This window comes from Caulobacter sp. FG7 (assembly GCF_057808875.1).
The window spans coordinates 217422-272062 of record NZ_JBMDIW010000002.1 but is presented as its reverse complement, the minus strand read 5'-3'; the positions used below and the strand labels follow the sequence as shown (position 1 = coordinate 272062).

At 68.0% G+C, this 54641-nt stretch carries 57 protein-coding genes and 1 tRNA gene (2 of these 58 cut by a window edge); 18 read left to right on the top strand and 40 right to left on the bottom strand.

The window, feature by feature from the left end; genetic code table 11:
• Nucleotides 1–973 carry the end of a hybrid sensor histidine kinase/response regulator gene (locus tag ACODR1_RS03105; RefSeq protein ID WP_488879149.1) on the top strand. 1610 nt of this gene lie to the left of the window's left edge, so 973 of the gene's 2583 nt are visible here — the last part of the coding sequence; its start codon lies beyond the left edge, outside the window; it ends in the stop codon at nucleotides 971–973.
• A gap of 20 nt (nucleotides 974–993) precedes the next feature.
• Here the strand turns inward: ACODR1_RS03105 and ACODR1_RS03100 are convergent, their stop codons facing one another.
• The 3 genes from ACODR1_RS03100 to ACODR1_RS03090 all read right to left on the bottom strand — a co-directional run bounded on the left by ACODR1_RS03100 (nucleotide 994) and on the right by ACODR1_RS03090 (nucleotide 2645).
• Complete coding sequence (locus ACODR1_RS03100) at nucleotides 994–1314, bottom strand: hypothetical protein (protein WP_488879148.1); 321 nt, start codon at nucleotides 1312–1314, stop codon at nucleotides 994–996.
• A gap of 61 nt (nucleotides 1315–1375) precedes the next feature.
• On the bottom strand, nucleotides 1376–1822 hold the full coding sequence (locus tag ACODR1_RS03095) for a response regulator transcription factor (RefSeq protein WP_488879147.1): 447 nt from the start codon (nucleotides 1820–1822) through the stop codon (nucleotides 1376–1378).
• 109 nt (nucleotides 1823–1931) lie between these two features.
• On the bottom strand, nucleotides 1932–2645 hold the full coding sequence (locus ACODR1_RS03090) for an extensin-like domain-containing protein (protein WP_488879146.1): 714 nt from the start codon (nucleotides 2643–2645) through the stop codon (nucleotides 1932–1934).
• A gap of 145 nt (nucleotides 2646–2790) precedes the next feature.
• Between ACODR1_RS03090 and ACODR1_RS03085 the strand changes: the two genes are divergently transcribed.
• Nucleotides 2791–4161 (top strand): MFS transporter, encoded by a 1371-nt coding sequence (locus ACODR1_RS03085; protein WP_488879145.1) that lies wholly within the window; start codon nucleotides 2791–2793, stop codon nucleotides 4159–4161.
• Between the two features lie 3 nt (nucleotides 4162–4164).
• On the opposite strand, the gene ACODR1_RS03080 is transcribed toward ACODR1_RS03085, so the two are convergent.
• The 6 genes from ACODR1_RS03080 to ACODR1_RS03055 form a co-directional block, all read right to left on the bottom strand.
• Nucleotides 4165–4506, bottom strand: coding sequence for a HepT-like ribonuclease domain-containing protein (locus ACODR1_RS03080; protein WP_488879144.1), 342 nt, complete (start codon nucleotides 4504–4506; stop codon nucleotides 4165–4167).
• Nucleotides 4499–4789, bottom strand: a complete 291-nt coding sequence (locus ACODR1_RS03075; RefSeq protein ID WP_488879143.1) for a nucleotidyltransferase family protein — start codon at nucleotides 4787–4789, stop codon at nucleotides 4499–4501. Before ACODR1_RS03075 ends, ACODR1_RS03080 begins: the two co-directional genes overlap by 8 nt.
• Before the next feature lie 28 nt (nucleotides 4790–4817).
• Nucleotides 4818–6806: a methylmalonyl-CoA mutase family protein gene (locus tag ACODR1_RS03070; protein ID WP_488879142.1), complete on the bottom strand. Its 1989-nt coding sequence runs from the start codon at nucleotides 6804–6806 to the stop codon at nucleotides 4818–4820.
• A 230-nt stretch (nucleotides 6807–7036) separates the two neighbouring features.
• The gene (locus tag ACODR1_RS03065) at nucleotides 7037–7522 is read right to left on the bottom strand and encodes a VOC family protein (protein WP_488879141.1); all 486 of its coding nucleotides are present in this window, start codon (nucleotides 7520–7522) and stop codon (nucleotides 7037–7039) included.
• Nucleotides 7523–7646: 124 nt separating this feature from the next.
• The gene (locus ACODR1_RS03060) at nucleotides 7647–8477 is read right to left on the bottom strand and encodes an oxidoreductase (RefSeq protein ID WP_488879140.1); all 831 of its coding nucleotides are present in this window, start codon (nucleotides 8475–8477) and stop codon (nucleotides 7647–7649) included.
• Nucleotides 8478–8636: 159 nt separating this feature from the next.
• Entirely contained in the window at nucleotides 8637–9497 is an 861-nt protein-coding gene (locus ACODR1_RS03055; RefSeq protein WP_488879139.1) for a TauD/TfdA dioxygenase family protein, read from the bottom strand.
• Between the two features lie 272 nt (nucleotides 9498–9769).
• Between ACODR1_RS03055 and ACODR1_RS03050 the strand changes: the two genes are divergently transcribed.
• From ACODR1_RS03050 to ACODR1_RS03025, 6 genes are read left to right on the top strand one after another with little or no spacing between them, the layout of a single operon-like run.
• Nucleotides 9770–10975, top strand: coding sequence for an aromatic ring-hydroxylating oxygenase subunit alpha (locus ACODR1_RS03050; RefSeq protein ID WP_488879138.1), 1206 nt, complete (start codon nucleotides 9770–9772; stop codon nucleotides 10973–10975).
• A gap of 1 nt (nucleotide 10976) precedes the next feature.
• Nucleotides 10977–11783 (top strand): 4,5-DOPA-extradiol-dioxygenase, encoded by an 807-nt coding sequence (gene ygiD, locus ACODR1_RS03045; protein WP_488879137.1) that lies wholly within the window; start codon nucleotides 10977–10979, stop codon nucleotides 11781–11783.
• Nucleotides 11784–11805: 22 nt separating this feature from the next.
• Nucleotides 11806–12879, top strand: coding sequence for an acetamidase/formamidase family protein (locus tag ACODR1_RS03040; protein ID WP_488879136.1), 1074 nt, complete (start codon nucleotides 11806–11808; stop codon nucleotides 12877–12879).
• Nucleotides 12880–12885: 6 nt separating this feature from the next.
• Complete coding sequence (locus tag ACODR1_RS03035; RefSeq protein ID WP_116567128.1) at nucleotides 12886–13851, top strand: helix-turn-helix domain-containing protein; 966 nt, start codon at nucleotides 12886–12888, stop codon at nucleotides 13849–13851.
• Between the two features lie 59 nt (nucleotides 13852–13910).
• A complete protein-coding gene (locus tag ACODR1_RS03030; protein ID WP_488879135.1) occupies nucleotides 13911–14474 on the top strand; it encodes a hypothetical protein in 564 nt (187 codons plus the stop codon).
• A gap of 32 nt (nucleotides 14475–14506) precedes the next feature.
• A complete protein-coding gene (locus ACODR1_RS03025; protein ID WP_488879134.1) occupies nucleotides 14507–15295 on the top strand; it encodes a polysaccharide deacetylase family protein in 789 nt (262 codons plus the stop codon).
• 182 nt (nucleotides 15296–15477) lie between these two features.
• Here ACODR1_RS03025 and ACODR1_RS03020 read toward each other — a convergent pair whose 3' ends face one another.
• Nucleotides 15478–16632, bottom strand: a complete 1155-nt coding sequence (locus tag ACODR1_RS03020; RefSeq protein WP_488879133.1) for an aminotransferase — start codon at nucleotides 16630–16632, stop codon at nucleotides 15478–15480.
• Between the two features lie 322 nt (nucleotides 16633–16954).
• Between ACODR1_RS03020 and ACODR1_RS03015 the strand changes: the two genes are divergently transcribed.
• The 3 genes from ACODR1_RS03015 (at nucleotide 16955) to ACODR1_RS03005 (ending at nucleotide 21908) form a co-directional block, all read left to right on the top strand.
• Nucleotides 16955–17206: a GlsB/YeaQ/YmgE family stress response membrane protein gene (locus ACODR1_RS03015; protein WP_101717094.1), complete on the top strand. Its 252-nt coding sequence runs from the start codon at nucleotides 16955–16957 to the stop codon at nucleotides 17204–17206.
• Nucleotides 17206–18516, top strand: a complete 1311-nt coding sequence (locus ACODR1_RS03010; RefSeq protein ID WP_488879132.1) for a PQQ-dependent sugar dehydrogenase — start codon at nucleotides 17206–17208, stop codon at nucleotides 18514–18516. The genes ACODR1_RS03015 and ACODR1_RS03010 overlap by 1 nt, the downstream gene beginning before the upstream one ends.
• A gap of 410 nt (nucleotides 18517–18926) precedes the next feature.
• Complete coding sequence (locus tag ACODR1_RS03005) at nucleotides 18927–21908, top strand: TonB-dependent receptor plug domain-containing protein (protein WP_488879131.1); 2982 nt, start codon at nucleotides 18927–18929, stop codon at nucleotides 21906–21908.
• 276 nt (nucleotides 21909–22184) lie between these two features.
• Here the strand turns inward: ACODR1_RS03005 and typA are convergent, their stop codons facing one another.
• Both typA and ACODR1_RS02995 read right to left on the bottom strand, forming a co-directional pair.
• Nucleotides 22185–24020 carry a translational GTPase TypA gene (gene typA / locus ACODR1_RS03000; protein ID WP_488879130.1) on the bottom strand — a complete coding sequence of 612 codons (1836 nt, stop codon included), beginning with the start codon at nucleotides 24018–24020 and terminating at the stop codon, nucleotides 22185–22187.
• Between the two features lie 524 nt (nucleotides 24021–24544).
• Entirely contained in the window at nucleotides 24545–25480 is a 936-nt protein-coding gene (locus ACODR1_RS02995; RefSeq protein ID WP_488879129.1) for an N-formylglutamate amidohydrolase, read from the bottom strand.
• A gap of 152 nt (nucleotides 25481–25632) precedes the next feature.
• Here ACODR1_RS02995 and cpdR point away from each other — a divergent pair, with 152 nt between their 5' ends.
• Complete coding sequence (gene cpdR, locus ACODR1_RS02990) at nucleotides 25633–25989, top strand: cell cycle two-component system response regulator CpdR (RefSeq protein ID WP_058350243.1); 357 nt, start codon at nucleotides 25633–25635, stop codon at nucleotides 25987–25989.
• A gap of 108 nt (nucleotides 25990–26097) precedes the next feature.
• Nucleotides 26098–26172 (top strand) — tRNA-Val (locus ACODR1_RS02985).
• A 122-nt stretch (nucleotides 26173–26294) separates the two neighbouring features.
• Here ACODR1_RS02985 and ACODR1_RS02980 read toward each other — a convergent pair.
• Nucleotides 26295–27140, bottom strand: coding sequence for a DNA adenine methylase (locus tag ACODR1_RS02980; protein ID WP_488879128.1), 846 nt, complete (start codon nucleotides 27138–27140; stop codon nucleotides 26295–26297).
• A 173-nt stretch (nucleotides 27141–27313) separates the two neighbouring features.
• Here ACODR1_RS02980 and ACODR1_RS02975 point away from each other — a divergent pair, with 173 nt between their 5' ends.
• On the top strand, nucleotides 27314–27832 hold the full coding sequence (locus ACODR1_RS02975; protein WP_488879127.1) for a hypothetical protein: 519 nt from the start codon (nucleotides 27314–27316) through the stop codon (nucleotides 27830–27832).
• 552 nt (nucleotides 27833–28384) lie between these two features.
• Here ACODR1_RS02975 and ACODR1_RS02970 read toward each other — a convergent pair.
• Genes ACODR1_RS02970 through ACODR1_RS02950 form a run of 5 tightly spaced genes read right to left on the bottom strand, consistent with a single transcriptional unit; the run spans nucleotide 28385 to nucleotide 30396 of the window.
• Nucleotides 28385–28669 (bottom strand): hypothetical protein, encoded by a 285-nt coding sequence (locus tag ACODR1_RS02970; RefSeq protein ID WP_488879126.1) that lies wholly within the window; start codon nucleotides 28667–28669, stop codon nucleotides 28385–28387.
• Complete coding sequence (locus tag ACODR1_RS02965) at nucleotides 28666–29097, bottom strand: hypothetical protein (protein ID WP_488879125.1); 432 nt, start codon at nucleotides 29095–29097, stop codon at nucleotides 28666–28668. Before ACODR1_RS02965 ends, ACODR1_RS02970 begins: the two co-directional genes overlap by 4 nt.
• Entirely contained in the window at nucleotides 29094–29537 is a 444-nt protein-coding gene (locus tag ACODR1_RS02960; protein ID WP_488879124.1) for a D-Ala-D-Ala carboxypeptidase family metallohydrolase, read from the bottom strand. The genes ACODR1_RS02965 and ACODR1_RS02960 overlap by 4 nt, the downstream gene beginning before the upstream one ends.
• 50 nt (nucleotides 29538–29587) lie before the next feature.
• Nucleotides 29588–29935, bottom strand: a complete 348-nt coding sequence (locus ACODR1_RS02955) for a hypothetical protein (RefSeq protein WP_488879123.1) — start codon at nucleotides 29933–29935, stop codon at nucleotides 29588–29590.
• Entirely contained in the window at nucleotides 29932–30396 is a 465-nt protein-coding gene (locus ACODR1_RS02950; protein ID WP_488879122.1) for a hypothetical protein, read from the bottom strand. The genes ACODR1_RS02955 and ACODR1_RS02950 overlap by 4 nt, the downstream gene beginning before the upstream one ends.
• A 146-nt stretch (nucleotides 30397–30542) precedes the next feature.
• Here ACODR1_RS02950 and ACODR1_RS02945 point away from each other — a divergent pair, with 146 nt between their 5' ends.
• On the top strand, nucleotides 30543–31166 hold the full coding sequence (locus ACODR1_RS02945; protein ID WP_488879121.1) for a hypothetical protein: 624 nt from the start codon (nucleotides 30543–30545) through the stop codon (nucleotides 31164–31166).
• On the opposite strand, the gene ACODR1_RS02940 is transcribed toward ACODR1_RS02945, so the two are convergent.
• From ACODR1_RS02940 to ACODR1_RS02920, 5 genes are read right to left on the bottom strand one after another with little or no spacing between them, the layout of a single operon-like run.
• Complete coding sequence (locus ACODR1_RS02940) at nucleotides 31163–31495, bottom strand: hypothetical protein (RefSeq protein ID WP_488879120.1); 333 nt, start codon at nucleotides 31493–31495, stop codon at nucleotides 31163–31165. The two genes, ACODR1_RS02945 and ACODR1_RS02940, sit on opposite strands and share 4 nt — an antisense overlap.
• A 13-nt stretch (nucleotides 31496–31508) precedes the next feature.
• The gene (locus ACODR1_RS02935) at nucleotides 31509–31637 is read right to left on the bottom strand and encodes a hypothetical protein (RefSeq protein WP_488879119.1); all 129 of its coding nucleotides are present in this window, start codon (nucleotides 31635–31637) and stop codon (nucleotides 31509–31511) included.
• A gap of 10 nt (nucleotides 31638–31647) precedes the next feature.
• A complete protein-coding gene (locus tag ACODR1_RS02930) occupies nucleotides 31648–35880 on the bottom strand; it encodes a phage tail protein (RefSeq protein ID WP_488879118.1) in 4233 nt (1410 codons plus the stop codon).
• Nucleotides 35880–36275 carry a DUF6950 family protein gene (locus ACODR1_RS02925; RefSeq protein ID WP_488879117.1) on the bottom strand — a complete coding sequence of 132 codons (396 nt, stop codon included), beginning with the start codon at nucleotides 36273–36275 and terminating at the stop codon, nucleotides 35880–35882. Before ACODR1_RS02925 ends, ACODR1_RS02930 begins: the two co-directional genes overlap by 1 nt.
• Nucleotides 36272–36907: a hypothetical protein gene (locus tag ACODR1_RS02920; RefSeq protein WP_488879116.1), complete on the bottom strand. Its 636-nt coding sequence runs from the start codon at nucleotides 36905–36907 to the stop codon at nucleotides 36272–36274. Before ACODR1_RS02920 ends, ACODR1_RS02925 begins: the two co-directional genes overlap by 4 nt.
• A 110-nt stretch (nucleotides 36908–37017) precedes the next feature.
• On the opposite strand from ACODR1_RS02920, the gene ACODR1_RS02915 reads away from it, so the two are divergent.
• Nucleotides 37018–38025 (top strand): hypothetical protein, encoded by a 1008-nt coding sequence (locus tag ACODR1_RS02915; RefSeq protein ID WP_488879115.1) that lies wholly within the window; start codon nucleotides 37018–37020, stop codon nucleotides 38023–38025.
• A gap of 5 nt (nucleotides 38026–38030) precedes the next feature.
• Here ACODR1_RS02915 and ACODR1_RS02910 read toward each other — a convergent pair whose 3' ends face one another.
• The 11 genes from ACODR1_RS02910 to ACODR1_RS02860 form a co-directional block, all read right to left on the bottom strand.
• A complete protein-coding gene (locus ACODR1_RS02910) occupies nucleotides 38031–38705 on the bottom strand; it encodes a hypothetical protein (protein WP_488879114.1) in 675 nt (224 codons plus the stop codon).
• Between the two features lie 2 nt (nucleotides 38706–38707).
• On the bottom strand, nucleotides 38708–41242 hold the full coding sequence (locus tag ACODR1_RS02905; RefSeq protein WP_488879113.1) for a phage tail length tape measure family protein: 2535 nt from the start codon (nucleotides 41240–41242) through the stop codon (nucleotides 38708–38710).
• Nucleotides 41239–41418: a DUF7697 family protein gene (locus ACODR1_RS02900; RefSeq protein WP_488879112.1), complete on the bottom strand. Its 180-nt coding sequence runs from the start codon at nucleotides 41416–41418 to the stop codon at nucleotides 41239–41241. Before ACODR1_RS02900 ends, ACODR1_RS02905 begins: the two co-directional genes overlap by 4 nt.
• An 11-nt stretch (nucleotides 41419–41429) precedes the next feature.
• Nucleotides 41430–41957 carry a hypothetical protein gene (locus ACODR1_RS02895; protein WP_488879111.1) on the bottom strand — a complete coding sequence of 176 codons (528 nt, stop codon included), beginning with the start codon at nucleotides 41955–41957 and terminating at the stop codon, nucleotides 41430–41432.
• 53 nt (nucleotides 41958–42010) lie between these two features.
• Nucleotides 42011–43285 carry a phage tail tube protein gene (locus ACODR1_RS02890; RefSeq protein ID WP_488879110.1) on the bottom strand — a complete coding sequence of 425 codons (1275 nt, stop codon included), beginning with the start codon at nucleotides 43283–43285 and terminating at the stop codon, nucleotides 42011–42013.
• A gap of 9 nt (nucleotides 43286–43294) precedes the next feature.
• A complete protein-coding gene (locus ACODR1_RS02885; RefSeq protein WP_488879109.1) occupies nucleotides 43295–43708 on the bottom strand; it encodes a hypothetical protein in 414 nt (137 codons plus the stop codon).
• Nucleotides 43708–44385 (bottom strand): DUF6441 family protein, encoded by a 678-nt coding sequence (locus ACODR1_RS02880; RefSeq protein WP_488879108.1) that lies wholly within the window; start codon nucleotides 44383–44385, stop codon nucleotides 43708–43710. Before ACODR1_RS02880 ends, ACODR1_RS02885 begins: the two co-directional genes overlap by 1 nt.
• Entirely contained in the window at nucleotides 44382–44726 is a 345-nt protein-coding gene (locus ACODR1_RS02875; RefSeq protein WP_488879107.1) for a head-tail joining protein, read from the bottom strand. Before ACODR1_RS02875 ends, ACODR1_RS02880 begins: the two co-directional genes overlap by 4 nt.
• A gap of 3 nt (nucleotides 44727–44729) precedes the next feature.
• Entirely contained in the window at nucleotides 44730–45137 is a 408-nt protein-coding gene (locus ACODR1_RS02870) for a hypothetical protein (protein WP_488879106.1), read from the bottom strand.
• A gap of 42 nt (nucleotides 45138–45179) precedes the next feature.
• Nucleotides 45180–45512 (bottom strand): DUF2190 family protein, encoded by a 333-nt coding sequence (locus tag ACODR1_RS02865; RefSeq protein WP_488879105.1) that lies wholly within the window; start codon nucleotides 45510–45512, stop codon nucleotides 45180–45182.
• A 144-nt stretch (nucleotides 45513–45656) separates the two neighbouring features.
• Complete coding sequence (locus tag ACODR1_RS02860; protein ID WP_488879104.1) at nucleotides 45657–46178, bottom strand: hypothetical protein; 522 nt, start codon at nucleotides 46176–46178, stop codon at nucleotides 45657–45659.
• Nucleotides 46179–46387: 209 nt separating this feature from the next.
• Here ACODR1_RS02860 and ACODR1_RS02855 point away from each other — a divergent pair, with 209 nt between their 5' ends.
• Complete coding sequence (locus ACODR1_RS02855) at nucleotides 46388–46549, top strand: hypothetical protein (protein ID WP_488879103.1); 162 nt, start codon at nucleotides 46388–46390, stop codon at nucleotides 46547–46549.
• Nucleotides 46550–46566: 17 nt separating this feature from the next.
• Here the strand turns inward: ACODR1_RS02855 and ACODR1_RS02850 are convergent, their stop codons facing one another.
• From ACODR1_RS02850 to ACODR1_RS02835, 4 genes are read right to left on the bottom strand one after another with little or no spacing between them, the layout of a single operon-like run.
• Nucleotides 46567–48612, bottom strand: coding sequence for a prohead protease/major capsid protein fusion protein (locus ACODR1_RS02850; RefSeq protein ID WP_488879102.1), 2046 nt, complete (start codon nucleotides 48610–48612; stop codon nucleotides 46567–46569).
• A gap of 31 nt (nucleotides 48613–48643) precedes the next feature.
• Complete coding sequence (locus ACODR1_RS02845; RefSeq protein WP_488879101.1) at nucleotides 48644–50164, bottom strand: phage portal protein; 1521 nt, start codon at nucleotides 50162–50164, stop codon at nucleotides 48644–48646.
• Nucleotides 50165–50167: 3 nt separating this feature from the next.
• Nucleotides 50168–50389: a phage head-tail joining protein gene (locus ACODR1_RS02840; protein WP_488879100.1), complete on the bottom strand. Its 222-nt coding sequence runs from the start codon at nucleotides 50387–50389 to the stop codon at nucleotides 50168–50170.
• Nucleotides 50389–52572, bottom strand: coding sequence for a phage terminase large subunit family protein (locus ACODR1_RS02835; RefSeq protein ID WP_488879099.1), 2184 nt, complete (start codon nucleotides 52570–52572; stop codon nucleotides 50389–50391). Before ACODR1_RS02835 ends, ACODR1_RS02840 begins: the two co-directional genes overlap by 1 nt.
• Nucleotides 52573–52615: 43 nt before the next feature.
• On the opposite strand from ACODR1_RS02835, the gene ACODR1_RS02830 reads away from it, so the two are divergent.
• Nucleotides 52616–53431, top strand: coding sequence for a hypothetical protein (locus ACODR1_RS02830; RefSeq protein WP_488879098.1), 816 nt, complete (start codon nucleotides 52616–52618; stop codon nucleotides 53429–53431).
• Here the strand turns inward: ACODR1_RS02830 and ACODR1_RS02825 are convergent.
• Both ACODR1_RS02825 and ACODR1_RS02820 read right to left on the bottom strand, forming a co-directional pair.
• Nucleotides 53428–54051, bottom strand: coding sequence for a hypothetical protein (locus ACODR1_RS02825; RefSeq protein ID WP_488879097.1), 624 nt, complete (start codon nucleotides 54049–54051; stop codon nucleotides 53428–53430). The two genes, ACODR1_RS02830 and ACODR1_RS02825, sit on opposite strands and share 4 nt — an antisense overlap.
• Nucleotides 54052–54280: 229 nt before the next feature.
• Nucleotides 54281–54641: the final stretch of a hypothetical protein gene (locus ACODR1_RS02820; protein ID WP_488879096.1), read on the bottom strand. 467 nt of this gene lie beyond the right edge of the window; only the last 361 of its 828 coding nucleotides appear in the window; the start codon falls outside the window, past its right edge; its stop codon occupies nucleotides 54281–54283.

The following is a 54641-nucleotide window of genomic DNA, read 5'->3' as shown; positions in this document are numbered from 1 at the left end:
GCCTACCGCCGGCGACCTGGTCCAGACGGTGAGCCGCCTGGTCAACGGCTTCCAGCCGACGGCGCGCGAGAAGGGCATCGTCCTGTCGTTCAACATCGACGGCGATGCGCCGCCGTGCCTGATGTTCGATGTGGTGCGCGTGCGTCAGTGCGTGGCCAACCTGGTGTCCAACGCCCTGAAGTTCACCAGCGAGGGTCGCGTCGAGGTGACCCTGGCCTGCGCCGTGGAGCCCAACAGCGGCCGCCAGGCCGTGCGCCTGACCGTCAGCGACACCGGCATCGGCATGAACTCGGCCACGCTGGACAAGCTGTTCGGGGCCTTCACCCAGGCCGACGCCTCGACCACCCGCAACTATGGCGGCTCGGGCCTGGGGCTGAACATCACCCGGCGGCTGGCCGAACTGATGGGCGGCTCGGTCAATGTGCGCAGCCGCGAGGGCGAGGGCTCGCTCTTCACCCTGAAGTTCATGGCCGACCTGGCCGAGGCCTCGGCCCCGGCGGCGCTGGCCGAAGCGCCGGCCGCGGTGTTCGAGCTGGACGCCCTGACTTCGCTGGGCGGGCGGCGGGTGCTGGTGGTCGACGACCACCCGGTCAATCGCCGTGTCATCCGCCTGTTCCTCGAGCCGTTCGGCTGCGAGCTGGTCGAGGTCGAGAACGGCCAGGAGGCGCTGGCGGCCGTCGAGGCCGAGCCCTTCGACATCGTGCTGATGGACGTCAACATGCCGGTGATGGACGGGCTGGAGGCCACCCGCCGCCTGCGCGCCGACCCGCGCTGGCGCAACCTGCCGATCGTCGCCCTGACCGCCGACGTGATGAGCACCCAGATCCGCACCTGCCTGGAGGCGGGCATGGACGCCCATGTCGCCAAGCCGATCGACATGCGCAACCTGCTGACCATCCTGGCCCAGGTGGTGGTCGCCGCCCAGGCGCGGACGGCGACGCGGGCGCGGAAGATGCAGGCGGTCGGGGGCTGAGCCCCGCGCCGCCAGCGACCTCAGGGAATCCAGATGCCCGTCAGGTCGTGATGGGTGGCCGTGCAGTCGGCGTTGTCCTTGGCCAGGCGGAAGACCACCGGCTTATCCTGCGACCGGGCGGTCAGCAGGATCGAAAGATAGGCCTCGCGGTTCGGATCGGTCTTGTCGACCACGATCGCACCGATCGTGTTGTTCACGTGGATATTGATCCAGACGTAGCCCTCCTGGGAATAGAAGGCGCTCTGGATCTTGGCGCTGCATTCCGAGTAGGCGGCGGCGGGCGTCGCGGCGGCGATCGAAAGCCCGGCGGCGATCAGCAAGGTCTTGTAGCGTGCAAACATGGGGACCCCCTTGATGGAGAGGCCGGCCTAGCACGAACTCGTCCTATGGGTGAATGGCGCGCTAGTCGATCTCGAAGGTGTCCGGTTGGCGCGGGGCGGCGGGCGTCGGGACCGGCGCGGGCGGAGGCGGCGCAGCCTTGGGCTCGTGGCTCAGCAGGGCGTTGACCCGCTTGGACAGGTCGGCGGCGGTGAACGGCTTGACGATATAGCCGTTGGCGCCCTCGTTCAGGGCCAGCTTGACGGTGTCGATATCGCCCCGGGCGGTGATCATCATCACCGGCGTGCGCAGCTTGCGATGCTTGCGCATCAGCCGCAGCATCTCCAGCCCGCTCATGCCGGGCATCTGGATATCGAGCAGCACCAGGTCGGCGCGGACGTGGCTGAGAGCCTCCAGGCCGATCGTGCCGTTGGGCGCGGCCGAGACGCGATGTCCCGACTGGCTCAGCACCAGGTCGACGAAGTCGCGGATCAGGGGATCGTCGTCGATCACCAGGACGGCGTGCGGCATCGGCGGGATTTCCAGAATCTACGCGTCGGGTACTCGACCAACTATAGCGCGCGTTGCGAGCCTGTCGCACCCCCGCGTGCGCGCCAGGGCCGCGCTTATTGTCGCGGTGTCAGCGGCACAGGCGGTAGGGGCTGAGGTCCAGGTGCAGGTGGTCGGCGTGGGCTGTGTTGTAGTCGGGACCCAGCACCGCGCCGAACAGTTCGCAGCCTCCAGCCCGGGCGACCCGCAGGAAGCGGCCCTCGGGGTTGTCCTTGCGGAAATCGGCCGCGATGGTCAGCCGGCGTCCGTCGGCCAGGCGCACGCCGGAAATATCGAGGGCCGAGGCGCTGGCGTGCTGGCTGGGTCGCTCGCCCTCGCGGCCGTAGATGGTGCGGCAGGCATAGGTTCCCAGGTGCTCGACGCGGGCCAGCTTGGCGTCCAGCAGCCGCTCGGCGGCCGGCTCCAGCACCTGCCGCTCCCACGTCGCGTAGCGCAGGGCCAGGGGGCAGGTCATGACCGGGGCGGCCGGCGACAGGCGGCTCTCCACCCGCACTGTGTCGCGGGTGGAGCAGAAGCCGTCTTTCCGGACGGGTTGGTCGATGGGGGCGAGGCCGCCTGAGCGCAAGGCCGCGCGGCAGGCGGCCGGGTCGGCGCCGATCCGCGCCAGCTTGGCCTGCGTAGCCAGCCCCAGCGGCTGGTCGATGGAGAATGGCTTCCAGGCCAGGTCCTGCGGCGGCGCGATGCGGTCGACCAGCGCGAAGACGAGCAGGCCGACGAGGACCGCGTCGAGCAGCAGGCCGCCGATTTCGGCCAGCGCGAGGGCCTGGGGCGAAGCGGGTTTCACCCGGGCTGCAACGGCCGGCCGGAGCGGAGGTTTCGCCACGCGATGCTCGCCGAAGGGCGAGGATGGCGCGCACGGCCTTGGCGGCCGGCGCTGAACAGGGCATGACCGCCTGCCCGATCCGGAAGGATCGCACCAGAGACCTTGGATGTCCGCCGACCGCGCCGCCCTGCTCGACCGCGCCCTGCTGCCGCGCTTTGGCCTGCTGTGCCTGGGCATCTGGCTGAACGCCGCCGACACCCTGGTCACCGCCACCATCATGCCCAGCGTCGCCCGGGAGATCGGCGGCCACCAGTATTTCGGCTGGTCGGTGGCGGCCTATCTGATCGGCTCGATCGTCGCCGGCGCGTGCAGCGGCAAGTTCTCGCAAGGCCTCGGCCTTCGGCGCGCCACGGCCTTCGCAGGGGTGGTCTATGCGATCGGCTGCGCCATGAGCGCGCTGGCCCCCGACTTCGTCACCTTCGTCGCCGGCCGCCTGGTGCAGGGCCTGGGCGCGGGGGCGGTGGTGGCGCTGTGCTACGTGGCGATCACCGCCCTGTTTCCCGAAAGCCTGTGGCCGCGCGTCTATGGCGCGGTGGCCGGGGTGTGGGGCGGGGCGACCCTGCTGGGGCCGATGCTGGGCGGGCTGTTCGCCGCCGCCGGCTTCTGGCGGGGGGCGTTCTGGGCCTTCGTCATCCAGGGCGTGGTCTTCGTCGTCGCCGTGCTGGCCATGCTGCCGGGCGAGAAGCGCGAGGCCGGCCGCACCCGCATTCCCAGCCGCCAGCTGCTGCTGCTGGTCGTCGGCGTCGGCCTGATCGGCGCGGCCGGGGTCGTGGCCTCGCCGGCCGTGGCGGGCGCCTGCGCGGTGCTCGGCGTCGTGGCCATGGCCGCGATGCTGGCCGTCAACCGCGCCTCGCCCGATCGCCTCTTGCCACGCTCGGCCGCCGACCTGTCGACCGCCACCGGCCTTGGCCTTCTGACCATGTTCGCCTGCGAGGCCGCCGCCATCGGCTTCACTGTCTATGGCCCCGCCTTCATCCAGGCCCGCCACGGCGCCTCGCCCCTGGTCGCGGGCTATGTCACCGGCGGCATCGCCGCCGGCTGGACGGTCTGCGCCATGCTGGTGGCCCGGCTGAAGGCTGAGCAAGAGCCCCTGGCCATCCGCGCCGGCGCCCTGGTGATCCTGCTTGGGGTGGCGCTGGCCGCTCTGGCGGTGACGCGCGGCGGCCTGTGGAGTACGGGCCTGTCGCTGCTGGCGGTCGGCTGCGGCTTTGGCCTCTGCTGGGCGTTCCTGGCCCGCCGCACCATCGCCGGCGCGCCGGTCGAGGAGCAGGCCCTGGCCTCATCGGCGGTGCCCACGGTGCAATTGATCGGCGGCGCGGCCGGCTCGGCCGCCGCCGGGGCCATGGCCAACCTGCTGGGCTTCGGCCACGGCATCGGCCCGGCCGCGGCCTTCATCCATGGGCCGTGGCTGTTCGCGGCGTTCATCCCGCTGGCTCTGGTGGGGTTTGCGGCGGCGTGGCGGCTGGCGAGGGACTAGCCTCTAGAGCCGAGTGATGATCCGCTCGATAGCGGTGCGCAAACCCGGCAACTCCACGACGACGATGGACCAGACGATCGTGAAGCTGATGCTGGAATAGCCGTGGGCGATACGGTGGCGTAGGCCGATGGAGGCGTTCCAGTCGATCTCGGGTTCAAGGTCGCGCACTTCGGCGGGCAGTCGGGCCGCGCTTTCACCGATCACCAGCAAATTCATGGCGACGGCGTCGCGACGCATCACATCCGACAAAAACGCGGCCTGATCGACGTCGGCGACAAAGCGCTCGATCTTTGCGATGGCCTCCAGAAGCTCGATCGCGTGGGTTCGAGCAGAAGCCTCAGGCAAAGACGACCTCTCGCAACACCGGCTCCTTCACGAGACGGTGCAGCCCATCCTCCGTGACCAGATCGACGGGCCGTCCCAGCAGTTCCATCAGATCACGCTCCAGGCGGAAGAATCCGAAGCCCGGCAACACCGAAGGCTCGTATTCCACCAGCACGTCCACGTCGCTGTCCGGGCCCGCCTCGCCGCGCGCGGTCGAGCCGAAGACGCCGACCCGCGCGACGCCGTAGCGGTCGAGCAGCGGCTTGGCCGCGCGTAGTCGGGTGAGGGCCTCGTCGAGGGTCATGTGATCATCATAGCACGAAACATGTCGCTCAAGCCTGCTCCAGCGCCGTCGCCTCAACCAGCCGCACCACGTCGCCCATGATCTGCGTGATCCTGAAATCCTTGGGGGTGTAGATCCGCGCCACGCCCATCTGTTTCAGGATCAGGGCGTCGGCCTCGGGGATGATGCCGCCGGCCACAACGGGCACGTGCTCCAGCCCTTCGGCGCGCATCAGCCGCACGACCTCCTGCACGAGATCCAGGTGCGAGCCCGACAGGATCGACAGCCCCACCACGTGGGCGCGGCTCTCCTTGGCGCGGCGGACGATCTCTTCCGGCGTCGAGCGGATGCCGTCGTAGACGACCTCCATGCCGCAGGCCCGCGCGCGGGTGGCGATCTGCTCGGCGCCGTTCGAATGGCCGTCCAGACCCGGCTTGCCGACGAGATAGGTCAGGGTGCGGCCCAGCACCTGCGAGACCCGTTCCACCTCGGCCTTCACCGCCTCGACGTCCTCGGCCTCGCCGGTCGAGACCACGATCGCCACGCCCGTCGGGCCGCGATACTCGCCGAACACCGAGCGCAAAGCCCCGGCCCATTCGCCGGTGGTGACCCCGGCCCGGGCGGCGGTGATCGAGGGCTCCATGACGTTTCGACCATCGCTGGCGGCGGCCTTCAGGTCGGCCAGCGCGGCCTCGACGGCGGCGGCGTCGCGATCGGCGCGCCAGGCCTGGATGCGGGCGACGACCTCGGCCTCCAGCTTCGGATCGACCGTCTCGATCGCCCCCTCGCCGGCCGACAGGGGCGAGGGCTCGCTGTCGGTCCAGCGGTTGACGCCGACCACGGTGAGGTCGCCGGTCTCGACGGCCCGCACCCGCCTGGCGTTCGACCCGACCAACTCGGCTTTCATGTAGTCGATGGCGCTGGCCGCGCCGCCCATCTCGTCGATCAGGGCCAGCTGCTCCAGCGCGCCCTTCGACAGCTCGGCGACCTTGGCCTCGACCACGTGGGAGCCGGCGAACAGGTCCTCGTATTCCAGGAGGTCGGTCTCGTAGGCCAGGACCTGCTGCAGCCGCAGCGACCACTGCTGGTCCCAGGGGCGCGGCAGGCCCAGAGCCTCGTTCCAGGCCGGCAGCTGCAGGGCCCGGCAGCGGGCGTCCTTGCTCAGCGTGACGGCCAGGGCCTCTATGAGAATGCGGTAGACGTTGTTCTCGGGCTGCGGCTCGGTCAGGCCCAGGGAGTTGACCTGCACCCCGTAGCGGAAGCGGCGGGCCTTCTTGTCCTGCACGCCGTAGCGCTCGAGCAGGATCTGGTCCCACAGCTGGGTGAAGGCCCTCATCTTGCACAGCTCGGTGACGAACCGCACCCCGGCGTTGACGAAGAAGCTGATCCGCGAGGCGACGATCTCGAAGTCTTCTTCCGGAACCTGGCCGCCGGCCCGCACGGTGTCGAGCACCGAGATGGCGGTGGCCAGGGCGAAGGCCAGCTCCTGCTCGGGCGTCGCCCCGGCCTCCTGCAGGTGGTAGCTGCAGACGTTCATCGGGTTCCATTTGGGAACCTCGCGATAGCACCAGGCGATCATGTCGCCGATCAGCCGCAAGGACGGCCCCGGCGGGAAGATGTAGGTGCCGCGGGAGAGGTATTCCTTGATCAGGTCGTTCTGGGTGGTGCCCTGAAGCAGGCGCCGGTCGGCTCCCTGCTCGTCGGCCAGCGCGACGTACATCGCCAGCAGCCAGGCGGCCGGGGCGTTGATGGTCATGGAGGTGTTCATCTTCTCCAGCGGGATCTGGCTGAAGAGGGCGCGCATGTCGCCCAGATGGCTGATCGGCACGCCCACCTTGCCGACCTCGCCGCGCGACAGCACGTGGTCGGGGTCGTAGCCGGTCTGGGTCGGCAGATCGAAGGCCACCGACAGGCCCGTCTGGCCGCGCGCCAGATTCGAGCGATAGAGCGCGTTGGATTTCTCGGCCGTCGAGTGGCCGGCATAGGTGCGGAAGATCCACGGCGGATCGGGCGCGTGCTGAAAGGCCTTGTCCGACATCCTCGCGCTCCCGGCGGTCTTTTCTGGTTATCGCCGGATGATGCGCTCGTGTTGGGTGCGGTGCAATATGAGGCCTCGCAGGTGCGAGTTCAGATCCTCCCCCTGAAGGGGGAGGTGGCCCGAAGGGCCGGAGGGGGAAGAGGCCGCAGCCTCCCATCCCGCTCAGAACTCAGCAGACACATCCCCCTCCGTCGGCTTCGCCGACACCTCCCCCTTCAGGGGGAGGATCTTCATTCCCGGCTGAAGCTCTCCGGCACTTCCGGGTTCTGCCCCGCCTTGCCCCACAGCACGATCTCATTGCCCCACGGGTCGCGGAAGGCGTGGTTGTAGCCGTTGAACTCGGCCCAGTAGTGGTCGCGCCAGAGCAGGGTCGCCCCCAGGCTTTGCGCGGTTCCCAGAATGCGGTCGGCGCTGTCGTCGTCGCCGATCAGGATCCAGATGCGGGGCTTGCGGCCGTCGGTCGACAGGGTGCGGGGCTCGACGCCAGCCGGCTCCGGGTGCGGGCGGGCGTTGGCGGCGTCGAAGATGCCGAGATGCAGGTTGCCGATCTGGCTGTCGCCGCCGTCGGGGTTCTTGAACTGACCGCCCGGGACCATGCGGTGATAGATCCCCTGCGGCCGGGCGTCGTTCTGCCAGCCGAACACCTGCGCGTAGAACTCGCCGGCCTTGGCGGGGTCGTCGCTGGCCAGGTCGACGAAGATCAGGGTGTTGGTCACGGGCGGGTCCTTTGGTTGCGGTGGTGGGGCGTCCTCGTGCTTCGACAGGCTCGGCATGGGGACGACTGTTGAAGTCGCATTCCGGACCTCACCCTGGGCGCGTCGAAGGGCGAGGGCCGGTTGCTCAGTCGAAGGCGATGGAAAGGGAGAGGTCGCGCCAGGCCTCGATGTCGGCCTTCAGGCCGTCGGCGGCGTAGCCGGCGTATTTCAGGGCGTCTTCGCCGAGCAGCAGGTGCAGGGGCGGTTCGGGGGCGTCGACGATCGCCAGCACGGCCAGGGCGGCCTTCTTGGGATCGCCGGGCTCGGACCCGGCATGGTCGGCCATGATCCGTTCGGCGTCGCGGGCCAGGCCGTCGTAGTCGGCGAGCTTCTCGGCGACGATGGTCTTGGAGCCCTTGGCGAAGGCCGTGCGCAGGCCGCCGGGGGCGACGTTGATCACCTTGATGCCCAGCTCGGCGACCTCGGCGGCGAGGGACTGGGTCAGCCCCTCCAGCGCCCACTTGCTGGCGCAGTAGACGCCGGTGCCGGCCCAGACCGCCAGGCCCGAGACAGAGGTGATGTTGACGATCCGCCCGGCGCGGCGCGCCCGCATGGCCGGCAGCACGGCCTTGAGCACGGCCAGCGGCCCGAAGACGTTGGTCTCGAACTGGGCGCGAACCTCGTCGAGCGAGGCCTCCTCCACCGCGCCGACCAGGCCGTAGCCGGCGTTGTTGACCAGCACGTCGATCTGGCCGGTCAGCGCTTGGGCGGTCTTCACGGCGTTCTCGACCGCGACCGGGTCGGTGACGTCCATCACCAGGCCGTGGGCGCGGCCGGGCGCCAGGGCCTCGAAGGCCGCGACGTCGGCCAGTCTGCGCACCGTGCCGGCCACGACATCGCCTCGCGCCAGCGCCGCCGCGGCGATCTCGCGTCCGAGCCCGCCGGACACGCCGGTGATCAGCCAGGTCTGGGTCATGGTGGAAGGTCCTGTTGAACTAGATCCTCCCCCTCTGGGGGAGGTGGCCCGAAGGGCCGGAGGGGGGACGTTATCAGCTGACTAGGCGTCGGCCGTCTCAGCAACAACTTCCCCCTCAGTCGCTCCGCGACAGCTCCCCCTTCAGGGGGGAGCATCTCGTCAAAACGGCTTGTCGCCCTTCACCCACAGGCGGTGCATCGTCCGGAAATACTTCTGATCGTCGTACAGGGTGCCGGTGTGCAGGGTGCAGCGGTTGTCCCACATCAGGAGGTCGCCGGGCCGCCACTTGTGGGCGTGGACGAAGCGCTCCTGCGTCATGAAATCCACCAGCTCGTCCAGCAAGGCCAGGCCCTCGGGGCCCGGCTTGCCGATCACTTCGGTCACCGTGCCGGTCGAGGGCCACAGCGCCTTGCGGCCGTCGGCCGGGTGGGTGCGGATCAGCGGGTGTTCGACGTCGGGATTGGCCGCCTCCATCTCGGGCGACAGGATCTGGGCCCCGAACTCGCGGGTGGCCATGAAGTGCTTGTAGCTATGGTGCAGGCGCAGCGGCAGCAGCTGCGCCTGTTTCTCGGCGCCCAGCGCTTCCCAGGCCGCGCAGCCGTCGGCCAGCAGGGTGTCGGAGCCTTCCTCCGGGGCCTCCACGCAGTAGAGCATGGTCAGCATCACCGGCTCTGGCTTGTAGCTGTAGTCGGTGTGCCAGCCGACGCCGTCGTTGTGGGCCCCGATCGGCTTTCCGTCGACCACGCGGTTGGAGAGGATGAAGATCTTTGGATAGCCGGGCAGGGTGAAGCGGGTCTGGGTGTGGTCTTCCGGGTCGCCGAACCGGCCGATGAAGGCCATCAGGTCGTCGGGGGTCATTTTCTGATCGCGCACCAGCACCGCGCCGTGGGCGTGGAAGGCGGCCACCACCCCGTCGAGTTCGGCGTCGGTCGCCGTCGGCAGGTCGATGTCGAGGATCTCGGCGCCAAAGTCGTCTTTCAGCGGCTTCTTGGCCAGGGCGGGCAGGGCTTGCGCGAGCATGTCGGCGACCTTCGGTGACTGTCTGGCCTTGAGCCTAGGCGGCTGAAAAATCACGGTCTTGCCTCAGCGCGTACTGTCTCTTGCCTGCCTCTCGTGCGCGTACGGTCAAAAGCGAGGTCCTTGCGCAGCGCTGCGACAGCAGCGCTCGTTCCGCGAGCGACCGTGCGGCTCGCGCCTGCCGCTGACCAAGTTTTCGTGCGCGCTGGAGCAAGACCGGGGCGGGGCGCGGCGCCAGCCTTGAGGGGTCTTCTCCCAAAAGCGAGCGCCCGGCCGTGACCCTGTTCAGCGACGCCTTCTTCGACGGGCTGTCCAGCTCCACCCACGAGGTGGGCGCAGCCGAGACCCTGCCGCCGGCCTGCTACACCGACGCCGAATTCTACGCGTTCGAGAAGGCCGCCCTGTTCGACCGCGAATGGCTGTGCGTGGGCCGGGTGGACCAGGTGCAGGAGCCCGGCGACTTCTTCACCACCGAGATCGTCGGCGAGCCGATCCTGGTCACCCGCAATCGGGCCGGCGAGATCAAGGCGATGTCGTCGGTGTGCCAGCACCGCGCCATGCTGGTGGCCGAGGGCAAGGGCAACGCCCGCGGCTTCGTCTGCCCCTATCACCACTGGGTCTATTCGCTGAACGGCGACCTGGTGAACGCCCCGGCCATGGACCGCACCTGCGGCTTCGACAAGAAGCAGGTCCGCCTGCCGGCCTTCAAGGTCGAGATCTGGCTGGGCTTCATCTTCGTCAATTTCGACGCCGACGCAGAGCCGCTGGCCCCGCGTCTGGCCGCCGTCGAGGCCGCCATCGCCAATTTCGACCTCGACGCCGCCGAGGCGCTCGAACCCATGACCGGCCAGTTCGCCTGGAACTGGAAGGTGATGTTCGAGAACAACAACGACGGCTACCACGCCAGCAAGCTGCATCGCGGCGTGCTGCACGACTTCATCCCCAGCGAGCTGGCCAGCTTCCCCGAGGCCGCGCCCGGCGACGCGGGCTTCCTGCGCTACAACGGCACGCTCCATCCCGACGCCAGCTTCAATCCGACCCAGAAGGCGGTGCTGCCGATCTTCCCCAAGCTGTCGGACGAGGACCGCGGCCGGGCGACCTTCGCCAACATCCCGCCGACCCTGTCGCTCGTCATGACCAGCGACATGGTCATCTACCTGATCCTGCGGCCGACAGGCCCCGAGACCATGGCCCAGGACACCGGCATCCTGGTCGCTCCCGGCGCGCGTGAAAGCTACGGCTTCAAGGAGCGGCTGGAGATGATCATGACCTCGGCCGGCCAGATCATCGCCCAGGACATGCATGTGGACGAGCTGGTCCAGAAGGGCCTGCGCTCGCGCTTCGCCATCCGTGGCCGCTACTCCTGGCAGGAGGGCGCGCAGGTGCAGTTCAACCGCTGGCTGGCCCCGCGCTACCAGGCCCAGTGGGAGCGGATGAAGGGCGTGCCCGCCGCGCCCTCCACCCCGGTGGAGGCCGCCTGAGATGACCGCGCGCCTCCCCGTCGTCTTCTTTGGTCACGGCAGTCCGATGATCGCGCTCGAGACCAACGACACCACCAAGACCTGGCGCGCCATGGCCGCGCAGATCGAGGCCAAGCACGGCAAGCCCAAGGCCATCCTCTGCGTCTCGGCCCACTGGATCACCAAGGGCGTCGGGGTGACGGCCATGACCAGCCCGCGCACCATCCACGACTTCGGCGCCTCGTTCCCGCGCGCCCTGTTCGAGGTGCAGTACCCCGCGCCGGGCTCGCCGCAGCTGGCCGCTCGGGTGCGCGACCTGCTGTCGCCCGAGATCCCGGTGGTGCTGGACGAGCGCCAGTGGGGGCTGGACCACGGAACCTGGTCGGTGCTGTGCAAGGCCTATCCCGACGCCGACGTGCCGGTGATCCAGCTGTCGATGGACGGGACCAAGTCGCCTGACTGGCACTACGAGATGGGCAAGCGCCTGGCCCCGCTGCGCGACGAGGGGGTGCTGATCGTCGGCACCGGCAACATCGTCCACAACCTTCCGGCCATGGACTGGGGCGACCGGCACTGCCCGCCCTACGACTGGTCGCAGCGCTTCAACGAGGCGATCAAGGCGGCGATCGCCGACGACCAGCCGCTGGCCGCCGTCGAGTTCGAGAAACTCGGTGACGACGCCCGCCGGTCCGTGCCGACACCCGACCACTACTGGCCGCTGCTCTACGTGCTGGGCGCGCGCCTGCCCGGCGACGTCGCCCGCTTTTCCCCCGACCACATCGAGCACGGCTCGCTGAGCATGACCAGCGTCACGCTGGCGGCAGCCTGACCCTCATTTTCCGGAGATTCCGATGCCCTTCATCTGCGAACCCGGCCAGGTCCGCCCCGACGTCGCGCCCGGCGCCCTGCATCACCTGAAGGCCACGCCCGAGACTATCCACTGGGGCTACTTCGATCCGTCGATCAAGCCGGCCCTGCGCATCAAGAGCGGCGACCTGATCCAGGCCGAGGCCATCACCCACCATGCCGGCGACGCCCCCGAACTGATGATGGACGAGGCGGTCATGCGGATCTTCACGCAGGTGCCTGAGGACGACCGCAACCCCGGCGTCCACATCATGACCGGCCCGATCTACGTGGAAGACGCCAAGCCCGGCGACGTGCTGGAGGTGCGCTATCTGCGCATGGTTCCGCGCAACCGCTACGGCTCCAACCTCGCGGCCAACTGGGGTTATCTCTACAAGGAGTTCGGCGAGAAGGAGCGGGTGACGATCTACGAGCTGGACGCCGACTTCAACACCGCCAGCGCCCTCTACGCCTACGACTTTCCGGGCAAGTACCTGACGCCCGGCACGATCACCAACTGCCCCGAATGCGACCGCCAGAGCGCGCTGCCCGGCGTGCGCATCCCGGCCCGGCCGCACCTGGGCACCGCCGGCGTCGCGCCGGCCGTCGACGGCCGCGTCAGCACCATCCCGCCAGGCCTGCACGGCGGCAATATCGACAACTGGCGGATCGGCGCGGGGGCGACGATGTATTATCCCGTGCAGGTGGAGGGCGGCCTCTTCTCCATCGGAGATCCCCACGTCAGCCAGGGCGATGGCGAACTTTCAGGCACCGCGATCGAAAGTTCGCTCAACGTCCTGATGCAGATCGTCCTTCGCAAGGATTTCGAGACCCCCGGGCCTTTGCTGGAGACCCCCAAGTGGTGGATCGTCCACGGGTTCGACGAGGACCTGAACGTGGCCATGAAGCAAGCCTCCCTCAACATGCTGAGCCTGCTGTCCGATCACGTGGGGCTGAGCAAGAACGACGCCTATTCGCTGATGAGCGTGGCCTCCGACTTCGGCGTCACCCAAGTGGTCGACGGCAAGCAGGGCTGTCACGTGCGCATTCCGCGCGACATCTTCCCGACCAAGGCCTGATCCGCCTTGCGGGCCTGGTCGTTCAGCACCGACAGCTATCCCCGCGCCGAGCGATCGGACGCCTGGCGCGAGGCCATGTCGCGCCTGGGCCTGCCCGTCGAGGGGCTGTCGGAGCTGGAGCCGGCCTCGACCTCGGTGGTCTGCCTGACCAGCCCGCTGGGCATCGAGTTTGCTTTGGTCAACGCCGGGGCCCAGACCATCTCTGGCCGCCTGACCAACCAGCCGGCGGCGGTATGGATGGCGGTGCTGCTCGACGGCCAGGCGGCGGTGGTCAGCGACGACCTGGCCGAAGACCTGACGGTGGGCGACATCGCCTTTGGCCCTACCGGCCAGGCGGCGGCCCTGCGCCTTTCCACCCGCTGCCGGCTGATGTTCGTCCGCGCCCCGCGCGTTGCCCTGAACCATCGCCTGGTCGCGCCGCGCGCCCTGCGAGTGGGACGGCTGCGCGGCGAGGGCGGGGTCAAGCACATCCTGTCGGGCCTGCTGCGCTCGACCGCCGACTCGCTGGAGGACCTGACGGTCGACCAGCTGCGTCCCGTCGAGCTGGCCCTGGCCGAGTTCCTGGGCCTGTGCCTGCTGGAGGCCGGCGAGGAGCGCGGCGCGGCCTGGCCGACCGACGCCCGCAGCGCCCACCTGCAGCGCCTGCGCCAGACCATCGAGACCCTGCTGCCCGACCCCAACCTCACCATCCGCCGGGTGGCCGACGAGGAGGGGGTCTCGCCGCGCTATGTGCAGAAGCTGTTCGAGGGTGTGGAGGAGACCTTCAGCCACTATCTGCGCACCCGCCGGCTGGAGCGCTGCCGCAACGACCTGGCCAGCCCGCAGTTCGCCCGGCTGTCGATCTCGGAGATCTGCTTCCGCTGGGGCTTCAACGGCAGCGCCCATTTCAGCCGCGCCTTCCGCGACCAATACGGCTGCTCGCCGCGCGACTTCCGGCGAAGCGTCCGCGACGAGGAGCGGGTGGCGGCTTAGGCGACTTGCTCGCATCGGTTGTCCGTGGGAGACCGGACGGGGGCAAGGGGGAGCGTCGTATGCGGGCCTGGATCGTTCTCATCGCGTCGGCGACGCTGGCGGCGTGCGCGCCCAGCGACCGTGCCCCCAAGGACAAGCACTTCTCGCTGGACGGCGTCCCTTATCACTGGACCGTCGCCCATGGCGTGACCGGCGGGCTGCTGCTGATCGGGCCGGCGAGGGCGGACGGCGGCAACGTTACGCTGGTGCTGGGCTGCAAGAACCTGAAATCAGGGATGGTCGGCGCGCGCCTGGAGACGGCCAGGTCGCAGATGGAGAGCAACGAGACGATGGCTCCGGGAGACCTGATCATGCGGGCCGGCGAGCTGGTGCTGCGCACGCCGGGCAAGCCGGAAACGCCCGGAACCCTGTCGGTCGCCGGCGACATCGCCCTGCCGGCGGACTACTTCGCCACCCTGGCCAAGGCGGCCATAGTGAGCGTCGGATACGAGAACCGCGACTACGTTTTCATGGGGCCAGGCAAGGACCTGACCCGCCATTTCGAGCGCTACTGCGCCAAGCTGGACGCTCGGCAGGCGCACGAGGCGAAGGCCGGCGTTGCGCCGGCCGCCGACCCCTCCTAGCGTCGCGCCCTCGAACCGGGAGGGAGCCATCGATGAAGACGCTGCTGGCGATCGTCATGAGCCTGGGTCTGAGCGCACTGGGCGGCATATCCATCGCCAACGCCACGCCATGGCCGAACGGGGCCAAGGCGGCCGTGGCCCTGACCTATGACGACGCCCTGGCCTCGCAGCTCGACAACGCGATCCCGGCGCTCGACGCGGCGGGCCTCAAGGGCAGCTTCTTCCTGTCGGGAGTGAAGGCGGCCGACATTCCGCGTTGGCGGGCCGCCGCTGTGCAGGGCCATGAACTGGCCAACCACACGATCTTCCATGCCTGCCCGGCGGCCAACTTCCCGGCCGATCCGCGCTACGTGGCCGAGGCCTATACGCCCGCCAGCCTGCTCAAGGAGATCGAGCAGCAGAACGTCCTGCTGACCGCCATCGACGGCAAGACCCGCCACGGCTTCGCCACCCCGTGCGGGGCCAGCAAGGCCGGCGGCGTCGACTATCTCGAAGCGCTGCGGGCCTCGAACCTGGTCACCTATGCGCGCGGGGTGGTGACGACGCCGGAGGATCTGGCGGGCCGCCGGATCGATCCGATGCACGTGCCCTCGCGCGGCTTTCCCGAAGGCGTCACCGGCGCCCAGCTCATCGACTTCGCCAAGAGCGCTGCGGCCGGCGGGGGCGTGGCGGTGTTCCTGTTCCACGGCGTGGGCGGCGACTACCTGCAGGTTTCCAACCCGGCGCACCAGGAGCTGCTGGACTGGCTGAAGGCCAATCCCAAAGAGGTCTGGGTCGCGCCATTGCAGGAGGTGATGGACTGGGCGGCGGCGCATCCGTGATGGGGCGCTGACGGCTTTCAAACCTCAAGCGTGCCTTCTTTAATTTGCCTCCCTGGGCCTTGTGCCCAGGGCCCATCGCGCCGCCGCTCAAACCTTGCCAAGGCGGGCGCCGTCTGAGCGGTTGAACCATGGGTCCTGGGCACAAGGCCCAGGAAGGCGGGTTTGGTGTTGAAGCGGCAGCTCTATCCGCCCTTCGCCCGCGCCAGCCGCTCCACCGCCGCGTCCAGCACGTCATCTCCCTTGGCGAAGCACAGCCGCAGCACGCTGGTCACCGGGTCTTCGGCATAGAAGGCCGAGACCGGGATCGCCGCCACGCCGTGCTCACGCACCGCCCGCAGGGCGAAGGCGCGGTCGGGCTCGTTGATCCCCGAGGCGGTCAGGTCGATGTTGAGGAAGTAGGTGCCGCCGCTGTCCAGCACCGAGAAGCCGACGTCCCGCAGGCCCGCCGCCAGCCGATCGCGCGAGCGTTGAAGGCCGGCGGGCATGGCGTCGAACCAGTCGCCGGGCTCGTCCAGGCCGAAGGCGACGGCGGCCTGCAGGTTGGGCGGGGTGGTGAAGGTCAGGAACTGGTGAGCGCCGGCCAGCGGGCGGGCCAAGGCCGGGGCGGCGCACAGGAAGCCGACTTTCCACCCCGTCATGCCGAACATCTTGCCGGCCGAGCCGATCTTCACCGTCCGTTCGCGCATGCCGGGGAAGGTCATCAAAGACTTGTGGGCGCGACCGTCGAAGACCACGGCCTCCCAGACTTCGTCGCAGACGGCCACCACGTCGTGGCGCACGCAAAACTCGGCCAGCAGGGCCAGGTCCTCGTCGGCCATGACCACCCCGGCCGGATTGAGCGGGCTGTTGAGTACGACCAGCTTCGTCCGTTCGCTGAATATCGCCTCCAGCATCGCCCGGTCGAACCGCCAGTGCGGCGGCGCCAGGCGGACGAGGCGTGGGATCCCACCGGCCCGCCGCACCATCGGCAGGTAGGCGTCGTAGAGCGGCTGGAACAGCACCACCTCGTCGCCGGGCGAGATCAGAGAGAGAAAGGCCGCCGCCAGGGCCTCGGTCGCGCCTGAGGTGACGATGATCTCGCGGTCGGGATCCAGGTCCAGCCCCTGGGTTCGGCCGTAGTGGGCGGCCACGGCGCGGCGCAGCTCCGGCAAGCCGCGCATCGGCGGGTACTGGTTGGAGCCCTCGATCAGCACCTCTCCCGCTTTCCGCCGCAGGGCCAGCGGCCCCTGGTCGTCGGGAAAGCCCTGACCCAGGTTGATCGCCCCCAGTTCCCGGGCGAGACCGCTCATCTCCTCGAAGACGGTGACGGGCAGGTCGGCGAAGACGGGGTGGACCATGGGGGACTCGTGATGTGGCCGGCGACCTTGGCGCGGCTCTGGCGAACCGCCAAGACTTTCCGCCGCGCCGGCCCCCTCAGTCGGCTTCGCCGACAGCTCCCCCAGAGGGGGAGCATCTTGCCGGCCTAGATCCTCCCCCTCTGGGGGAGGTGGCCCGGAGGGCCGGAGGGGGGACGTTTTCAGCTTCCGAGCGGCTGGCCGATTTCCCCCACCGATCGCTGCGCGATCGCCTCCCCCACAGGGGGAGGTTCCTTCCCCCACGCAACCTGAGCCGCACCCGCGCATTTCCCTGACGCCAAGGGGTTAACAGGAGGAAGACGGCATGAACGGCGTGGGTTTCATTGGCGCGATCATCATCGGTATCTTCGCCGGATGGCTGGCCGAGAAGATCATGAAGCGCGACCACGGGCTGCTGACCAATCTGGTCGTCGGTCTTGTCGGTTCGCTGATCGGCGCCTTCCTGGCCAGCATGCTGGGCCTGGGTGCGACCGGTTGGATCGGCAGCCTGGTGGTCTCGACCGTGGGTGCGGTGGTGCTGCTGGCCCTGCTGGGCCTGTTCCGCCGACGCGCCTGATGCGGCGTCTTCTGCTGGTCGCCGCGGGCGCGGCGGCGCTGAGCCTGGCGGCCTGCGGCGAGCGGGCCAAGCTCGACGTGGCCGCAGGCACGGGCGCCAACCCGCAGCTGCCGGCGCCGAAGAAGACTCTGCTGCCGACGGTCAACATCGCGCCGGCCAAGGGCTGGCCGGCCGGCGGAGCGCCCCGTCCGGCCGAGGGCCTGGCGGTGCAGGCCTTCGCCGACAAGCTGGATCATCCGCGCTGGATCCACGTGCTGCCCAATGGCGACGTGCTGGTCGCCGAGACCAACGCCCCGCCCAAGCCCGAGGACGGCAAGGGGCTGAAGGCCAAGATCCAGGGCCTGGTGATGAAGCGGGCCGGCGCGGTGACCAAGAGCGCCAACCGCATCACCCTGCTGCGCGACGTCAACGGCGACGGCGTCGCCGACCTGCGCTCGACCTTCCTGTCGGGCCTGAACTCGCCGTTTGGCATGGCCCTGGTCGGCGAAACCTTCTACGTGGCCGACACCGACGCGGTGCTGGCCTTCCCGTACAAGGAAGGCGAGACCGCCATCACCGCGCCGCGCCGGCGGGTGACCGACCTGCCGGCCGGGCCGCGCAACCACCACTGGACCAAGAGTCTGATCGCCAGCCCCGACGGGACGCGGCTCTACGCGACCGTCGGCTCCAACAGCAATGTCGCCGAGAACGGCCTGGCCGAAGAAGAGGGCAGGGCCGCCATCTGGGAAATCGATGTGGCCACCGGCGCCAAGCGGCTGTTCGCCACCGGCCTGCGCAATCCCAACGGCATGGGCTGGGAGCCGACCTCCGGCGCGCTGTGGACCGTGGTCAACGAGCGCGACGAGATCGGCAGCGACCTGGTGCCCGACTACATGACCTCGGTGCAGGACGGCGGGTTCTACGGCTGGCCTTACAGCTACTACGGCCAGCACGTGGACGCGCGGGTGAAGCCCCAGCGGCCGGACCTGGTCGCCCGGGCGATCAAGCCGGACTACGCGCTGGGGCCGCACACCGCTTCGCTGGGCTTTACCTTCGACGCCGCGTCGGCGTTCCCCGCGCCGCTGAAGGGCGGGGCGTTCATCGGCCAGCACGGGTCGTGGAACCGCAAGCCCCACAGCGGCTACAAGGTGGTCTTCGTGCCCTTCGCGGGCGGCAAGCCGTCGGGCCCGCCCCGCGACGTGCTGACGGGCTTCCTCAACGCCGACGGCGAGGCCCTGGGGCGGCCGGTGGGCGTGGTGTTCGACAAGCGCGGCGCGCTGCTGGTGGCCGACGACGTCGGCGACGTCATCTGGCGGGTCTCGCGGCGCTGATCCGATTCACCCGGAAAATGCCTTCGGCGCCCAAAAGCCGGGCGTTCGCGCGCGCCTCCGATCCGGCTCCAGTGGCGAGGCGTTGTCATTCACAACTTCAGTGATGGAAATCATAACCATCGATATCAGTGTATTTCTAAAGTGAATCCATAAAACTATTAAATAGAATACATGTCTTTCGGTCAGGATATAACGACCGAACTGTGACGAACTAATGTTCGGCCCATGATCTTCGGCGGCTAACTATTGCTGTCGAAGGCGGCTTTGCCGGGAAAATTGGGTGGAAAGTCGATCGGCGAGGCGCATTCGCGCTTCTTCGGCGCCTTCCGCGTCTTAAAGACCCCGTCAGGGCGGGAGCTTCGCGAGGGGCGAAGTTTCCACGCAAACCTATCCATGGGGGCATATTCTAGATGCTTGATCGCAAGTTGCTGCTGGCGTCGTCGGTGATCGCCGGCCTGGGGCTGGCGCCCGTCGGCGCGTGGGCCCAGGCCCAAGTTCCGGCCAAATCCGACAAGGCCGCGGCCTCGAACGCCGACGACGCCGTCGATGTGGAGGCCATCGTCGTCACCGGCTCGCGCATCAAGCGCAACGCCTACAACAGCGCCTCGCCGATCCAGGTGATCACCTCGGAACAGAGCGAACTCGAGGGCCTGGTCAACACCACCGAGATCATCCAGAGCTCGTCGCTGGCCAGCGGCTCGTTCCAGGTGGCCGACGAACTGACGGGCTACAACGTCACCGGCGGTCCGGGCGTGAACACCATCTCGCTGCGCGGCCTGGGGGCCAACCGCACCCTGGTGCTGCTGAACGGCCGTCGCCTGACGCCGTCGGGCGTGCGCGGCACGGTCGGCCCGGTCGACCTCAACACCATTCCCAACGCCATGATCGACCGCGTCGAGATCCTCAAGGACGGCGCCTCGTCGATCTACGGCTCGGACGCGGTGGCCGGCGTCGTCAACTACATCACCAAGACCGACTATGACGGCGGCCGCGTGCGGGTCTACGGCAACGCGCCCTTCGCCAAGGGCGGCGGCGGCCAGGAGTATTCGGCCGAAGCTTCGTGGGGCAAGACCTTCGAGCGCGGCTATCTCAGCGCCTCGGCCAGCTATTACAAGCAGAACGCCCAGCGTCGCGGCGACCGCGACTATACCAGCTGCTCGGCCGACAACTACTACAGCACCACCACCGGCGCCCGCGTCGACCTGACCGACCCGGCCACCGGCGACTACAAGTGCTTCAACCAGATCAACAACGTCGCCTACACCAGCGGCTACGGCGGCTACTTCCAATACATGCAGCCGGGCACGAGCTATTCGTACACCGGCAACACCGCGCCGGGCTTCGTGGCCAGCAACGCCGCCTTCGCCAACCTGGCCCGCGTGGCGCGCGCCAACTACCCGGAGACCTACCGCGTCGCCAACTACGACTCGTCGGTCTGGCAGCGAGCCACGGTCATCAGCCCGGTCGAGCGCGCCAGCTTCTACGTGACCGGCGGCTATGACCTGGGCGCCGGCGTCGAGGCCTATGGCGAGTTCCTTTACAACCGCCGCAACTCCGAACAGAACGGCGCCCGCCAGCTGTTCCCGACCGTCAGCACCACCAACCCGAACAACATCTTCGGCGCGGCCGGCGGCACGGCCTATCCGGTCATCGCGGTGGCCTACGACTCGATCCAGAAGGTCGACTACTACCGCGGCCTGGGCGGCCTGCGCGGCGACTTCAAGTTCCTGGAAGGCTCCAAGCTGGGCTTCCTGAGCGGCTGGGACTGGGACGTCTACGGCCAGTACGGCAAGTCGGACGGGACCTATTCGGTCAGCTCGATCAACAGCGACGCCATCGCCGCCACCACCGCGGCGGGCTCGTACTGCAACCAGTCGCTGGTGACGATCTCGGGCGGCGACTGTTCGACCCTGCCCACGGGCATCCCGTGGTTCAGCTCGCGCGTCATGGCCGGCCAGTTCACCGACGCCGAGAGGGCCTTCCTGTTCGGGGTCGACGTCGGCCACACGACCTACGAGCAGTCGCTGGTCGAGGCCAGCTTCTCGGGCGAACTGTTCAGCCTGCCGGCCGGCAAGGTCGGGGCCGCCTTCGGCTTCACCTGGCGTCACGACGACTTCGACGACAGCCCGGGCACGGCGTCGCTGAACAACAACAACTGGAACCTGACCCGCGCCGGCCACACCTTCGGCACGGACACGACGACGGAAGCCTTCGCCGAAATCGACGTGCCGGTGCTCAAGGACCTGTTCCTGGTCAAGAGCCTGGACCTGCAGGTCTCGGGCCGTCACACCGAGGTCGACAGCTACGGCGACAGCGACACCTACAAGATCGGCGTGAACTGGCAGATCACCCCGACCTGGCGCCTGCGCATGAGCGACGGCACCTCGTTCCGCGCCCCGTCGCTGTATGAACTCTATCTCGCCGACCAGACCGGCTACAGCGTCGCCGACCCCTGCATCCTCTACGGCAGCAGCGGCGCCAGCCAGACCATCGTCACCAACTGCGCCGCCCAGGGCGTGTCGGCCACCCAGGCCAGCTACTCCACCCTGGTCACGGCCGGCGGCGGCAAGGGCATCCTGAAGGCCGAGACCTCGGAATCGAAGACCATCGGCGTGGTGTTCACCCCGAGCTTCATCAACCTGAAGGTCGCGGTCGACTATGCCGACATCGACATCAGCAACGAGATCACCCAGTTCGGCGCGGCCAAGATCGCCTCGCGCTGCTACGAGTCGGTGGGCCTCTCCAGCCCGTTCTGCCAGCTGGTGACGCGCGACCCGACCACGCACCTGCTGACCCTGGTCAAGAACGACTACGTCAACGTCGCCTCGCAGAAGAGCCGCGCGATCGACCTGACCACCGACTACCGCCACGACTTCGACAACGGCGGGCAGCTCTATTTCAACAGCCAGTTCAGCTGGCAGCTGCAGGACACCTCGAACCTGTTCGGCGAGACCGAGGAGGACGACTACAACGGCACGACCTACATCTACGACGGTCCGGACTTCTCGGGTAAGGCCAGCCTGTCGTACCGCAAGGGGCCGTGGACCTACACCTGGTCGTCGACCATCACCGGCAAGGCCTCGGACGCCGAGATCCTCGGCGACACCGTCGGCAGCGCCAAGTACGCCACCTCCACGAGCTACGACTACGTGGTCGGCTCGACGTACTACAAGTACGTCCACGTGAAGTACCACACCGAGTTCATGGCCTATCACAACGTCTCGGCCCGCAAGGTGATCGACGACAAGACGACCATGACCTTCGGCGTGCAGAACCTGTTCGACGAGGCCCCGCCCTCGATCTCGAGCAGCTATCGCGTCGGCAATTCGGAGATCTGGGGCTACGAACTGCGGGGCCGCCGCGGCTTCCTCAGCATCGAGCGCAGCTGGTAAGCGCACCCCGGTCTGAAAGCCGGAAAGGCCGTCGCCCTCGCGGGCGGCGGCCTTTTCTTTTCAAGTTCCTCCCTCGCTTTAGCGGGGGAGGTGGCGCGCTGCGGATACGCAGCGTGACGGAGGGGGCGACCGCCGCCGCAGCGCCCAGTCTTGCCCCCTCCACCGCTTCGCGGTCCCCCTCCCCCGCAGGCGGGGGAGGAGCAGGTCAACCACGAAAAAGGCCGCCGACCCGAAGGTCGGCGGCCCGTTTCAGATCCCGAAGGAGCTTGGGAAGAACTAGTCTTCCTTCACGCGCTTCTTGCGGAACGACGGGTTCAGGGTCTGCTTGCGCAGGCGGATGTTCTTCGGGGTCACTTCCACCAGTTCGTCTTCCTCGATGTAGGCGATGGCCTGCTCGAGGGTCATCTTCCGCGGCGGGGTCAGGCGGATCGACTCGTCCTTGCCCGAGGCGCGGACGTTGGTCAGCTGCTTGGCCTTCATCGGGTTGACGTCCATGTCATCCGAGCGGGCGTTTTCGCCGATGATCATGCCCTGGTACGTCTTCTCGCCGGCGCCGACGAACATGGTGCCGCGCTCTTCCAGGTTCCACAGCGCGTAGGCCGCGGTTTCACCGTCCGAGTTGCTGATCAGCACGCCCTTGCGCTGCTGGTCGATGGCGCCCTTGTAGGCTTCGTAGTGGCTGAACACGCGGTTCAGCACGCCCGAGCCGCGCGTGTCGGTCAGGAACTCGCCCTGGTAGCCGATCAGCGAGCGCGACGGAGCGGTCAGCTGGATGCGGGTCTTGCCCGCGCCCGACGGACCCATGTCCTTCAGCTCGGCCTTACGCAGCGACAGCTTCTCGATGACGATGCCCGAGAATTCGTCGTCGACGTCGATCATGACGTCTTCCATCGGCTCGAGGCGCTTGCCGGTTTCCGGATCGGCCTGGAACACGACGCGCGGACGCGAGATCGAGACCTCGAAGCCTTCGCGGCGCATGTTCTCGATCAGGACGCCCAGCTGCAGTTCGCCGCGGCCCGACACTTCATAGGCGTCGCCTTCGGTGCTCTCGGTCACGCGGATGGCGACGTTGGACTCGGCTTCCTTCAGCAGGCGGTCGCGGATGACGCGCGACTGGACCTTGTCGCCTTCGCGGCCGGCCAGCGGGCTGTCGTTGACCGAGACGGTCATCGAGATGGTCGGCGGGTCGATCGGCTGGGCCGGCAGGGCCTCGGTGACTTCCATGGCGCACAGGGTGTCGGCCACGGTCGCCTTGGACATGCCCGCGATGGCGACGATGTCGCCGGCTTCGGCGCCCTCGTCGATCGGCTGGCGCTTCAGGCCGCGGAAGGCCAGCACCTTGGTGATGCGGCCGCGCTCGATTTCCTTGCCGTTGCGGTCCAGGGCGTGGATGGCCATGCCCGGGACGGCCTTGCCGCTCTCGATACGGCCGGTCAGCAGGCGGCCCAGGAACGGGTCGCTTTCGATCAGCACGTTCAGGATCTGGAACGGCTCGTCCTTCTTGGCGATCTGCTTGGGTTCCGGCACGTGGCGGACGATCAGGTCGAACAGCGGGGCGAGGTTGTCACTGGGCACGTTCATGTCCAGCGTGGCCCAGCCCGAACGGCCCGAGGCGTAGATGTGCGGGAAGTCCAGCTGCTCGTCCGTGGCGCCGATGGCGGCGAACAGGTCGAAGGCGGCGTTGTGCACGCGGTCCGGGTCGGCGTGGGCGCGGTCGACCTTGTTGATGCAGAGGATCGGGCGCAGGCCCATCTTCAGCGCCTTGGTCAGCACGAACTTGGTCTGCGGCATGACGCCTTCTTCGGCGTCGATCAGCAGGACGCAGCCGTCCACCATGCCGAGGATCCGCTCGACTTCGCCGCCGAAGTCGGCGTGGCCGGGGGTGTCGATGATGTTGATGCGGGTTTCGCCCGCTTCACCGTTCCAGAGCACGCTGGTGCACTTGGCCAGGATGGTGATGCCGCGCTCGCGCTCCTGGTCATTGGAGTCCATGGCGCGTTCGGTCGTCGCCTCATTGGCGCGGAACACGCCCGACTGGGCCAGCAGCTGGTCGACGAGGGTGGTCTTGCCATGATCGACGTGCGCGATGATGGCGATATTTCGCATGGACATGGGAGGACGGCGGGCTTTCGGAGAAAATCGGATGAGACGCTGCGCGCGTCAGGCGCGCGGCTTTTACGCGACTGCGCTGCGTTTATCCACCCCGTGCGTAAGGCGCCTTATGTCGCGGTTACCGGTGTCATCTCTCAAACCCTTATTCCTACCGGGTTTGAGGTGGTTTCGGGCGGGTGTCGTTTCTTTGGCAACTAATGCTGCAGCGCAACAATGCCTATTTTATGGTCAAGCTTGAAGATCGGCGTTCTCCGATCCTTGCTGTGCATAGGGTTGCTTCATGTTGACGCGGAAAATTCGACAACGTTGTCCAACTTTCCGCTTGCTCGATTTCGCAGCGCACCCTATAAGCAAGGTGTGAGGCGGCGCTGCCGCCTCTGCCCTTCCTGGGCGTTTCCTCCCTAATGAACTAGCCCGGCCTTACCGCCGGGCTTTTTTTTTGGCCTGAGCCCGACGGGGCGCGAGTTTGCAGCCCTTTGCGGCGGTTTGCGGGCGGCGAGGCCGCCGCGCCGGCCCCATTTCCCCTACTTCAGCGCCGTCCAGTCCATTCGCGTCAGCTGTGTCGTCAGCTGCTCGACGTGCGCGGCCAGCACGGCCAGGCCCTCGGTCGGTTCGCGGGTCGTCTCGTTCATGTAGAGCGCGCGGTTGATCTCGATCTGCAGCGCGTGGGTGCGGCGGGCGGGGCGGCCGTAGTGCTCGGTGGTGTAGCCGCCGGCATAGGGGCTGTTGCGGGCCACGCGATAGCCCAGGGCCTCCAGCGCCTCCTCGACCAGCTTGGTCAGGTCCGGCGCGCAGGCCGCGCCGAAGCGGTCGCCCAGTACGATGTCGCACGGGCCGCCCGCCCGCGCCCGCGTGCCGCGCGTGGCCGCCGCCGGCATCGAGTGCCAGTCGATCAGCACGGCCAGGCCATGGGCGGAACGGGCCTGGGCCAGCAGGCGGTCGAGCATGTCGTGATAGGGGCGGTGGCCGTACTCGACCCGGGCCTTGGCCTCCTCGAAGGTCAGCTTGCGCACATAGATCGGCCGGCCGTCGGCGACGCGGGCGATCGCCCCCAGGCCGGCGGCGACGCGCGCGGTGCGCCCCCGGGCGAACTCCGGCAGGGCGTCGTCCTCGAACATCGCCGGATCCAGTTCCCACGGGTCGCGGTTGAGGTCGATATAGGCGCGGGCCAGGCGCGAGCGGATCGTCGCCACGCCCCGCATCGGCGCGCCGGCGATCAGCCGGTCGACGAAGGCGTCCTCCGAGCCTTTCAGCACTGCTTCGGGCAGGCGGGCGGCGGCCATCATCTCCGATGGATAGAGAGCGCCCGAATGGGGGGAGGCGAACACCACGGGCGTGGGCGGCGGCGAGCCGTCCGGCGCGGCCCGCACGGCCTCGAACGCCGGCTCGCGCCCGGGCGCGCCGCCGGCGCTGCTCGAGGCGGAGGCCGTCGCCGGCGTGATCGGGTCCCATGCGTTCATGCGTCACATAGTCGAGGGCGCCGGGCTTGCGGTCAAATGCCCTCGCGCCCTGTCGTATCTGTGGACGGTCTGCGTCGGTTCACCGGCGATTTACCGTCCCGGACATAAGATTCGGCTTTCCAGAGACGAGCTCCAACGGACACGTAAGCGACATGGCCCGCATCCTCCTCGCCGAAGACGACGACTCGCTGCGGGGCTTTCTTGCCCGGGCGCTGGAACGGGCCGGCTTCGAAGTCACCGCCTGCGCCGATGGCGAAGAGGCTGTCAGCCATCTCGAGCATCCGTGGGACCTGCTGCTGACCGACATCGTCATGCCCGGCATGGACGGCATCGAAGTGGCGCGCCAGGCCGCCGCCCGCGACCCGGCCCTGCGCATCATGTTCATCACCGGCTTCGCCGCCGTGGCCCTCTCGGCCCAGGACCGCGCGCCGGCCGGCGCCAAGGTGCTGTCCAAGCCCGTCCACCTGCGCGACCTCGTTTCCGAGGTCGAAAAGATGATGGCGGCGTAGGGCGCGAAAAAGTTTTCAAGGCGGCTTGCGCGACGCGAAAGCCGCCGCTATACCCCCACACCTTCCCGGCCGGGACGCCTTCACGAAGGCGCTTCGGATCGCTTCGGCGGACGCGTAGCTCAGCGGGAGAGCACTACGTTGACATCGTAGGGGTCACAGGTTCAATCCCTGTCGCGTCCACCATCCCCCTTTCTTCAATGAAATCAAGCGCTTAGCGCTATTTGGGCTAATCGGGCCACACGGCCTTTCGGCCGTTGCTTCCCTAAATGCTTCCCAGAATGGCGCTGGCTAAACACCTGCAAATCCTAGAACAGCGTCGCCTGCGCTGCTGCCGGGGATAGCTCGAGGCCGTTGCTGATCAGCAGCTCAGGGGCGTCGCCGGCGGCATTGCCGATCGAGTAGGTGGTGGTCACCGGCAGGACCTCGGCCCATGCGAACGCCGCTCGCACGTCCGGCACGTCGTTGAGTGACAGCAGGAAGCGGCCGCGGATTCCGCGCAGTAGTTCGGCCAGGCGCTCGAAGTCGGCCCGGGCGAAGAGCCCGGAGCCATAGTCATCTTCCGAGCCCCAGTACGGCGGATCCAGATAGAAGATCGTGCCGGCGCGGTCATAGCGCGGGATGAACTCCGACCAGTCCATGTGCTCGATGACGACGCCGGCGAGGCGGTCGTGGATCCTCATCAGGCGCTGCTCCAGCCGGCCGAGGTCGAAGTTGTGCGCCCTGACCGGATCGACCCCGAAGGTGCGGCCCTTGACCTTGCCGCCATAGCCCAGACGCTGCAGGTAGAGCGTCCTGGCCGCCCGCTCGATATCGGTCAGGTCCTGGGCCCGCGTGCCCTGCAGGCGGTCGAACTCTGGCCTCATGGCCGGCCGCCAGCGCAGTTCGCGCAGCAGCGCCTCGGGATGGCCGCGCAGCACCCGGAAGAGGTTCACGACGTCGCCGGCGGCGTCGTTGATCACCTCGAGCTCAGGCCGGAGCGTTCGGCGCAGGAACACCCCGCCCATGCCAACGAACGGCTCGCAGTACGCGGCGTGGGGCGTCGTTGCGAGGATGGCGCAGATCCGCTTAGCCAGGTGGCGCTTGCCGCCGATCCAGGGGGCGGCCGGCTCCGCGGGTGGAACCGAGGTGAGAACATTGTGAGAACAAACCAATTGCGGGAGCTCCTGTGGACGCGTAGGAGTCCGCGCCCCGGGCTGGGGGCGGACGGGCCGTCGGCGATCGACGGCGGTGCGTGACGAGGGAGCGACTCGTCGGTGGGGCGCGTTGGCGCGCGCCTTGCCCCGTCCCTGACCGGGTGGGGAATTCGGATCGGAGGAGACCGCCGATGGCGATCACGGGACCTCGGCCGGGCGATAGGGACGACCTCGGCTGGAACGATGGCGTGAAGATCAAGCACCGGCCGCCGACCTGGCTGGGCGAGCTCTTGGTCGAGGCGGTCTACAAGGAATGGTCCTACGGCGTGCGCTGCGAAGCCTGCGGCTGGCGCGACCGGATCTACACCGATCGGATCCTGCAGATGTTCGGCCGTTGGCCGTTCGCCTCGATGTCGGACTTATGGGCCCGCGCCAAGTGCCCGGCCTGCGCGGTAGTCGGCATTCACGGGTGCACCCTGGGCGGATACAGCACGACGCCGACGCCCGATGAGCAGACGCTGTCGACCTGGGCGGTCAGCGCCCAGCGCCTGCGGATCCGCGCCGCAATCTATGGCTGGGCGCCCGAGATCGCCGAGGCGTGGATCGACGACATCGAGCGCTGGAAGACCGAGATGGGGATCGATCTGATCCGCCGGCAGCGCCAGGAGTGGTGGGCGGCGCGGCAGCAGGCGGTCGATCGGCGCGGGTGACGCATGGCCGACATGGATCCGCGTACCGGCAAGCTCGCCTGGCTGCGGATCCAGTGCGCCTGCGGCTACCAGGTCACCTGGCCCAAGGCGACGATCCGCCGGCGATGCGGCGACTGGATGCGGCCCTACGAGGTGCGCAGCAAGCTGCGCTGCACGTGCTGCGGGAAGAAGGGTGGGCCCCACGTGTCAGTCGCTGGCGATCGACGTTAGGCGAGGGCGGTGGATAACCGTCCTCCGTTCACAGGAACGTTTCAGGAACGATCCTTGCTAGTCCCGGAAATGCGGGTGAGCATTAGGGCGGGCGCAAAAAGCCCGCTGAAAACCGAGGACTGAGATGATGGACATCACCATCACAATCCCCGGCCTTCTGGTGCTCGCGGCGATCGCTCTGCTGATCGGCGCCGCGGCACTCAAGCGCTGAGGTAAACCTCGACGGTGGCTGGCACCACCGTCGAGGTGACCCGCACCACATAGAAATGCGGATCCGCCCGGAGATCAAGACGCGGGCATGCGCCCGCGTCTTTCGGCATGGCCTTCATCCCCAGAAATCGGTCACCTTCGACAACCCTTCAGCACCGGTCGCACCAACTTGAGCCAAGCCTCCCGCTGCACCCGGCCGGCCGCCAGCAGCTGGAACCGGTCTTCGGCTCCCGCGGCCGCTTTCAGCTTGGCGTCGGTGTCGACGTACTCCGGCTCGTCTCCGAGCCCGGCCGGCACGCAGGAGACCGCCACAGGCACCTTGACCTCCACGGTGCGGACGATCGGCTCCGGAGCCGCGGCATGGGTGCAGGCGGCGAGGCTCAGGCCAGCGACGACGATCAGGATGGCTCGTTTCATTTCAGGCTCTCCAGCAGGCGACGATCGGCCTCGATCACCCGGGCGCAGGTGTCGAAGCCGTCCAGGGGCTTCATCAAAGCGGCGACCTTGGCCTCAGCCTGCGCCGCGTCGCGCTGGGCGGCGGTCAGGGCCTTGGAGGCCGCCGCCAGCCGCTCGGCGCTAGCCTTGCCGGCGGCGTCGACCTGGGCGTTCTGGTCCCGCAGGCTGGTCTCCAGCGTCGCCTGATTGGCTTTGCACGCGCCGAGGCGGGCGGCCCAGCCGGTGACCGGCGTCTCGATCGACGCCCTGGCTTGGTCGCGATCGGCCCGCGCGGCCTTCAGCTGCGCCTGGCCGAAGACAACCGCGCCGGCCAGGCCAAGAGCCGCGACGCCGCCGGCGATGGCTGCGATCTGCCAGCCGGCGGTCCGGATCTTGTCGAACAGGCTCACGACCGCGCCTCCAGCAAGCCGCTTCGCGTGCCCCGGCTGTCGATCGTCAGGAACTGGCCGCGGCGCTTGGGATCGAACGACAGATGCACCCACACGCCGTGCTCGTGGATCAGCTGGTCGAAAGTGATGCTTGAGCGCGCGATCTTCTCGGCGACCTGCAGCGGCGAGCCGAATGCGGGGCACTGGAAATCGACGGCCCATCCCTCGAGATGGGCGCTCGTCTTGGCGCCGCCGGCGGCGCGGTTCACCGCTGGCGACCGATAGGCGCTGGTGACCCTGATCGGCTTCTCGCCGAGGGCGAGGCGCACGCGCTCCATCTGATAGGCGACGGTGCGCAGTCGGGCCAGGATGTCGGGCGGCGGTTCGTTCGACAGGCCCAGGCGACGCGCGTTCTCGGACACGGTCAGTTCGGCCAGCGAGAAGTGCTCGCTCAGCTGCATGGCAGGCTCCTTTTGGATGAAAGACATGCGAGCGGCGCTCGCATGGGGGATCAGTCGCCCCGTGAGATCCCGAACTTGGCCGGCCCGGCCTCGGCCGAGACCTTGCCCACCCACGGGCTCGCCAGGGCGAAGATCAGCACGCCGATGCAGGCCATGCCGCCCAGGGCGATCCAGCCCAGGAACTTGACGCGCAGCAGCGCCGTCGCTTCAGGCCACACGCCCCACCAGGTGAGGATCCCGATGACCAGGAAGACGACGGCCATCAGGCCGCCGCCGGCGGCGAACAGCGCCCAGATCGCCCCGGTCGTCGGACGACTGACCTTGACGCTGTCAGGCGTGCCTTCTCCAGTCACGGCGCCGGCGACCGCCTGGGCGGCCTTCTCGAGGTCGGCGCTCATTGCTCGCCGCCCATCGTCACCAGTCGGTCGCCAGGCCCGACCTCGAGGGCTTCGAAGGTGAGGGGTTCTGGAATGCCGTGCCTGGCCAGGACGCGACGATAGATGTCGAGCCGCTGCTCCAGCTGGCGCACGCGGCCGCGCTCGACGGCGAGCTCGGCGTCCTTGCCGGCGATCATGCGCGTGTGTTCCTGCTGCATCTCACGCATCTCCTGACGAACCTCGTCGACCTCGGCGGCCAGGCGAGCGATCTCCTCGCGCAGCGTCCGGATCACCTCGGCGGCGGCCTCCTGGGCGTAGCGGGCGAGATCCAGCTTGCTCGCCGCCTCGGCGGCCGCCGCGGCGGTCTGGTCGTTACGGCGCTTGTCGCGCGCCTCGATGAGCACGCGGAGCGCGGCCCAAGCGCCGCCCACCGCCAGGGTGAAGTGCGCCCAATACTTCTCGATCGCGGTCGGTAGATCCACGGCGGGCCCCCGCCGCGGTCAGCGCGGCACAGTGTTGGTGTTGGGTCAGCGCTGATCGCGCACGGTGCGGGCTACGGCTGCAGCAGTTTTTGTGCTCAGGTGGCGGCCGAAGAGGCCTGGGCAAAATCACTCGAAAGGGGCGCTGCGTGACGATCCAGCTTGGCACGGTCTATGACCATGACGCCCCCTTCTACCTTGAGACGCGCGAGGCTCTGCTCGAGGTCGTCGGAGCCGTGGAAGAGGCCGAGCTTATGGCGCTGGCAGGGCCCAACGAGGCCCTGCAGATCATCGCCGATACGCCCGGGTGGCTCCAGTTGCTCGGCGCGTTCATCGCCGGCAACTACCTCGCTGGCGGGCTTAAGAAGGCTGGCGAGCGACACGTCGAGGCCCTTGAAAAGGCCGCCATCGCCGGCGTCAAACGCCTGGTCGCCGCGATCAACGAGGCGCGGGCGAACGCTCGCACGGTGTCGTTTGGTTGGAAGAGCGTCGGCGTCATCAACATGCTCAGCCGGCCGGTGGCTTTGGATCTGCCGAGCGCCGATGACCCCTCCTCCGAACTCAACGCTCCGCTGACGCCGCAGCAGGTCGCGGAGTATCTCTGGGTGGCGGCTCAGGTCTCGCCCCACGTCGAGGCCCTGGTGGAGCGGGAGGTTCCGCCAGACTTTATCGAGGTCACCTTGGCGAGCGACCGCTCCTACGTTGTAGTCACCACGATCGAGCATGGCGTTGTAACGGAGACCCGCATCCCGCTTCCAAGGGCGCAGGACTAGCCGCTCGGCGGAACCTGAGCGCCGGTCAGGGCGAAAGACGGTGCGGCCGCCGTCTGCCATTCGGTGGTCAGCTGTTTCAGGTTGCGAACCAGCAGCGACAACAGCACGCCAAGGCTATTGAGCCCCTGGCCCGAAACGGCCGGCTGCGCCTCCAAGACCGCCAGCAGCTCGGGCAGGGTCTTGCTGGCCCCGTCGCGCATCACCGCCACCAGGGCGGGCGTGAACTGGGCGGTGACGGTGAGGGCGTTCGCCAGGGCCAGGGCCTGGGCGCGATTGGCCATCTCGGCGGCCAACTCCTCGTCGGTGACGGTGGAAAAGTCGAGCGGCATGGTCACCCCTTCCTCAGAACTGGTTGCGGTCCGCGCCGCCGCCACCGCCGGCGCGCGGGCTGCGTTTCCGCGACCTGTGCAGCAGCAACAGCACGGCGATCAGCACCGCGATCGCGACGCCGATGATGGCGATTGTGGCCATGGAATTTCTCCTATCCGAGGTGAATGGCGGTGAACTTGAGGTTCGAAAGCGTGATCGGGCCGGCCACATAGTGCAGGCGCAGGAAGAGCTTTCGCGGGCCGTTGCGGGTGTTTGGCTTGAACACCTGGTCGACGATCTTTCCGGTCGCGCCGCCCAATGTCGGCCCAAAGCCATCAAGCAGGATGAGCGGATCCGAACCGTTCGGCGCGGCGCTGATGATCTGGATCGAGCTGTTGTACGAGCCCGATCCGCTGTGGAGGTAATCGAGCGACAACACCCAGGAGCCGCCGTCGACGACATAGGGAAATTCGACGACGGCAATGTCGTAATCCCCTGCCGCCGAGAAGGTCTGGCTGGAGATCGAGGCCTGACGCGCCGCCGAGGTACGCAAGACTGCTCCGCTCATGAACGGAGCGTCGGTCGAGCGGTAATACCAGGCGTTGGCCTTGGTCATTGCCGACAAGGCAGTACCGGCCGCCCCGATCCATTCGAGCAGGTTGGCCGACGGCGCGCCGAATGCCGCCCCTTTGGCAACGACATGCAGCTGGGGTCCGGTGGTCGTCTGCTCCGTATCGGTCACGTCGTCGAAGACGGTGTTGTCGCCGGTAAGGATCTGCTTTGCACTGATCATCACCTGGCTGGAGCCATGGCTGTCCGAAACGAGCTCGAGCCGGGCGATGCCACCAGCATCGGACACCAATGCCAGGCGACCAACAGCAAGTTTCGCCGTCGCGTCGGCTAGCGCATCACCCTGGATGCCGACCATCACGTCCAGGTCGTCGATCGATGCCTGAGCGCTCGACCGGAAACCGGCGAACTCGGAGCTCAGGGTCGCATTGGCCAGGAGCGCGGCTTCGGCCTTGGCGTCTCCAGCCTTTACGGCCGCGTCGACCGGGTAGATGTCGGCCACCATGAAGTCGATCGTCTTGGCCGTCACCGCGCCGAAGACGGAAAAGCCTCCCATGGCCCAGAAGTTGACACCGACGGTCTCGCTGATCTCGATGACCTTGGTGAAGCGCCGAACACCGGCGAGTGACGCGGAGACTGCGCCGCCGTTGTCGGGGTCGGTGTCAAAATCGATGAAGCCGACTGGTGCGCCGGTGCTGACGAGAGAGACGTAGATGCCGGCGCCGGTCCATGCGCTGGCGCTAGCCTGCCCCTCAATGACCCATCGGCCACGGGTCAGCGTAATCTGCTGCACAAAGCCCGCCTCGACCCCGGCCGCGATCGTCAGTCGAGCAGCGAAGTTCGCCCCTTGCCCGGGCTGGCGCGTCGCAGTTGAGCCAGCACCATAACTGCTCCAGCCATCAGGAAGACCGGCGGCCGCCGAGTAGGCTCCGAACCGGCCATTGGCGACCACTGACCCACCTTGCTGCATAGACACGCCTACGCGCGTCGTCAGGGCGGCAAGCGCGCTTTCGGTGTTGAACTGAGCAAGCTCAGCGCTGGTCAGGCGGGCCATCGCGCTTCGCTGGGTGGCTCTGTCGTTGAAGGGCAGCGGCGTGCCATAGTTGGCCATGATCGAGGTCACTGCGCCGCCCGGAAAGCCGGCCGGAACGCCGATGACGACGCGAAACTGGTTCACGCCGGAGGCTGGCGTGGTCGCGGTGAACGAGGGGCGAAGATCAAAGAAGTCGGTGTTGGAACGGTTCAACGTCGTGGGATAACCGCCGCCAATTCCAACCCGGGCGCCGGAAAGATACCAGTCGACATAGAATGACAGCCGGGCCGTGAGGCTATCGCCAGGATCTCCATTCAGTCCGAAGCCCAGCATCACGCTCGGATAGACCGAGTAGAGGTCACTGCTCATGAAGATGGCGGCGCCCGTGGTGTTGGCCGGGATGACCCAGTAGCTGAGGATTGAAGCGCTGGATCCAGGCACGATCGCCGGGTTCGAGGCCGACCAGCCCTTGCGCGGATCCGATGCGGTGCTGGCCGAAGCATCACCGTTTACAAGCAGGTTCGGCAGGCTTCGGTTCTTGGCCTCCAATGACTGGATCCGGCCAACCGCAGAGCTGCTCTGACCATCCAAGATCGCGATCTGGTCGCTGAACGAGGCGCTCTGCCCCTCTAGCGCACCGATCCGGCTGATGGCGCCACCGGATGCGAAGAGGCTCGCCAAGGCAGCGTCCGCATCGCCTGCCGCTGCCGTTGCTTTGCCGTCGATGGCCGCGATGCTCGCCAGGAAGCTCGGCGTCGCCTGACCACCTACATGCGCAGTGTCATTTGCTGTGTGGCTTCCGGTGACATCAGCGCCGTCCTCGGGCCGCTTGCCGTCGTCGTCGGTGACGCCCGACCACGGGGTGGATGTCGCCTCGCTGGCGGTCGAGCCCGTAGTGGTCAGCGCGATCCAGCCAGAAGGCTGCACCTCGCGCGACGGGTCGGCCTGCGGGATCAGGCGACCTTCCATCGCTAGGGCCGAACCGACGCCGTTCGTGGCGATCATCTTGCCTTCGGCGATCGCCTCGGCCGTGCTGGCCGTGGTCGCCGCCACCTCCGCCTCCCCCGCGCGGCGCAGCTCGAGCCTGATGCCCGTGACCGCAAGATCGACCGGCGTCGCCCATGTGGCCGTCACGATCGGTGTTTCCGATCCGTCGTTGCCGATCGCCTTGCCCGAAAGGATAGAGACGTCGGCCAAGCTCAGAGCGGCTGGAGGAGCCGCTTCCGGCGGCAAGGTCGCCCCCGGCGTGATCTCGTCGGCGATCGACCAGGTATAAGCGGATGACGAGATCTCGCGCAGGGCCAGCGTCTTGCGCCAGGTCGGCGCGCGCGACCAGGCCTCGACGCGGTATACGACCCGGCCGCCGCCATGGCGTCGGTCGGACGTCCAGCCGACCCAGTCGCCCTCTTCTAGGCCCGCAAAGCGCGGCGGTAGCACGATGGTGGCTCGGCGCTCCATCCGGTGCAGCCGGCGGGTGATCTCGGTGCATCGCTGGACCTGTGTGCCGCTGGTCACCAGGCTGAAAGTCGGCGTGTCCAGGTTCTGACCGCCGTCTGTCGTCACATCGGCGAGTACGCGGCGGATCGGGGCGGCATGGTCGCCCCATTTCTGACCGGGCTCGACATAGCGACCGACCACGGCGTTATAGCGCTCGGTGGACGCCAGGAAGCGCTCGAACTGCACCTCTTCGCCGACGACCAGGTCGGCGTCGGTGATCTCGACGACCGTGGCCTTGGCTTGGCCGGGCTCAATCTCGACCCCACCTTCGCGCTGGACGATCACGCCGCCCATGGCCGCGGCGAAATAGTTCTCCACGGTGTCGAAGGTCTCGTCGGCCCGGATCACCCCGCCGACCCGATAGCGCGGTTCCGTTCCGCCGGCCTTCAGCGCCACGGCCTCATCACAGACGTTTGCGGCGGCGAAGACCCGCTCGGGAGGGGCCTCGATCGCCGTCAGGCCGCGCCCCAACAGCAGTTGCTCGGGCTTGTCGACCTGGTCGCCAGCATAGACCCCGCGCACGAAGTTGTAGCGGCAGACGGCGGCGTTCTCACTCCACTCCCAGGTCGCAGGATTACTCCAGCGATGCGCCCCCGAACCTCCCGGCACGGTGCTGTCCTTGCGGGGATCGTACATGCGCTTGCCGCGCAGCACGAAGCGAAACGCTGGGCGGCCGGCGGTCCAGATTTTCTCGTTGACCTTGTAGGCGGCCCAAACGTGGGTCACCCCCACCAACTTGTCCGCGTTGGACCAGTCGGTTTGGCCGGCGAACCGGATAGGCGGGTCGCCCGGTGTCAGCGACCCGTTCACGTACTGGATGTCCAGGCACCCGTCGAACTGCGCCTGAAGGCCGCTCGCGGTGAACGGATAGTAGGTATCGCCGATGTAGTAGCCTTCCAGCGCGTCGCACGCATGGTCCGCCAGATCGAAGACCATGCATTCCCAGTCAGTGCCGTTGGCGCCGCCGTAGTTGAAGGCGTGCAGCAGGCTGCCGGCGGTGCAGGCCCGCCCCACAATCAGCTCGCGTGGCGTTTCGCCGACATTGACGCTCAGGACGCTGGCCTGACGATCCTGGGCCGACGCCGTCGGTTTGCCGGTAATCTTCGAGACCAGATAAGCCGCGCCCAGGCGCACGGTTGTCGAGATCACGAAGCTGGCGATAGACGCGGCGGTGCCGGTCGCGCCGATGCTGCCCACGATCGCGGTCGTGATGGCGGTTGTGATCGGATCAGCCCGCGCCGGCGTTGAGGCGCAGAGCAAGGCGGCGGCGCATGCGCACCCGAGCAGCCAATTGCGGCGACGCATCAGAAGGCGCTCCAGGCTTTGATCAGGTCCGCGCGAGGGCGGCGGATCAGGCCCGCCTCACCAGGGCCCGCTAGGGTGTCGCCCTCGATGACCATCAGCGCTGGCCCAGTCGTCTCGACGACCAAGCCAATATCGCCGCGTAGCGCTAGAGCCGGGGCGACGATCGTTCGCCGAGCGTCGAAGAAGCCTTCCACCCCGCCGAAGCGACGCAACACGCGCTGCGCCCCTGCCGCCGTGGTCCAGTTCACGCCGGCGGGCAGCGGATCGGCGCCGCCTTGGGCAAGGATCGCACCGCGGGTAAAGCTGGCGCAGTCATTGGCGTCGCGCCCCCATGCGAACGGCGTTCGCATGCGGCTCTCCAGGAAGGCCACCAGACCGTCGAGATCGCGGATCACAGCGACGCCCGCACGTCTGCGTAGCGGTTGTAGGCGCCGTTGCCGCCGATCGCCGCCGACGCAGTCGCCGGACGCTTTCCGCCCCAATAGAGAGTGATCTCGCCGGCATAGGCCACGTGCCGCATGCCGCCGTCCGAACCGGAGATCAGCCGCTGATCGCTGTCGGTGCGCATGCGCCCTGTACGGCGACCAAGACCCCGAACGGCGCCCTCGATCGTCGCGCCGATCGTCGAGGGGCCGCCCACGGTGTCCCTGCGCGGCAGGCGGTCGACGCGCCCGCGCAGCACCACGCGCGACGACAGCAGGTTGGCCCCCGTGGCGTCGAAGATCAGCTCCCACAACACCGCCGGCGCACCGCGCGCGATGGCGCCGTCAACCAGGGCCATGACGTCGGGGTCCACGCCCGACAGCGTCAATTCCGCGCCCTGCTCGGACCCGCCGAGTTGGCCGGCGGCGACAGACACCAGGCCCCGGTCACCGATGCCCGTATAGACCTCGCCGCCGAGCGTCAGGGGGCCGAAGCCGCCCCAGACCAGCCACGGGCCAGTAGAAAGCTGAAGACGCACCGCGCCATGGACGCGCGCGGTCCCATCCTCAAGGGCGGCTTGAGCCGCCGAGGGGTAAACGAACATGATTGCTCCGAAAATTGTCGTTACGTCCGGTTGGACGCTGCGCCTGAGGTTGAGCTATGGCTTAGCTTTGCAAACTGCGGGCGAACCGCCCCCACTTCACCGGCGCGGCTATGAGCGAAGAAAAGACCTACTCAATAGCGCGGGCCGCCCGCGCGCTCTGGGCTCGTAGGCCTGACAGCATCGTGATGATCGGCTTTGTTGGGTTGGGCTTTGCTGTCCCCGCATTCTTTGAATTGATCGGAACAGGAGAGCTGCAACAGGCGGTTGGCAGTCTTTCCCAAGTAAAACTGGTAGGCATTTCGGCCGCTACAGGCCTGCTTATCGCATTGATCGCTGGCCTGCTGACCTATCTGAACGGTGGGAAAGCCGCGCAGATGGAGTTGGATCTGTTACGGCAGGCGCACCGTGCGTCTGAAGCTGCCGCGCATCGCGTCAGAATGGCGCTCTCGGAATTGACCGAAGCGCACGGTGGCGAGGCCCCAACAGAGCGCCATGTCGCCAACGCTGCATTGCTGCGTGAAGAGATAAAATTACTTGAGAAAGAGGTTGCGCAATACGAGCGGCAAAACGCCGAGCTCGAACCGCAGCGCATGATGGTGGCGCGCATTGCGCGTGAAATCGCCGATCAAGCGAGGCGGGGGAACATCAATCTCGTGATGGGTGTTGTCGCTGCCCTGATCGCGATCGGCTTTCTGGCGCTCCTCGCATTTGATGCAGGCGTCCAGAATGATCGGTCACCGATGGTCTATTGGGGCGCGTTCTTCGCCAAATTTGGTCTGTCGACCGTGACCAGCTTTTTCGCTTACTTCTTTCTCTCCACTTATCGTCGAAATCTCAGCGAGATCCGCTATTTTCACAATGAACTGACGAACGTTCAGTCCAAGCTGCTAGCCGCCCAACTGTCGGAAGGCGATAAGTCCCAAGCGACCCGTCAAGCGATATTGAAGATGCTGGCGTCAACCGAGCGGAACTTCCTGCTGAAGAAGGGCGAGACGACCACGGACCTTGCTCAGAAGGCCATGGACCGTGAAGAGGCAGCGCTGGTGGTTGAGGCCAACAAGGCGATCCTGCAAATAGCCAAGGATCTCGCCGCCACTACCAAGAAGGGCCAGGCCTAGCGCGATCACGGCAGCAGCTGCTGCAGGGCCGAGATCTGGCCCTGCAGGGCCACCGAGCGGGTCTTGTTGCCGAGCTTGGTTTGGCTCGGGATCAGCTTCATCAGGCAGTCGGGTTGATTGAGATAGGCCACGGCGCCCGCCGGCACGTTTGCCCAGACGGCCTTTTCCACCGAGACGATCGCCACGCCGCCGGCGCTGGCGACTATCGCCTCGACGCAACGCACCAGGTCGCGTCGCGCCTGGCCGCTGGTGGTCCAGCGAAACCCGATGTAGTCGCCGTGCGACAGCACGAAGCCGGGCGGCAGGCCGTTCAGCGTCAGGACCGACCGCGTGCCGTCCACCGACCAACTGGTCGCCGATCCGTCGAAGGCGCCGCCGCCCGCGCGGGTCAGGCCGGCCATGGCCGTGCCCTGATAGGCCAGTGGGTAGGGTCGGTGCAGTTCGCGGCCGTAAAACAGGCGCTGGGCGCCGCGCTGAGCCGTCACCCACGCACGCCATTCATCGGCCCGGGCCTGGCCAGTGCGGGGCAGTACCCAGCTTGCCGCCCAAAGGTCCTCGCCGGCCGTCACGCCGCCCAGACGGCCGCCCGCTTCCGGCGACTGATAATCGACACGCTGCACCTCGAAGGTCTCGTCGACGACGCCGGCCGCCGGCAGGGCGCGGGGAAAGGTCAGCGCCATGGTCAAGCCGCCCGGATCGTGCGGCGCGCGATCCCGTCATTGACGGCCGCCGTCACCCGCCCTTCAAACTCGGCCTCCATCCGGGCCAGGTCGGCACGCAGGGCGGCCACCTGCTGCGCATCGGCGCCGGCCTCGACCGTCAGGGTCGGCGCGAAGGTCGCAGTCACGCTCATTCCGGCTCCAGCCGACGCCGCCTGCAGGCTCCTGGCGTTGGCCTGCTGCACCATCGCCAGGGAGGCTTGGTGCGATCGGATCTGGTCGCCGGCGCGCAGCTTGCGCAGTTCAGGCCCATCCTCGCCCACCCACGCCCAACCCTCCGGTGCACTGTCAGTGCCCTTGGTGAAGCCGACCAGGGAAGCTAGCCACTTCAGGACCGACGGCTTCCCTACGGCGCCCGCGGTGGCAGCGCTGTTGCTACCGCTCGCAACTGAAGACTTGCCACCAAACAAAGCCGAGAGGATGCCAGACTTCGACCCGTCGGCGGATCCAAAGATACTGTTCGTCAGGCCGTCGGCGAGGCCCGCGGCGGCGGCATACTGCAGGCGCTGCTTGAAGGTGTCCCAGAAGCTCCCGCCGGTCATGCCGGCCATCAGGCCGTCGTGGAACGCCTCCCCGGTGTCGACACGCATCTGCTCGATAAACGCGGTCTTGGCGTTGTACGGAATGAGGTCCTTGGGCTCGACCCGCTTCAGGCGGTCAGCGCTCGAGGTGAAGCCCGGCTCCGTCGATGCAGACTTCTTCAGAAGCTCGAACTCGGCTTCCATCTCCTCGCGGATCTGCTTGCGGGCCCAATACTCGGCCTGAACGGTGTCGAGGCCCTCACGCTTGAAGCGATTGATCTCTTGGAGGAGGCGGTTCTCGCGCTCCATAGCATCGAGCACGCTCTTTTCGCCGCGCAGATCGGCCAGCCGGCGGGTGTTGTCGTTGAGATGATCCAGCAGGGAGATCCGGCGACGTTCGGCTTCTTCAGCCTCGCGCGCATCCTTTCGCCCTTCGGCTGCGGCCTCCCGGGCGGCCTTCTTCCCTGAAGCGACGGCCTTGTTGTGGGCCTGTTCCAGCGCGCGGGCCTGCTCGGCCGCGGATGAGTAACCGGCCTTGAGAGCGGCGATCTCCCTATCCATCCACTTGACCGCCTCGTCGGTCTCCTTGCCGCCCAGGCCCAGGAACTTTTCTCGGTCCTGCTGGATCGCTCGGAGCTTCTTGACGTCGGGGTCCTCGTACGTGGACGCAATCGCGGCGCGGTCGGTCGAAGCTTGATTGACAGGAGCGCCGGCGATGCGCTTGGCCTCGGCCGCGATCTGGGCCTGGATTTCCCGCACTCGCGCCGCCCGCTCGACGATCAGCTTGTCATCCTTGAACAAGGCCGTCTGAGCGAAGATCAGCTGCTTCTGCGCCTCGACCAGCCGGTCCTGCAGAACGCCGCCGCCCGCCGAAATCGCCAGCCAACGACCCAGTTCGCTGGTGGCGTTGGAGATCGAGTTCTTGAGGCCATCGAAGATGTACGCCCAGCCTGCGGTCGCTTCGGCGGCAGGCGCGATCGCCTTTTTCAGGCCATCGATGATCGCCACCTGCGCCTCGGCCGTTCGGCCAGCTTTAGCCATGCTGACGATCTGTTCCTCTTGGGCCGAGGTCAGGAAGTCGAATTTGTCGTTCAGCTCGACAACGCCCTTCGCAGGATCGGCCAGGTACTTGGTCAGATCCTTGGTGGCGCCCTGCAGGTCCTGGTGAGTGGCCACGGCGTAGCTCTTGGTCAGGCCGACCAGTCCGCCGAGGACGGTCTCGCCGATCCGGCCAGATTCCGCATAGGCGGTCACCATCTGTCGAGCCGCAGAGGTGCTGACTTCACCGGCGTCGGCGTGGCTACGGGCGAGCGCGTCCAGTGCACTGCTGCTGACGCCCGCCGCCGCCGCCATACCTCGCACTGAGCCCTCGACGACGTTCACCGCCTTCTCGTAGCTGGCGGCCGAAATGGCGGCGATGCCGACGCCGGCGGCGACCGCGGCGATGCCGGCCGTCAGCCCGACCGTGCTTGCGGAGAACTTGAAGCCGCTCGTCGCCGCCGCATCGAGGATCTGCGGCAACTGCTGGATGGCGATGATATGCGCTGGCATGCCGGAAAAGCCGGTCGTGAAGACGTCGGAGCCTTGCCGAAACAGGTTCGTCACCCCCGCTCGCTGCTGGCGGGTCATAGCGCCCCTTCCGGCGTTGACTTCATCATCAGTCATGAAGTCGCCTTTACGAAATCCCGTGCTTGAGCCGACACCAAGTTGGCGATTGAAGGCGTTCTGTGCCGATTGGGCACGAGCTTGGGCTTGCTCTTCGGCACGCGCCGCCTCGGCCAATTTCTTGAACTGGGCGATCTGGCGCTCGGTATAGGCCGTCGTCTGCTCAACCGCCTCGCCGGCCTTCTTCCAGCCGTCGGCGACGGCCTTGCCCGACGCCTGGCCGGCCTCGCCCACCTCGGCCAGGTCGCGCTTCACTTCGGCCTTGCCGTCGCTCTTCAGGCGATAGCTGACCTGGCGGCTGAGGGTGCTCATGGTTCTTCAGGCCTCCAGGCGAAGATCACGAAGGGTTCGATCTGCGGCAGCAGCTCGGCGACCAGGGCGACATCGGCCCCGCGTGCGCCGGCGGTCAGCAGGATTGCGGTGAAGTCCAGGCCGACGACGCCGCCCATCGGCCCGACGCGCACCTGGTGAAAGCAGCCCTGCAGCACGTCCCAGGCGGTCAGTCCGTCGTCTGACTGGCAGGCGTGGAGCTGCTCGGGGCATGCGTCGCATCGGCCGGGGCAGGCGGCGCAGTAGTCGCGTCCGCCCCAGGGCTCGCCGAGCTCTCCGTCGTCGCCCCCGCCAGCGAGCCGCCAGCGAGCGAGGGCGCGGATCCGTTTTTTTCCAGTTCTCGCAGCAGGGCCGGGATCACGTACTGGCGATCGACGGCCAGATAGGCGGCCGGGTCGTAGGTCAGCGTATCGCGCAGCAGACCCTTGTCGAACGACACGGCCTCGAGCACTTCGGGATCCGTGCCCGAAGGAGCGCCGACGCCCTCCCATCCAAGCGCCGCCGCCACGACCGCCGAGATCGTGAAGGCTACGTCGGCGGCGTCAGGCTCGCCGCTGTCGCCCAGCACGCGGTGATAGCCTTTCTGGCCGGCGATGCTGGTCACGGTGGCCCAGGGTTTCAGGAACAGTCGGGCGCCGCCGGGCAGGTCGACGACTTCCCGTTCTTCGGCGGTGGGCGGGGTAGGCAGTCGGTACATGCGGGCTCTCACGGCAAAGCCCCCGTGCGAGCGGCGCTCGCACGGGGCGGGGTTCAGTAGGATGGGACGTCGTTGATCAGGGTGACGATGAGGCTCTTGCCGGTCACCGCGTCCTTCTGGCCCTGGCCGTTGTAGGTGCGCTGGATTCCGGTCGGGCCGCTGATGCCGGGCTTGGCCTTGGGCAGGCGCACGGCGAGGTGCCGGAAGGTCAGCCGCTGGTTGACGCCGCGCTTCCAGCCGTAGGACAGCTCGATCGGCTGCTTGCCGGCGACGACGGTGTCGAGCAGCTGGTCGATCAGGCGCACGGTCAGAACGGGGGTCAGGGTCAGCTGGCCGGGATCCACGCCGTCGATGCGCCCGTCCGAGCGGATGTTCTCCGCCTTCTCCATGTTGTTGGAGTAGTTGACCTGGCCCGAGACCACCTCGGCCAGCGGCACGCCGGCATAGCCGATCTCGCCGGCGAACTGGCTGAAGCGATCGACGGCGAGCTCTTCCACCGAACCGGCGACGCTGGCCGCGACCGGGTCGCGCTCGCCCTGGGCGATCAGGCCGAAGGTGGCCGCCAGGTTGCCCGAGCGCTGCAGCGGCAGGGCTAGGGTGTTGTAGGTCACACCGTAGTTCATCCGGTAGGACGGCACTTCGGGGTGGCCGATCTCGATCGCCGCGTCGGGCAGGCCCAGCGCGCCCGAGGTGAACACGTGATTGTAGGGGCCGGCGGTCGAACCGCCGGCCAGGGTCGCGCCCGAAACCGCGGCGGCCGAGGCGGCCAGGGCGAAGGTGTTGCCCGCCGTCCCGATCGTGTCGTGGGTGATGGCGATCACCGCCGCGTCGCGGTCGGTCGAATAGCTGGCGGCCATGACGGCGGCCACGGCGCTGGCGTTCAGGGCCCAGACGGCGTTGCGCACGGTCTCGGCGCGGGTCGCGCCGATCTTGATGTCGGTCGGCAGGGTGGCGCTGGCCTTGAAGGTGAAGGCTTGGCCGGCGATCGTGATCGTGTCGTTGGCGGCCGGATTGGCGGCGAAGGTGATCGTGCCCAGGGCCGCGACGCCCTGGGTCGTGACGGGCTGGCCCAGCAGGCCCTTCAGGTGGATGCCGAACAGGCGCACGTCGACGGGCGCATTGAGGTTGCCCTCGTTGTTGATCACGTCGTCCGACGGCGCCAGAGGCTCGCGGCCATAGCCCAGCAGTTCGCTGGCGATCAGGCCTTGCTCCTCGCCCAGGTCGAGGGAGCCGAAGGCGATCTTTCGAAAGCCGCTCGTCGGCACGGCGCCGTACGAGGAAGCGAAGGCGAGCGCCGCGACGGCGTTCGCACCACGGGCGCGAGCCATGGATGTCTCCTAAAGCAGGGGGTTGGGGGTGGTGTAGTCGACGATCAGGCCGACCTCGGCCCAGTCGATCTGGACCGAGCCGTCGACGTCGCGGCTGGCGACGTCCGGCGCCGTCGCCTCCATCCAGTCGGCCAGGCCGCCGAGGAAGCGATCCGCTTCGATCGCCGCGCCGATCGGCGCCAGCATGCCGTCCAGGCCGCTGACCGGGGGCAGGACCTCCAGCGAAATCCGGTGGCGATAGCTGTAAAGCACGGGCGACAGCGTGACCTCCGGTTCGCCCAGATCGCCGGCCAGGATGTTGATGCGACCGTGGGCGCCGGGTTCGCCGATCTCCTGGCTGTCGCGCACGATCTCCGCACCGGCCAGGGCGGCCTGCAGCATCGCCCTGATCGCCTCGAGCACCTGCTCGCGCTTGCTGGCCATCAGGCCCTCCAGTTTTCGGTGAGCAGGGCCTCCCAGCGCTCGCTGGCGCGGAAGGCGGGACCATCCAGTTCCAGGCGCTTCTTCAGGCGCACCTGGCGCAGCAGGATGAAGACGACGATCGTTCGCCCGGCCGGCCCGTAGAGCTTGCTGCCCCGGCCGGTCGACTTGTAGGGCGCGGCGCGCTTGAGGCCGTCACGCCGGGCGTTGTCTACGACAAGCAGGCTGGGCTTCGTGCCCTGATAGACGAACCTCAGTTTCAGGCCGGTGCGCGCCTCGAAGCCCGCCGGGGTGATCCGGGCGCTCTTTCCACGGATGCCGCCCGAGCCAGTCGCCCCGCCGATTGGTGCGCGCTTGCCGGCCGCCTCGGTCGGGATCGCCAGCCAGCGACGCCCCTTGGCCGTGATGGTCACGCCCCGGTCGAAAGCGTCGATCAGAACCGGCGCCTTGGTCCACACCCAGCCGGCGGGCTCCAGGCTGTCGGCCGCCTGGGGATAGGTCCGGGTGCGCCAGGTCTTGGCCAGGCGGTAGCCAAGCATGGCGCCCACAGTTTCGTTGAACAGATCCTGCTGCAGCAGCTTGGCCGCCTGGCGCATGGTGCGCGTCTGGATCCGCGCGAGATCTTCCTCCAGGCCGCGATTGTTCGGACCGAAATCGTCGACCGCGTGGGGAAACCTCATTCGCCCGGCGCGGCCTCGCAGCGCCACTCCAGGCCAAAGCGCAGGCGCTGGGGCTTGTCGATGATCTTGTAGGTGTCGATCACCTCGCCCGTCTGCGGGTCCAGGACCTCGACCTGGTCGTTCTTGGCGGTCAGGCCGATGTCGGCCGTCCGCACGCGGATCCAGACGCTCGTCGTCGACGTCCGGCTCGATTGGCCGAAGTCGACGACGTTGTCCTCTTCCGCCCGCCGCACCGTCACGGCCACGGGCGCGCCCGCGGGGGGCGTCCAGCGGGCGGGCTCGCCGAAGGCGCGGTACTGCGCCTCCAGCAGCCGCTTGCGACGATCGACAGCGGTCGACATGGCTTAAAGGCCCGAGAGCTCGATGGCGTCTTCGCCGCCGGCCTCGATCTCGGCCTCCGAGGCGTAGCGCGCCCGGCCCGCGCCGCGCAGCACCTCGGCTTCGAACGCCGGCACCTTCAGCAGCGTGCCGACCGCCACCAGCTCGTGACCGGGCATGACCCAGACGACGAAGGCCCGGCCGCCGTCGGTGGCCGCCGTTTCGGCAGTGGCCGGCGGGCTCGGATCGGCGCCCGGCTCGGGGCCGACGGGCGCCGCGGCGGGCGCGGCCGCCTTGGCCTCGGCCTTGGCTTTCTTGGCGGCGGCCTTTTCGGCGGCGGCGTCGCCATCGCTTTGCGAGGCGCCGCCGCTTTCGGACTCAGCGGCCATCGGGGCGAGGGCCGAGCATACGGCCAGCAGCATATGTGAGCGCATAGGGCTCTCCTGCGTTCAGTGGGTGGTTGGAGGAGCCGGCGGCTAGGCCGGCTGGCGGATCACGAAGGGGCCGACCGTGGCCGCCGAGGCCGCCACAGCGGTGGCCTTGCCGACCTTGGTGTTACCGGCCGACGTGGTGGTCAGGCGCTTGTTGGCCGCGTCGAAGTAGAGGCCGACGCCCTGGGTCCAGGCCTCGCCGCTGGCCTTGGCGTGGTCGAACTCGCCCGTCAGCTTGCCGGCCACGACGACGCCGGCGTCGGCGCTCGTCACCGGGATCACGAACAGTTCGCCGACCAGCAGGCCGACGCCCGACACGACGCCGCCGACCGGGGCGGTGAAATGGAGGACGTGGCCTTCCGAAATCATGGTCTTCATGGGGGGGTCCTTTTGCTGCAGGGGCCGGACGAGGCCGGCGAAGACGTTGGAGCCCGTCGCGGACGGCGAGCTCGAAGGTCGTCGCGGAATGCAAAAGGGCCGCCCGATGGGCGGCCCTTTGCTCGTTCGATCGCGATTAAATGATTAGAAGGCCCAAAACCTCGCGAACGCGGCCACACAGACCAGAACGCCGCCGCCGATACCGTGACCAATGCTGAAGTTAAGGTAGCGAGCTCGGCCTTCGTCGACACGCCGAGTAAAGTCGATCATGTCCTGAGCGGTGCAGGCAGCCCAAGAGCGTCCTTCCGCGTCGTTGAAATTCGGGTCACTGACCGCCGGATACCACCACTCCGGTTCTACCCCTGGCAGTTGGGTCTGGCACGACACCATTCCGTAAAACGCGACGCCGGCCCCGATCACAAACGAAACGCACGCGAGAAAGCCCATGAAGGCGGTGACGATCGAAACCTCCTTTGCAGCGATCAATCCAGCTGCGAAAGCCGCCGCCGCCAGTTGTATCGCCGCCGCTTGGGTGGTCCGGGCGTCGAGCGCTGCACCGGATGCCTGCAGGGCTTTCAGCCGCTCTTGCCCTAGTTGAACAATTGTGACTGAAGTCTCGTAGGGCAAGTTCAGTGCGGCAAGGCGCGCTCGTTCGGGGTTTTCCATGTCTAAAGATCCTCCCAAGAGCTCACCACCGGTGCCGCCGACAACGCGCCCAACTCAACGCTACGGCGAAATCGGCAATAAGCAACAGCCCAGGACGCCGCCACCCAGCCCCCCGAGGCCACCGCCCTCCAAGAAGTAGATGACGCTGTTCCCAGAGGTGCGAATGCCGGCCTGGCGGGTGCCTCGACATAGATCCGAGCGAGGCGCACATGTCCGACGATAAGCCCAAGCAGCCGAAGGTACCGATCACCACCCGCCCAACCCAGCGTATCAATGAGGGCTTTGGCAAGGGGCTGGGCTTCGACAACGGTCCGCGTCAAGATTCCGACAGGTTCCCGGCACATCCGCCTCCGCCCAGCAAGAAGAAGTAGGCGGAGGCTGCGCGCGATTACTGGCCCGGGTTCATGTAGAGCCCGCGCCAGTCGATCGCCTTCACGGCGAAGTCCAGGCGAGCCTTCCATTCCATGCCGTCGACCTCGAAGCCGACGCGCTCGTCGAGGAACACGCCGTCCTCGCCCTCCAGGTGGGCGTATTCGATCGTGTCGATCTGGGCGTGATCGGCGGCGGCGAACCAGGGCGTCGCGCCCGAGGCCCGGTTGAGGCGCGACTCGACGATGATGTCGAAGGCGTTCTGGAAGACGTTGATCGTGTCCGGATTCGCGCCGGCGCCCTGGGAGCCGGTCGAGCCCCGCAGCTTCATGGCCGGCACGCGATCCTTGGTCGCCGTGATCATCCAGCGCGGCTGCACGCTGATGCGACGCCCCTCCAGGCCGACCTGATCGCCGAAGGCTTGGTCGACGGCCGACCAGGAGCTCTCGCTGATCGCCGTGCCGGCGGCCGCCAGGTTGCCGTGGGTGGTGTGGAACAGCGGCACGCCGTCGCCCATGTTCGGGTTGGCGATCAGCGGGGCATAGGCCGCGTCGCTCTCGAAGTCGGCGGCCGCGCGACCGAACAGCATCGGGATGCGGGTGAAAGCGTCGAACTCGTCGTTGATCAGGGTCTGACGAGTGACCGCGAAGCGGCGGCCATAGGTGGCCAGTGAGTAGACTTCCTTGGCCTCGCCGATCGTGCCGAACTTGAAGACGCCGCCTTCCGGCACATGCAGGAAGCCCGGCGCGCCGCCCATCTGCAGGCGCGAGACCGGCTTGAAGTCCGAAATCGTCGCGCGACGCATCCAGGTCCGGAAGGTCTGGCCGGCGGCCTCGTAGCCGGAACGCAGGGTGGCCCGCGCCACGTTGCCCAGCACGTTCGGGAAGTCCGAGGTCGAGTGCTGGCGCAGCGCGAGCTCGGCGATCTGCATGCGGCTGAGACCTGAGACCCGCTCGCCGTTGGCCACCAGGTTGTGACGGGCCATCTCCATCAGCGACATGCCGCGATACTCGCGGCCGGGCTCGGACAGCTCGGCCGAGGGGTTGTGGCGGTTCATCAGGGCCGAGGCCATGGCCGAACGGTAAGTGTCGCGTTCGTCCTGGGTGATCCGCGCGCCCGACATCGCCGGCGTCGTCGGGGCGGCGGCGCGCTGGCGCTCGGCCGCCGCCGACAGCAGGGCGCTGCGGGCCGCGTCGGGCGTCAGGCCGGTCACCCAGGTGCGGATCTGGGCGTCCTCGATTCCGAACGCGCGGGCCGACTCCGAGAACGCCAGGGCGTCGCTGGCGTCCATGCGAGCGGCGTTCGCATCGGTGGGCGCAGTGGCCGGGGCCGCCGGAGCGGCGCGGACTTCCGGGGCAGGCTGGGCGATCGGGGCCGCGGGAGCGGCCGACGCGGGCTGAACCGCGCGCTGGTCGGTGGCGGCCGGGGCGGCGGGGGCCGCCGGCGCAGCGCCAGTAGCGCCCGGCGCGTTGCGGGTCATCGTCATTTCGTCTTCCTCTTGGGTGACCTGGGGGGCGCCGGGGGCAGGGACCGCGGACCGAACCCCGGCGTTCGGGTCGGCGGGTACGGAGACGAGGCTGACTTCGAGCAGTTCCCAGCTGCTGGCCTGCCAGATCTCGTGGTCGTTCTGGTCGATCTCGACGAGCCGCCAGGCGCGGACGCCGTAGCCGATCGAGATACCGGTGAGTTCGCCGCGCTGGACCATGCCCTCAGCGTTGCGCGCCCGATCGGTGTCGGCGAACCGCAGGGTGCCGATCAGCTGGCCGTCGATGACGCGCGCTTCGGTCAGGACGCCGAGCACGGCGTCGATCTCATACTGGTTGTGGGTGTCGAGCAGGCGCACCTGGCCCTGGACGACACGCGCCAGGTCGATCGCGCCTGGCTCCATTGCCAGTTCTTCCCAGCCGAACCAGCGCCGCACGCGAGCGCCGACCGACAGGACCGCTTCCACCGTGCGGGTGGTGGCGTTGTAGGACTGGCCGCTGAAGGTGGCCAGGCGCGTGCCGTTGAAGTCCGGCGGTCCACGCCGCTCCTGCGGCGCGACCGGCAGAGCCGCTCGTGTCATGGATTTCTCCTAGATGAGGCGCCCGACGCGCCTATTCTTCGGTGTCGTCGTCAGCGGCCGCCTGGCCGCGCGGCGCGATGTAGCCGGCTGGCGGCTGCAGTCCGCCCGAGCCGTCGATACGGCGGGCGTCGGTGTCGAACACCAGGCCCGCTTCGTCGGTGGCCTTGGTCCAGGCCTGCACCTCGGCCACGTGGTCGGGCCAGTTGCGGCCGCGCTCGGCCAGGGACTGCGGCATGCTCTTGAAGCCGGCGCGCACTTCCATCTTCTCGCCGGCGATATCCTTCACCGGATCGACGACGCGGCGCACTGGCGGCGACCAGGCGACCTTCACCTCCAGGAAGCGACGATCGCCGGTCTCGGCGAACAGGCGGCGCATCCGGCGCTCCCATGCCCGTTGGCACATGCGTGGGATCATCAGGTGCTGCTGGCGGCTGTCGAGCAGCTGCAGTTCGCCCAGGCGCGAGGCGCGCTGGCTGGTGTAGTTGGCCTGGCTGACGTCGCCGGTCACCAGGTGATAGGGCGCCAGCGACGCCGTCGCGGCTGCGACCTGTTGCTTGATGAAGGCCGTGGTGTCGCTCGCCGCTGGCGGATTTACGGTCTCGGCCCTCTCGCCGGGACGGGCTCGAAAGATCATGCCGGGGCGCAGGGTGTCCGGTCCGCGCTCTTCCTTGGCCGGGGCTGCGGCCGCGTTGGCCTCTTCGAACGGCCCGGTCGGCCCGCCGCCGTCTGGCGGGCTCAAGACCAGCGCCAGGCATGCCGTGATCTTCTCCTTCAGCAGGCGCGACTGCTCGAGGTCGGCAATGTCCCGCAGGTCCATCGCCACCGGCGCGAACCACGAGACCCCGCGCGTCTGGCCGGCGCGCTTCTGCACGAAGATATGGTCGACGTGGGCGGCATCGTAGCGCACCGACGGTGCCCACAGCCCCGAGGCGTCGCCAGGGTGGTGCGGGAAGATCCAGTAGGCGATGCGCCGACCGCGCGCGTCGAACTCCACGCCCTGGACGATGCGGCTTCCGTCGCGGCGCTCCTCGTTCTTTGTGTCGTCGAGATAGTCGCCTTCCAAGACGCGGATTTCGCCGTCCGGCCCGGTGTCGTCTGGAGCCCACACGATCAGCATTTCGCCGCCTTCGACGACGCCACGGAAGACGAGCTCCTGGGCGCCGTAGAAGTCCTGCCAACCATCGACGGCGCCGTTGGCCCAGCCATCCCAATTTTCCTGGGCGCGACGCTGTACGGCGGCGTCAACATGAACCGCGCGGGCCGAGATCCCATCACCGATCGTCGCGGCCGTCATGTGCTCCAGGGCGTTGGCGGCGTACTTGCTGTTGCGCACGAGCTCGCGAGCGCCGTTGCGCAGGCCGCGCAGACCCTGGCGGACCTCCCGATCGGCGCTGCTGTTCGGACGCCGCCAGCCGCGCGTCCGGCGCCCGTGACCGGCCGCGTCATAGTCCCGCTGCAGCTGCAGGGCGCTGCGCTCGGCCAGGCGGTTGCGCGCCAGGCGGGGCGCGAAGGGCTCGATGCAGCGGTCGATCAGTTCGCCTAGGCTCAGCATCGCCTAATCCCGGCAGAACGAAGCGGCCGAGAAGCCGAACGACGAGGCCGGGGCCGGCGCGGCTCCCTTAGCGGCTTCTTCGGTGAAGTGGGTGATCGCCGCGCGGATCTCGGCGACCGAGCGATAGGTCACCCGGCCTTCGGCCTGGGTCTCGATCGTTAGTTCGCCCGAGCTGAGCGCATTGCGCAGCGCGGCCAGTTCCTGGGCGTAGTCAGGTGCGGGCATCAGAGGCTCCAGCCGGAAGTGTCGATGTACGGTTCGTCAGCCGGCGCAGGCGCGGCGGGAGGGGGTGCTTCCGTCGCCGCCCGCGAGGCCGCGGCGACGGAAGCTGCTGACGCTTCGCTCTGGGGGGCGAGCGAAGCATCGGCGTGGGGGCGGGTCGCCAGGGCGATCAGGTCGCCCTGCAGCGGATCCTTGGCGGCGTAGCGTTGGGCCTGCAGCGCCAGCCAGTCGGCGTCGCTACGGCTGTCGAGCGCCATCGCCTCGGCGGCGGCGCGGTTATAGATGCGGCAGTCCAGCCAGTGGTTTTCACGGCCCGGCAGCACGGCCCAGACGCGGCGGGCCTGGTCCTTCTCACCTTCGGTGACCACGCACTCCGACGTCAGCATCTCGAAGTAGCCGGACTTGATGTCCCGGCCGAAGTGGATCCGGCCGCGCATCGGCGGCGGGTTCTCGCCGGCCTTGGCCTTCTCCGCCCACTCGATCGAATTTCGCAGGAAGCCAAACCAGCTGAACTTGGCTCCGAACGTCCCCACCAAGTAGGCGTCGTCACCGGCCAGCTTGCTCTTCTTGCCGCGGTTGTTGCGCCCGACCTCGTAGGCGATGGCCTGGCCGCGGCCGAGGATCGGCAAGGTCCAGCCAGGTCGGCCAAACACCGGCAGGCGCTTGGCCGACTTGCGGCAGAACGCCTTGGCCGCCTCCGTGTTGTAGCCGGCGTCGACGCAGATCTGGTCGTAGCCGAAGCTCTTGCCGCCCGGCAGGGTGAACTGGCGGTTGGCCACCTCTTCGAGCAGCCGCCACGCGCCTTCGCCGGCGACGTCCGTCGCGCCGGGAAGGAAGCCGTGGTCGAGCGACCAGTTCTCAAGCCCCGCGGCCCAACCCAGGCCCTCGTAGTAGATCCCGTCGCCCTGGACGTCGACGCCCAGCGTGAACACCACCGGCCCCCACGGCACCTGGCCTGCGCCCCAGTCCTGCTCGCGCAAGATCTCCAGGCTGTCGGCCTCCGGCGCATCGCCCCGGACCTCGTACTCGTTGCCCTCGTCGAGGTTGGTCCAGGTCCGCAGCTTGTTGGCGTCGCCGAGCGAGGCCACGAAGGCCACCGCCAGCTGCGCCCAGGTCATGAAGGCGGTGATGTAGCCGGTGATGTGATAGCCCGGCTGGCGGCCTTGCACGTCGCGCACGCGCCAGGCCTGAAACTCGTCTTCGCTCATGATCCTGGGCGCGGCCCCGACCACCCCGTCGGCATCCACCGTCTCGACCGTCGGGCACCAGCCGTCAGCGAGCGACATCCGCTCTTTCTGCCAGTGCTCGACGCGCTTCTCGCAGCAGGGCGTGAAGATGTACGCCTGGTCCGGACGCCTGGTCGGCCACTGCAGGTCATCGAAGGTCGGGTCGAACCGCCAGCCGCAGTGCGGGCATTTCAGGTAGAAGCGCCGCCGATCGCTGGCCCGGTAGCGGCGGCCGATCTTCGAGGTGCCTTTCGTCGTCGGGGTCGAGATCCCCAGCCGCTTGGACTGGCCCCGGCGGGTGTAAGTTCGCAGACGGGCGGTGACCATGCCCTCCGGCGAGCCCTGCTTGTCCAGGTTGTCGGGCCACTGGTCGAGGTCGTCCTCGATGGCGTAACGGATCGAGTGCTGGCGCAGCGTGGCGGCCGAGTTGGCGCCGGCCAGCAGCATCCAGCCGCCCCGCGAGAACCTCACCCGGTCGCCGGTCGAACCGCCGCCACGGGCCCGGTTGGCCATGACGGTCCCGCCTTTCTCGGGATTGAGGCGCTTGGACGCCTCGACCATCGGCCAGAACTTCTCGGTCACCCATTCCTTGGCGGCCGTCTTGGTCGCCTGGACGTACATCATCGGCCCAGGGGCCACGTCGCTGATGTAGCCGATCCAGTTCTCGCCCGAGGCTGAGCCGCCCGACTGGGCGCACTTCATGATATCGACCTGGCTGCACGGATCGTGCGGCGACAGCCTGTCCATGATCTCGACGAGGTAGGGCGCAACGTCGTGCGACCAGTCCCCCTCGATGGGCGCGCCTTCCGGGAACTTCCGGTACTTCAGCGCCCAGTCCGAGACCGAGATCTTCGCCGGGGCCCGGATCGCGCCGGAGAGGGCGCGCGTGATGCGAGCGGCGTTCGCATCGAGAACCTTTGCCGCTTCGGGCGAGGGAACAGCGAAAGGTTGTGCGGTCACGTACCCTCGCTATGGTGGAGCTTGTTTGTCTGGAGCTACCTCAGTGCGATCCCCGACCCGTTTGCTTTCCATCGCGGCGCTGGCACTGACGGCAGGCTCTGCCCCAACTGTCGTTCCTCTCGTGCCGGCGCCGGCGCCCAAGGTCGAAACGATCACTCGAGCTCAAGCTGACAAAGAAGTGAAAGCCGCCGAGGAACGGGTCAGGCGCGAAGTCGAACAGGGGATCGCGCGGCAAGATCTCGACGCTCAAGAAGCCATGGCCAAGTGGGCGAAGTGGATGTTTGGCGCGACGGCTGCGCAGGCCGCCCTGGCCTTGCTTGGCACGATTGGTCTCTACGTTACGCTATACTGGACGAGGCGGACGGCTCAGGATGCCAATCGTTCAGCCGACGCCGCAGCGAAGGCCGCTGACGCCGCTACCGCTGCAACTGCGATAGCCGCGCAGACCGCTGAACATCAGCTGAGGGCGTACCCAACGGTGAAATCAGTCGGGCTCTCTACGCTTCAGGTGGGCTCCCCGGCCTCGGTTTTAGTAACGATCATCAACACCGGACAGACGCCTGCGACGAGCTTTGCCGTGCTGGGACAGATGTTCTTTCATCCCAATAGCCAGCGCCCTTCGACGCCGATCTTTACGCGGCCAGTCTCCGGTCTTTTGACCTTGGGGGCCACCATGACTCATGAACTTACCTTGGTGTTGCCAAACCCGATGACGGCTCAAGCCAATACCGCCCTATTGGCTGGCCAATATGAAGTGACGGTGTTCGGGATGATGTTCTTCAAGGACATCTTCGGGAAGGAGATCGAAGAACCTATCGCGCTGCGGTCCATCAATTGGACGAGCTTTGGCGCGATCTAGGTCGTGGCGTCGGCGTCGTCCTCCGGCAGGTTCTCGAGTTCCGCGTCCACCGTGCGTTCAGCCTCCAGGTCCGCCTCGAGCTCGTCGGCGACGCGGGTGAAGACCTGGTCCAGGGCATCACCCATCAATTGCACGATCACTCGAGGGTCGCCCTCGGCGGCTAGACGTTCCGACATGTTCCGCACCGCCCCATGGCAGCGCTCGCGGATCTTGCGACCCATCTCGCCGGCGCGGCGCTCGTACTCGACGACCGACACCAGCTGGCCCAGCAACTGGCCGTTCTCGATGCGCCGCCGCGTCGAGCGCTCGCGCATCTCGTCGAGCCGCGCCTGCTCCATCAGGCTCAGCGCCCCCGCACCCCGTGGGGCGGCGGTAGGTTGTTCGGTCGCCGCGTCCGGCGGGACCTCGGCCCGCGCCGTTTCGGCAGATCGTGGGCGGCCTCGGGTCGGGTCGATCGTGCCCCGGATGAGCACCATCGACTTGTCGCTGTCGACTTTCTGCTTGCCCGGCTTGTCCGGGTCCTCCGCGTAAACCAGCAGGCCCTTCTTGGCCCAGTTCGACACCGCCGATGCGCCGACGTTCATGAGGGCGGCGAACTCGCCCTTGGTCACCAGGGGCATGAGTTCACGACCTTCATAATGAATTTCAGCCCGTCACCTCTGAAGGGTCGCGCTCAGCCCCACCGCATAGGGCCGGGGGTGGCGGGGGAGGACCCGAGGCCGTGGGGGTCGAGCGTCGCAAAGCCTTGTATCGTAAGGGGTTGCGTGTGGTGATGGGCAAAGAAAAGCCCGCCTCGACAGGGTCGGGCGGGCCTCTGGGCGCAGTTCAACGCTTGGTCTTCTTATGAAGTTAATGGCCCCCGATTCGCAAGCCCCCGTTCCCTTGAAGTGCGGCGAGGGCGATGCGCAGGGCCAGGTGCAGGGCCTTCAGGTTGGCGTCGCGGGTGTTCCCGCCGCCGCCCATGGACCGGATGGTCCGGCCTTCACCAGCCACGGCCCGGAGCACGGCCAGGGCGCGCCCGCTGCGATCGGCGCCTGCAACGGCGGTCTCCACGCCGGTCAGGCGCACACCGGCATAGGCGCGGAAGAGGCCGGCGGCCACGGCGCCATGGCTGCTGTCGCGCACCGAGCGAGGACGGTCTTCCAACTGCGAGCCGAGGCCAGCGCCCTTGCCGGCCTGTTCGAACAGCAGGCGGTAGGCGCGGGCCACC

Bases quoted from the DNA above. Each gene is read 5' to 3' on its own strand.
- ACODR1_RS02870 (WP_488879106.1), bottom strand. From the start codon at position 45,137: ATGCGCTCACATATGCTGCTGGCCGTATGCTCGGCCCTCGCCCCGATG.
- ACODR1_RS02875 (WP_488879107.1), bottom strand. From the start codon at position 44,726: ATGTCGACCGCTGTCGATCGTCGCAAGCGGCTGCTGGAGGCGCAGTAC.
- ACODR1_RS02955 (WP_488879123.1), bottom strand. From the start codon at position 29,935: ATGAGCGCCGACCTCGAGAAGGCCGCCCAGGCGGTCGCCGGCGCCGTG.
- ACODR1_RS03060 (WP_488879140.1), bottom strand. From the start codon at position 8,477: ATGACCCAGACCTGGCTGATCACCGGCGTGTCCGGCGGGCTCGGACGC.
- ACODR1_RS03010 (WP_488879132.1), top strand. From the start codon at position 17,206: ATGCGGCGTCTTCTGCTGGTCGCCGCGGGCGCGGCGGCGCTGAGCCTG.
- cpdR (WP_058350243.1), top strand. From the start codon at position 25,633: ATGGCCCGCATCCTCCTCGCCGAAGACGACGACTCGCTGCGGGGCTTT.
- ACODR1_RS02995 (WP_488879129.1), bottom strand. From the start codon at position 25,480: ATGAACGCATGGGACCCGATCACGCCGGCGACGGCCTCCGCCTCGAGC.
- ACODR1_RS02975 (WP_488879127.1), top strand. From the start codon at position 27,314: ATGGCGATCACGGGACCTCGGCCGGGCGATAGGGACGACCTCGGCTGG.
- ACODR1_RS02930 (WP_488879118.1), bottom strand. From the start codon at position 35,880: ATGCGTCGCCGCAATTGGCTGCTCGGGTGCGCATGCGCCGCCGCCTTG.
- ACODR1_RS03055 (WP_488879139.1), bottom strand. From the start codon at position 9,497: ATGCTCGCGCAAGCCCTGCCCGCCCTGGCCAAGAAGCCGCTGAAAGAC.
- ACODR1_RS02915 (WP_488879115.1), top strand. From the start codon at position 37,018: ATGAGCGAAGAAAAGACCTACTCAATAGCGCGGGCCGCCCGCGCGCTC.
- ACODR1_RS02920 (WP_488879116.1), bottom strand. From the start codon at position 36,907: ATGTTCGTTTACCCCTCGGCGGCTCAAGCCGCCCTTGAGGATGGGACC.
- ACODR1_RS03005 (WP_488879131.1), top strand. From the start codon at position 18,927: ATGCTTGATCGCAAGTTGCTGCTGGCGTCGTCGGTGATCGCCGGCCTG.
- ACODR1_RS02845 (WP_488879101.1), bottom strand. From the start codon at position 50,164: ATGCTGAGCCTAGGCGAACTGATCGACCGCTGCATCGAGCCCTTCGCG.
- ACODR1_RS03085 (WP_488879145.1), top strand. From the start codon at position 2,791: ATGTCCGCCGACCGCGCCGCCCTGCTCGACCGCGCCCTGCTGCCGCGC.
- ACODR1_RS03025 (WP_488879134.1), top strand. From the start codon at position 14,507: ATGAAGACGCTGCTGGCGATCGTCATGAGCCTGGGTCTGAGCGCACTG.
- ACODR1_RS02940 (WP_488879120.1), bottom strand. From the start codon at position 31,495: ATGCCGCTCGACTTTTCCACCGTCACCGACGAGGAGTTGGCCGCCGAG.
- ACODR1_RS02910 (WP_488879114.1), bottom strand. From the start codon at position 38,705: ATGGCGCTGACCTTTCCCCGCGCCCTGCCGGCGGCCGGCGTCGTCGAC.
- ACODR1_RS03040 (WP_488879136.1), top strand. From the start codon at position 11,806: ATGCCCTTCATCTGCGAACCCGGCCAGGTCCGCCCCGACGTCGCGCCC.
- ACODR1_RS03075 (WP_488879143.1), bottom strand. From the start codon at position 4,789: ATGACCCTCGACGAGGCCCTCACCCGACTACGCGCGGCCAAGCCGCTG.
- ACODR1_RS03100 (WP_488879148.1), bottom strand. From the start codon at position 1,314: ATGTTTGCACGCTACAAGACCTTGCTGATCGCCGCCGGGCTTTCGATC.
- ACODR1_RS03095 (WP_488879147.1), bottom strand. From the start codon at position 1,822: ATGCCGCACGCCGTCCTGGTGATCGACGACGATCCCCTGATCCGCGAC.
- ACODR1_RS02840 (WP_488879100.1), bottom strand. From the start codon at position 50,389: ATGCCCGCACCTGACTACGCCCAGGAACTGGCCGCGCTGCGCAATGCG.
- ygiD (WP_488879137.1), top strand. From the start codon at position 10,977: ATGACCGCGCGCCTCCCCGTCGTCTTCTTTGGTCACGGCAGTCCGATG.
- ACODR1_RS02825 (WP_488879097.1), bottom strand. From the start codon at position 54,051: ATGCCCCTGGTGACCAAGGGCGAGTTCGCCGCCCTCATGAACGTCGGC.
- ACODR1_RS02905 (WP_488879113.1), bottom strand. From the start codon at position 41,242: ATGAGCACCCTCAGCCGCCAGGTCAGCTATCGCCTGAAGAGCGACGGC.
- ACODR1_RS02885 (WP_488879109.1), bottom strand. From the start codon at position 43,708: ATGGCCAGCAAGCGCGAGCAGGTGCTCGAGGCGATCAGGGCGATGCTG.
- ACODR1_RS02855 (WP_488879103.1), top strand. From the start codon at position 46,388: ATGTCCGACGATAAGCCCAAGCAGCCGAAGGTACCGATCACCACCCGC.
- ACODR1_RS03070 (WP_488879142.1), bottom strand. From the start codon at position 6,806: ATGTCGGACAAGGCCTTTCAGCACGCGCCCGATCCGCCGTGGATCTTC.
- ACODR1_RS02865 (WP_488879105.1), bottom strand. From the start codon at position 45,512: ATGAAGACCATGATTTCGGAAGGCCACGTCCTCCATTTCACCGCCCCG.
- ACODR1_RS02880 (WP_488879108.1), bottom strand. From the start codon at position 44,385: ATGAGGTTTCCCCACGCGGTCGACGATTTCGGTCCGAACAATCGCGGC.
- ACODR1_RS03020 (WP_488879133.1), bottom strand. From the start codon at position 16,632: ATGGTCCACCCCGTCTTCGCCGACCTGCCCGTCACCGTCTTCGAGGAG.
- ACODR1_RS03030 (WP_488879135.1), top strand. From the start codon at position 13,911: ATGCGGGCCTGGATCGTTCTCATCGCGTCGGCGACGCTGGCGGCGTGC.
- ACODR1_RS02935 (WP_488879119.1), bottom strand. From the start codon at position 31,637: ATGGCCACAATCGCCATCATCGGCGTCGCGATCGCGGTGCTGATCGCC.
- ACODR1_RS02960 (WP_488879124.1), bottom strand. From the start codon at position 29,537: ATGCAGCTGAGCGAGCACTTCTCGCTGGCCGAACTGACCGTGTCCGAG.
- ACODR1_RS02860 (WP_488879104.1), bottom strand. From the start codon at position 46,178: ATGGAAAACCCCGAACGAGCGCGCCTTGCCGCACTGAACTTGCCCTAC.
- ACODR1_RS02850 (WP_488879102.1), bottom strand. From the start codon at position 48,612: ATGACACGAGCGGCTCTGCCGGTCGCGCCGCAGGAGCGGCGTGGACCG.
- ACODR1_RS02970 (WP_488879126.1), bottom strand. From the start codon at position 28,669: ATGAAACGAGCCATCCTGATCGTCGTCGCTGGCCTGAGCCTCGCCGCC.
- ACODR1_RS03015 (WP_101717094.1), top strand. From the start codon at position 16,955: ATGAACGGCGTGGGTTTCATTGGCGCGATCATCATCGGTATCTTCGCC.
- typA (WP_488879130.1), bottom strand. From the start codon at position 24,020: ATGTCCATGCGAAATATCGCCATCATCGCGCACGTCGATCATGGCAAG.
- ACODR1_RS02890 (WP_488879110.1), bottom strand. From the start codon at position 43,285: ATGGCTCGCGCCCGTGGTGCGAACGCCGTCGCGGCGCTCGCCTTCGCT.
- ACODR1_RS02895 (WP_488879111.1), bottom strand. From the start codon at position 41,957: ATGTACCGACTGCCTACCCCGCCCACCGCCGAAGAACGGGAAGTCGTC.